The sequence below is a fragment of the Streptomyces sp. NPDC104307 genome, assembly GCF_055584045.1.
The window spans coordinates 1-56,489 of the sequence record NZ_JBVJMU010000002.1; the positions used below are offsets into that span (position 1 = coordinate 1).

The following is a 56,489-nucleotide window of genomic DNA, read 5'->3' on the forward strand; positions in this document are numbered from 1 at the left end:
AAAGAAACCCCAGGTCAGACGGTCCTGAACCTGGGGTTTCTCTCTGTGCTGGTGGGCGCGGGCAGTTTCGAACTGCCGACATCTGCTTTGTAAGAGCAGCGCTCTACCCCTGAGCTACGCACCCGTGGATGAGGGAACAGCCTACATGGACTACGGCCCCTGGTCACAAACGGTTGCCGGCGGCAGGAGTCCGGCGACCTGGGCAGTCGTGCGGGAGCGCCGAGGAGGCGAGAGGGGGGATAGCCCCACCCCGCATACGGTGGCCGTCCTGATTCCGCGGGCTGCCGGTGCGCACATACCGTGAGCCCGGAACGGAGTAAGACGAATCGGCCGGCGCACGACCTGGGGGACGAACACCGTGGCACACCACACCCGCACACTCATCGCATCCGGCGGAGCGGTGCTTGCCGCGCTCGTGCTCTCCGGCTGCGGCAGCGCGGACACCGACGACGCACCGGTCGAGCACAAGTCGTTCGCGTTCAGCGGGAAGACGCTGACCATCGATACGGCCAACACGACGCTGGAGCTCGTACCGGCGGACGTGAAGAAGGTCGAGGTGACCCGGCAGGTCGACGGGTGGGTGGTGCTGGGGACCGGGCCCGATCCGCGCTGGGAGATGCGCGGCGGAACGTTGTCGCTGAAGGTGAAGTGCAAGGCCCTGATCAGCAACTGTGCGTCCAAGCAGCAGGTGAAGGTGCCGCGCGGGGTGGCGGTCACCGTGCTCGGGTACAACGGGAAGATCACGGCGTCGGACTTCGACACCGCGCTCGACCTGCGGTCCGACAACGGCGAGGTGACCGTGCGCGACTCCAGCGGGCCGCTGAAGCTGAACAGCAACAACGGCGACATCGTCGCCGAGGGGATTTCCGGTCCGACCGTGAAGGCCGACTCGCCCAATGGCCAGGTGCGGCTCGGGTTCGTGACCGTGCCGTCGCTGGTGGACACCACCAGTGACAATGGCGAGGTCGTCATCGAGCTGCCGGGCGGCAGCACCTCGTACGCGGTGAGCGCCGATGCGTCCAACGGGAGTGTGTCCGTGGACGTGCCGCGCAGCGACGACAGCTCCCATGTGGTGAGGGCCCGGAGCAACAACGGCGAAGTCACGGTGCGAACCGCGAACTAACCGGCCCGTGTGTTCGTCCTTACCAGGTGGGAGAATGTACCGGGCAGGGCGAATCGGCACGGGAGAGGGATGTGACGGCGACACACGCGAAGCCGCAGGCGAGAGCGGGTGCGAGTTCCGCCGTCAGAGATGTCCGTCAGGCCGGTGGGGTCCGCGATGTCCTCGTGTTGATGCTGCTGCCGGTGCCCCTGCTCGCGGGCGCCCTGTCGGGTGCCTTCGCCGGTGGCGGCACGCGGCGCTGGTTCGGCGGCCGTGGGGAGGGGCAGCGGGCCGAGGCGCAGGCCGCGAAGGATGCCGCCGCCGAGGCCTTCGTCGAGCTGGACACGGCCCAGCGCGATCTGCAGATCTCGATCGAGACGATCACCGCGGTGGACAGCTCCCCGGCCGCCCGCAAGGCCGTGGACGACTTCGCCGCGCTCGGGCGGAGCATCGACGCGGTGAGCAGCGCCTACATCACCGCCGTCGACGCACACGATCTCGACCGGGACGATCTTGAACCGTCGGTCGCCGCACAGGCCAAGACCCAGCTGACCTCCGCCAAGAACGACCTCGTGCGGGTCAAGAGCGAGCTGGACCGGTACGCGGCCGGTCTCGGGCCGCTGCTCGGCAGTGCCGAGACCCAGCTCGCGCGGCTCGCGCCGGCCGTGGAGCGGGCCCGGCAGGCGCTCCTGTCCGCGAGCAATGCTCTCGACGCGGTGCGGGAGTCCGGACTGCGAGCGGATGAACTGGCCGCACGCCTCGCCGCCCTCGCCCCCGAGCTGACCAAGCTCAACCAGGGCGCCGGCCGGCACGGTGTGGCCGAGACTCTCCAGCGGGCCGATCAGGTGTTGCGCGACGCGGAGGCGGTGCGGGCCGAGGCGGCTCAGCTGCCCGAGCGGGCCGCCGAGATCGATCGCCGCCTGGTGACGCTGCGTACGCGCGCCGAGGCCCTGACCACCCGGGCCTCTTCCGTCGAGCCCGTGCTCAGCGAGTTGCGGCGACGGTTCTCCGCCGCCTGCTGGCAGGACCTCCAGCCCGTTCCGGAGCAGGCCGCGGTCAACGTCCGCCAGGCCGAGGAGAAGCTCAAGGAGGCCGCGAAGGCGCGCGGCGAGCAGCGCTGGGCCGATGCGACCTCACGGCTGAGTACGGTACGGGCCCTGCTCAACGCCACCGACGAGGCGGTGTCCGCGGCCGGTGACCGGCTGCACCGGCTGAACGAGGTGGCCAAGGACCCGCAGCAGGAGATCCAGCGCACCCGGTTCGCGATCCGGGACGCCCAGCGGCTGGCCATGGCCGGGCGCAACACCCCCGAGCCACGCCACGCCCGTCCGCTGGACGACGCCGTGGCCCGGCTCGATCAGGCCGTCAGCGGTCTTGAGGGACGTCACCCCGACTACTGGCACTTCCTGACCGTCACGGAGGGCGTACGCCGGACCGCCGCACACGTCGTCTCGGAGATCCGCGAGGAGCGCGGGGCCGGTACCTGAGTCGTCCGGTGTGCCCGTTCGTGTGCTGGTGGACGAGTGCCGGGGTGCGGCGTACGCGCCGCCGAGCGATCCTGGTAGTGGCCGAAGGAGGCTTCTCCATGGCGACCCACGCACCCCATGTGCCCCATGCGCCCCACGCACTGCGTCCTGCCCGACGGCCCGCCGCTCTCCGCAGGGCCACTCGACTCGATGAGCACCTCCCGGTCGACCACCGCCTCAGCCGCGTCTACCGGGTGGGGGCGGGGCTGATGGGTCTGGTGTTGCTCACCTTCGGCATCCTGGGGCTGATCGACAAGATCGGCTTCTTCGACACCGGTGGTGACACCGTCGCCGGCCTGAGCACCAACGGCGCGCTCAGCGTGCTGTCGATCTGCGTCGGGCTGCTGCTGTTCATCGGGATGGTCATCAGCGGCAACTTCGCCTCGACCCTCAACATGGTCATCGGCATCGTGTTCATCCTCAGCGGCTTCGTGAATCTCGCGCTGCTCGACACCGGGATGAACTTCCTCGCCTTCCAGATCCAGAACGTGCTGTTCAGCTTCATCGTCGGACTGCTGCTGATGATGTTCGGCATGTACGGGCGGGTCAGTGGCGGGCTCTCCCACGACAACCCGTACTGGCGGGCCCGGCACCCCGAAGAGGCCGCGGAGGAGGAGCGGCTCGCGCGGCGCAGGCGGGTCGAGCAGATGCCCGTTGTCGACCCGCCCTCCGCAGGGCGACGGGTCTAGAGCCAGCGAAGGGCCTCCTCTGCCTCTGCCCGGAATACGGTCCCTGCGGATAGCCTGAGCGCATGCCTCGTTACGAGTACCGCTGCCGCTCCTGCGGACACACGTTCGAACTCCGTCGTCCGATGGCCCAGTCCTCGGCCCCCGCCCCCTGCCCCGCCGGGCACGAGGACACCGTGAAGCTCCTCTCCACCGTCGCCGTCGCCGTCGGCGGTTCGGCCGGTTCCGCGCCCGCACCCTCGGGCGACGGCGGTGGCGGCGGTTGCTGCGGCGGGGGCTGCTGCGGCTGACCCGGCCGCAGCGGCAAACAGCGGCCACGGCAGACGGCTACCGCTACCGCACGGCTACCGCTTGCGCGACAGGGTCAGGCCGTCCGCCACCGTGAGCAGCACGCTGTCCATCCGCGCGTCGGCGGACACGTGGTCGTTGAACTCCTTGATGGCCGCCGCTCCGCCGGTCGCGTCCGGGTCGGTCACGCGGCCGTGGAAGAGCACGTTGTCCGTGGCGATGACACCGCCCGCGCGCATCCGGGGCACCAGCTCCTCCCAGTACGGGATGTAGCTGCCCTTGTCCGCGTCGAGGTAGGCGAAGTCGATGTGCGGCTCGGCGGGCATCGCCCGCAGGGTGTCCAGGGCGGGGGCGATCCGCAGGTCGATCCTGTCGGCCACGCCCGCCTTCGCCCATGCCTCACGGCCGTACGCCGTCCACTCCTCCGAGACGTCGCAGGCGATCAGCAGTCCGTCGGCGGGCATGGCCTGGGCCATCGACAGGGCGGAGAAGCCGGTGAAGGTGCCGACCTCCACGATGTGACGGGCCCCGGTCAGCCGGACGAGGAAGGCCAGCAGCGGCCCCTGCTCCTCGGCCGACTGCATGCCCGCGTGATCGGGGAGACGGGCGTACGTGGTCTCGACGAGCTCGCGCTGCACCGCGTCCAGCGGCGGGTTGTGCGCCAGCGTGTACGCGTACAGCTCGTCCGTGATCTTGGTTTCGTTTCCCTTGGTCATCGCCAGAACTCCTTGGTCATCGCCACAACTCGTTGGGTCCGCCACGTACTCCCCCGGCGGGCGGGAACGCGGCGACTGTAGCCACAGGATGCCGCCCGCCGCCGCCGGTTCGAGCGGTTTCGGCGGCGCGGCGGCCGGAACGGGGATCCAGGTGTCAGACGGCCCCGACCGGGCTCGACGTCCGCAGGAGGAAGCGCCGCAGGATCTCCTCGCCCGCGGCCACGCCCTGCTCCTCGGTCGCCTCCACGTGCGGGGCGCTCCAGTTCGCGTCGGCCAGTTCTCCGTGGCCGGGGCGCCAGCCCTGGTCGGCGGCGAGCAGCAGGTCGGCGTCCAGGAGGGAGTCACCGGCGGCGAGCGTGAGCGTGGCGCCCGTGCGGCGGGCCACCTCGCGCATCGCCGCGCTCTTGGTGAGCGGCCTCGGCACGACGTAGATCTTGCGGCCCTGGAGCGAGACGGACCAGCCGCGCGGCTCCGCCCACTCGGCCAGCTCCTGCCGCCAGTCCGGGGGCAGTTGGGCGCGGTCGACCACGAGGTAGGCGAAGAGGTCCTCCGCGACCCGCTCCTTGAGCAGCCAGGCGGGATCGGCGGCGGATATGAGGTGGGCGCGGATCTCGGCGAGCGGGGCGCACTCGTCGGCCAGCCGGCGGGTCACCGTCCGCTGCCAGTCCGGGTCGGACTCGCCGTCCACCAGGATGTGTCCGCCGTTGGCGCAGATCGCGAACCGGGGTGCGGGCCCAGGGAGATGGATGCGGTGGTACTGCTCGCGGGTACGGGTGGTGGTCGGTACGAAGACCGTGGCGCCGGCCAGTTCGACGAGGAGTTCCGCCGCCGTCTCCGTGACGTACGAGAGTGGCTTGTGGTCGTACACCTCGACGCAGAGCAGCCTGGGGGCCTGGGCGTCCGGCATCGCAAGCTGGAGTGCGGCCGCCGAGTAGATGAGGGTGCGGTCGAGGTCGCTGGCGACCAGCGTCACCGGGGAGGGTGCGTGGACGGTCACTTGGACTCCACCGCCTTGCCGTCCGCACCGGTCGCCCCGCGCGTGTACTTGGGGTGGATCAGCCCGACGCAGGTGTACGGAAGCCCGTCGACCTCCTCGACCGGGACGCCGCGCTGCCCGGCCAGCAGCCTGATGTGCTCCAGGTCCGCACCGGCGCCGCGCTTGGCGAGGATCTTCCAGGGGACCCGGCGCAGCAGGACCCGGGTCGTCTCCCCGACACCCGGCTTGACCAGGTTCACGTCGTGGATGCCGTACTCCTCGCTGATCCGCTCCACGGCGGCCCAGCCCTCCCAGGTGGGTGCCCGGTCGGCGGTGAGCAGTTCCTTGGCATCGGCGTCGACCGCGTCCGCGACCTCACCGAACCGGTCCGCGACGGTGTCGAGGAAGTGGCCGGAGACATCCGATCCGGCGAGCTCGCGGTAGAACTTCGCACCGTGGAAGTCGTCCGGCCCGACCAGGTCGGAGCGCAGGACGGTACGGGAAATCAGCCCGGAGACGGTGGAGTTGAGGCAGGCCGAGGGGATCAGGAAGTCCTCGCGGGTGCCGTACGTGCGGACGCAGCCGCCGGGGTCGGCCAGCACCGCGATCTCCGGGTTGAAGCCCTCGGTTCCGTCGGCTTCCTCGAACTCCGCTACGGCCGCGGCCAGTTCGCGGGTGATGGCGCCCTTGCCCGTCCAGCCGTCGACGAAGACGACGTCGGCCGGGTTGTGGTGGGCGGCCAGCCAGCGCAGGGCGTTGGCGTCGATGCCCCGGCCGCGCACGATGGAGACGGCGTAGTGCGGCAGCTCTGTGCCGTGGCGGTGGCGGGCCCAGCGGCGCATCAGTACGCCGACGGGCGTGCCGGCCCTGGCCAGCGAGACCAGCACGGGGCGGGGGCCGCGCTCGGCCAGGACCGTCTCCGTGACGGTGCCGACGGCACGGGCGATCCGGGCGGCCGACAGGTCCAGGGCCGCCTTGAACAGGTCCTGGTACTGGTCGGACGGCTGGTACTCGACGGGCAGCGACTCGGCGTAGTGCGCGCCGCCGCTCTGTATCGCCTCCTCGCGCTCCTCCGTGGGCGCCTCCAGCTCGGTGTCCGAGAGGTCCTGGAGCAGCCAGCCGACCTCGTCGGGCGCGTAGGAGGAGAAGGCGGGGCCGCGGAGGGGCTCGGGCAGCATGCGGGGTTCTTCCTGGCGGTCGGGGGCCGACGACGGGACGGAGACCATGGAGGGAGCGGAGGCCGTGGACGGGACGGAGGCCGACGACGGGGCGGCGGACGGGCCGGGCACCGCGGGTATCGCATCGGCCGGTACGTACGAGGGCACCACCGCGAGGAGGACCTGGCCCGTGTGCGGGGCGAGCCGCGCCAGCAGTCCGTCGGGGGCGTGCAGTCCGGGCGTGTCGGCGGTGGAGTCGACGACGGCCACGACCGCGTCGAAACCGGCGCCCGCGACGTTGTACGCGTACCGGGCGCCGGGGCCGTCGGCCGGGTCGTCGTGGGCCGGGAAGACCAGCCGGGTGCGTATCGCGTAGCCCGGGTCGTCCACCGCCAGGACCGGGGAGCGGGTCGTGGTGGAGTAGCGGACCTCGGCGTCGAGGCGGTCCTCCAGCGCGGTGCCCAGGCGCAGGGGGGCGTACATCAGCTCCTCGAAGCCGAGGATCAGTACGCGGCGCGCCGTGTCGTCCAGTTCGGCGGCGACGCGGTCCGCCATGGCGGGGAGGGCCGCTTCCAGCCGGGCGCGGTGCTCGGGGGTGAAGCCGTGCCTGCCGCCGTCGGGCACACCCTCGGGCCAGCGCAGGTCCACCCGGGTGCAGGGGCGGGGGGCGCCGGACGCGGGCTGCGGTGCCGCCGCTCCGGCGCTCCGCGCCAGGTCCTGCGCCGCCTCCTCCGCCGCGACCAGCGCTTGGCCCTTCTCCAGGACGCCGTCCGGGAGGCGGACCGTGCCCGCGTTCCTCGCCACCAGGTCGACGCGGGCGCCGATCTCCGCCGCGAACTCGGCCAGCCGGCCTCGGTCGGCCGGTGAGCGCATGTCAGCGAGGGCCACGATCACGTAGCGGTTGCGGGGGTAGCGCTCGTGCAGGGCGCGGATGGTGTTGAGGACGGTGTTGCCGGTGGAGAACTCGTCGTCGACCAGCACGAGCACCGCGTCTGCGGAGTCCACACCTGCCGGGTCGGCCGAGTCCGCACCAGCCGGGTCGGCCGGGTCGGCCGGTTGCGGAGCCGCCGCATCACCCGTCAGCAGGTCCGGGTCCTCCGGCAGCAGCAGGTGCGAGGTGGCGTGCGAGTGCGACTCCTCGAATCCGCCCGCCCGCGCCACGCCCGCCACGGGGCGGCGCGTCGAGTGGAGATACGGTGCGGCGCCGAGCCCGTCGGCGACCGCGTGGCCGAGGCCCGTGGCCGTCTCCGCGTAGCCGAGCACGACCGCGTGCCGCGCCCCGGCCTCCCCGAGCAGTTCCCGCACCCGGCGACCGAGCTGGAATCCGGCGCCGTAGACCACCGAGGGGTACTGCGGTACGTGCTTGCCGAGCACATGGGACACGAGCAGATGCGCCCGCTTGGGGTTGTGCCGCAGGGCGAGGCCCAGCAGCTCCCGCAGTTCGGCGTCGCCCACCAGCTCGACGCCCAGCCGCTCCGCGACCCAGCTACCCGACCACACCACGTTCGTCGTCTCTTTCCTCAGCCGTGCGCCCGCTCATCGGATCGCACTCGTAGCCACGCCCATCCGCATCCGCATCCGCATCCGCATCCGGGATCGTCGGATGAACGCCGTCACCCGACCACCCTCACCCGAACAGGCTCATTCCGCGAGGCTCGCGGCCAGCAGTTCCACGAAGCCGACGTCTTCCCTGGCCACCCCGAAGACCTCGGCCCGCTGCAGGGTGCGCTCGGCCCAGGCCCGGTGCGGCTTCACTTCGTTCATCTTGTTCGTGTAAGCGGACCGCAGCACTCCGCCGCCTCCGCTCTCCGGCCGCAGGATGTCCTGCGCGTCGCTGAACTCTTCGTGACTGACCACCGACAGTGCGTGCACGGGCGCGACGTGCGAGGGGTGGATGCAGGTCTTGCCGAGCAGGCCGTTGGCCCGGTCCAGCTCGATCTCCCGCAGCAGTCCGTCCAGGTCGTGTTCGATCAGCGCGGTGCGCAGCTCTTCGGCCCGGCCCTCCAGGAAGGGGCTGCGGCGCAGCTGTGGCTTGAACATGCGCTCCTGGAGCCGGAAGTACTCCCAGACGGGTCCGGTGATCGTGAAGCCGGTGCCGTCCGCCCGGCCCAGCACGTTGACCACGTCAGCGATGACGTCACCGACGATCCGGACGTCGTAGGCGGTCATGTCGGGCGCCCTGCGCAGTCCGTACGCGGAGCAGAAGTCGGTGACACCGAGCCGCAGCGCGAGCACCCGGTCCCGGTACGAGCCGACGGTGGCGGCGATCTTCTGGAGGACTTCCCGCCGGGTCTCCAGATGGAGCAGCTCGGGCGATTCGAGTACGGGCATGGCGAAGAGCCGTCGGCCGCCGGCGCTCTCGGCCTTGGCCAGCGCCTCCATGAAGGGCACGCCACGCTCCTGCGTGAACTTCGGAAGTACAAATCCGGACAACAGTCGGGCGGAATCGCCGAGCCTGCGCACCAGGTCCGTGATCTGGTGCGGCTCACGGACCCGGATGAAGAGCAGCGGCAGTTCACCGCCGCGCGCGTCGAGTTCCGCGAACTGGCCGACCAGGTTCTCCTCGGCTCCGGTCACCTCGGAGTCGTCGATCGAATCCTCCAGGCACAGCACCATGGAGACGACACCCCGGGCGGCCTGCTTGATCACGTCGCCGGCGAGCGTGGGGCGGGTGGCGGGGCTGTAGAGGGTGGCGCCCAGCGCGGCCGCGAGTATCCGGGGCGGTGCGTCGGCGTCGAAGGAGCACGGCTCCCGGAAGAACAGGCCGTCCCTGACAGTCGGTGCGATATGCCCGAAATGACGCATCTGATTCCCCCCGTGCTACCTGACCGATCGGACAACGTGTGGCCGGTAATAGTACGTACGGACGGGTGTCGGCAGTTCCCTGGCCACATGAATTCCGGGTAACTCGTCCATTTGACGACGGTCCGGCAGGGTGCGGACGCGGCGCTTCCGGCATTCCGCCGGGACACGACTCGCGACCCCCACGTTGTCCGCAGGGGCGGCCAGCAGGCAGGATGACCGCCATGACGCACGCGATGGTGAAAGGCTCGAACGTCCCACTCGACGCCATGGCCGTACGGGCGGTGCTGCGCTGGACCCCGGGCAACGGGGTCCCCGACGTGGACGCCTCGGCCCTGCTGCTCGGCTCCGACGGCCGCGTGCGCTCGGACGAGGACTTCGTCTTCTACAACCAGCCCCGCCACCCCTCCGGCCTGGTACGACGACTGCCGAAGCGGAGCCTCGCCACCGGGCTGACGGACACCATCGAGGCCGATCTCAACGCACTCGACCCCTCGGTCGACCAGGTCGTCATCGCCGCGTCCTCCGACGACGCCTCCTTCGAACAGGTGCGCGATCTCTCCATCATGCTCTTCGACGCGGCGGCGGCGAGCGGCGAGCCGCTCGCGGTGTTCGAGATCCGGCCGGAGACCGGCGCGGAGACCGCGATCATCTGCGGCGAGCTGTACCGGCGCGGAGATGGCTGGAAGTTCCGGGCCGTGGGGCAGGGCTACCCGACCGGCCTCGTCGGTCTCGCGACCGCGTTCGGCATCTCGGTCGACGAGACGGCACCCTCGGCCGACCCCGAACCGACTCCGGCTCCGGCACCACTGCCCGTAACGCCCGTAACACCCGCACCGCCCGTCCCACCCGTACCGGCGTTCCCGCCCGCACCGGCTCCCGATCCGGACGCGCAGCTCACCGTGCAGCACCAGCAGCCCGCGTACGGCTACCCGCAGCCCGCCGCGGCCCCGCCCGCGGCGCCGCAGCCCGCGTACGGCTACCCTCAGCCGGCCTCCGCGCAGCCCGCGTACGGCTATCCGCAGCCCGCGGCGGCGGCCGCACACGCCCCGGACCCGAATTTCGTCCTGCCGCCACAGGGACCGCAGTTCATACGCCCCTGAGCCCGGCCGACCAGCCATGAGGACGCCCTGACTCCTGCGTCTGCACGTCTACGCCCGGGACTTGTAGCCGCGTCCCCACTGCATCCCGTAGCCGTACAGCCGGTCCAGCTCCGACTGGAAGCCGTACACGAACTTCACCTCGCGCCGCACGATCAGTTCGTCCTTGACGTTCTCCACCGTGAACACGGCGCACGAGCGTGCCTGCGGGGCCCGCTCGTCCAGCTCGATCTCGATGCGCGGCCCGTTGCCCGGGTAGAGCGTCACCTTGGCGTGCGTACGGTCGAAGGCCGGTGTCTGGTCGTAGATGTAGACGAAGAACAGCAGCCGCTTGATCTGGTCGCGCTGGTCGAGGTTGACGTAGACCGTCTCGCCGGACGGTGCGCCGAAGCGGTCGTCGCCGCTGAGCCTGATGTAGGGCGGCGCGTTCAGGTCACCGATCAGGTTGCCGAGCGGCTGCACCACGCCCTTGGTGCCGTCCGCCAGCTCGTACATGCAGCCCAGGTCCAGGTCGACGTTGACCACGCCCTGGGTGTGCGCCTGGACCACGTCCGGCTTGAAGAGCTTCAGCGGTCTCAGCAGCCGGCCGCTCTGCCGCGAGCGGCCCTCGATGTCCGAGGTGCGCATCCGCCAGGAGAGGTTGACCCGGAGGTTGCCGGTCAGCGCGCCCTGTTTGGTCAGCGAGACCGTGGCATGCCGCCGCGAGAGCACGATGGAGTTCGTGGCCGCGTTGCCCGACTCGAACTGCGCTTCCCGCCCCGGCCACAGGTTGTCCCAGAACGCCATCCCCAACCCCCACACATATCGGCCACGCCGGATACCCGGCCCCGCACCCGCCGCATGCGCAACACACGACGCACGCACCGCTGCGGGGCGGCTCCGGGCCGGGTCCGGGATCTTCCCGAGGACCTTCACCGTACGAGCCGCCCCGCAGAGAGCGTTCCTCATTCCCTACCGGGTCACACCCCGGCGGGCACTTCGGACGTGGAACCGCCGTCCCCGTCACCGTCTCCGCCGCCGCCTTCGGCCTCCAGGGCCTTGTTGCGCCGGACCGACGACCAGAACGACCAGGCGATCAGGATGACGCCCACGAGGCCGGTGATGAGCTCGTTGATCTCGTACTGGATCGTGACGAGCAGGATGACGGACAGCGCGCCGATCGCGTAGTGCGCGCCGTGCTCCAGGTAGACGTAGTCGTCCAGGGTGCCCTGGCGGACCAGGTAGACCGTGAGCGAACGGACGTACATCGCACCGATACCGAGACCCAGCGCCATCAGCACGATCTCGTTGGTGATGGCGAACGCACCGATCACGCCGTCGAACGAGAAGGACGCGTCGAGCACTTCCAGGTAGAGGAACATGAAGAACGCGGCTTTGCCGGAGAGTACGACCGCGGAGACGTTCTTGCCGCTCCGCTTGGCCTGTTCCTCCTCCTCGTGCTCGCGTTCCTCCGCCTCTTCGAGCTTGTTCTCGAAGAAGCCGGAGAGACCGCCGACGATGAGGTAGGTGATCAGACCCGCGATACCCGCGAGCAGAACCGTCTCCGCCTTGTCCGCGTGGCCGCCGCCGTGCTGGTGCGCGCTGCCCGCGAACGTCATCGCCGAGATCAGCAGGACGATCAGGGCGACACAGACCGACAGCATGTCGACCTTGCCGAGCTTGGCGAGCGGGCGCTCGATCCAGCGCAGCCACTGGATGTCACGGTCCTCGAAAATGAAGTCGAGGAAGATCATCAAAAGGAACATCCCACCGAAGGCGGCAATCGCCGGGTGGGCGTCCGTGACCAGTTCCTTGTAGCGGTCCGGGTCGTTGAAGGAAAGATCAACTGCCTCGATCGGACCCAGTTTGGCAGTGATGGCCACGATCACGACGGGGAAGACCAGCCGCATACCGAAGACCGCGATGAGCACACCGACCGTGAGGAAGATCTTCTGCCAGAAGGCATTCATCTTCTTCAGGATTCCGGCGTTGATCACCGCGTTGTCGAAGGACAGCGAGATCTCCAGGACGGTGAGGATCGCCACTACACCGAAGGCCTCCCACCCCCCGTAGAACCACGCTGCGACCAGGCCGATCGCGGTAATCGCGAACGACCAGCCGAAGGTTTTCAGAAGCACTGGCTACCCCATCATTTATGTAACGGGTCTCCCCCGGTGAGTACGGGGCTCCCCCGCGCCGAGCGCGGCTTTACGAAACGTTGACCCCGAAGTCTAGAGCGATGCCCCGCAGCCCCGACGCGTACCCCTGCCCCACTGCACGGAACTTCCACTCGCCGCCGTAGCGGTAGAGCTCACCGAAGATCATCGCGGTCTCCGTCGAGGCGTCCTCGCTCAGGTCGTAACGCGCGAGTTCCTGGCCGTCGGCCTGGTTCACCACCCGGATGAACGCATTGCTGATCTGCCCGAAGGTCTGGCCGCGGGTATCGGCCTCATGGATCGAGACCGGAAAGACGATCTTGTCGCAATGGGCCGGAACCTGGGTGAGGTTGACGATGACGGACTCGTCGTCGCCCTCGCCCTCACCCGTGAGGTTGTCACCGGTGTGTTCCACGGAGCCGTCGGGGCTCGTGAGGTTGTTGTAGAACACGAACCACTCGTCGCCGAGCACCCGGCCCGACTGGCACAACAGCGCGCTGGCGTCGAGGTCGAAGTCGGCCCCGGTGGTGGATCGTGCGTCCCAGCCGAGCCCGATCAGTACCTGGGTGAGATCGGGTGCGGCCTTGGAGAGGGAGACATTGCCTCCCTTGGCGAGTGTGACGCCCATGGTGTGTGTCCTCCCCGAGTGGATGAACCGTCTGCTGAGCGCGTCCGGCGCCGCACAGGGTGCGGCGCCGGACGGGGGATGTGCTGGTGCCTGCCCCGGACCGCGCGTGCGCGGGTCCCGGACCGGCGGGTCTAGTGACCGGTCACGGTCCTAGACATTGACGCCGAAGTCCTGCGCGATGCCGCGCAGGCCCGAGGCGTAGCCCTGACCGATGGCACGGAACTTCCACTCCGCGCCGTTGCGGTACAGCTCGCCGAAGACCATGGCGGTCTCCGTCGAGGCGTCCTCGCTCAGGTCGTAGCGGGCGAGCTCGCTGTTGTCCGCCTGGTTGACCACGCGGATGTACGCGTTGCGCACCTGGCCGAAGCTCTGCTGGCGCGACTCGGCCTCGTAGATCGAGACCGGGAAGACGATCTTGTCGACATCGGCCGGTACACCGGCCAGGTTGACCTTGATGACCTCGTCGTCGCCCTCGCCCTCACCGGTGAGGTTGTCACCGGTGTGCTCGACGGAACCGTCGGGGCTCTTGAGGTTGTTGAAGAAGACGAAATTGCCGTCGTTGCCGACCTTGCCCTCGGCGTTCGTCAGCAGGGCGCTGGCGTCGAGGTCGAAGTCTCCACCGGTGGTGGTACGAGCGTCCCAGCCCAGACCCACGATGACCGCGGTCAGGTTGGGCGCGGCCTTGGTCAGCGAGACGTTGCCGCCCTTGCTGAGGCTGACTCCCACGAGTCCTCCCATTGGTTTCATTGGGGGCCGGCCGGTGCCGGCGCCTCCACGTTGCGTTGGCATCCGATCAACGAGTGGATCCTAGTGACCGGTTCCCGGCCAAAACAGGCTTTTGGCCGGGGGTCGCCCCGAGATCCCCCGGATCTCGGATCAGAGCGTGCCGAGCGCCTTGACGTAGTCGTTCAGGTCGCGCGCGTCGGGGAGGCCGTTGACGACCGTCCAGCGCACCACGCCCTCCTTGTCGATGATGAAGGTGCCGCGCACCGCGCAGCCCTTCTCCTCGTCGAAGACGCCGTACGCCCGCGAGGTCTCGCCGTGCGGCCAGAAGTCCGACAGCAGCGGGTACTCCAGGCCCTCCTGCTCGGCGAAGACGCGCAGGGTGTGGATGGAGTCGTTGGAGACGGCGAGCAGCTGCGTGTCGTCGTTCTCGAAGGTGGGCAGCTCGTCGCGCAGGGCGCAGAGCTCACCCGTGCAGACGCCGGTGAAGGCGAACGGGTAGAACAGCAGCACCACGTTCTTGGCGCCGCGAAATTCGGAGAGCTTCACGGTCCGGCCGTGGTTGTCCTTCAGCTCGAAATCCGGGGCCTTGGTGCCGACCTCGATCGCCATGAAACGCGTCCCTTCGCTACGTCGCCGGGCTGGGCGGGTGACTCCCACCCTACGCAGATGCCCCTGGCGGCCGTGCGGCACCCGCAGAAGGCCACCCGGCCGGTCCGTGCGGGGCCTCTGGCGGTCTCCGCGCCCTCATGGCCGCCCACCACTCCGCGCCCTCATGGCCGCCCACCACTCCGCGCCCTCATGACCGCCCTCCAGGGGCCCGCGGGTGGCACCGGGCATACGAAGGCCCCCGGGCGGCTTGCTGCCCGGGGGCCTCCAGTGGCGATATGCGGTTCAGCGCCTGGGCTTGGCCGCCACCTTCGGTGTGGCCAGACGGCTGCCCGTCCAGTCCTTGCCCGCACTGATGCTCTTGGTCTGGGCGAGACCGGCTGTCTGGGCAGCCTCGTTGATGTCGCTCGGCTCGACGTATCCGTCACGGCCGGTCTTCGGCGTCATCAGCCAGACCGTGCCGCCTTCCTCGAGCAGACCAATGGCATCCACCAGCGCGTCCGTAAGGTCGCCGTCCTCGTCGCGGAACCAGAGCAGGACGACGTCTGCGACGTCGTCGTAGTCCTCATCGACGAGATCCTGGCCGATAGTGGCCTCAATGCCCTCACGGAGCTCCAGCTCGACGTCGTCGTCGTAGCCGATCTCCTGGACCACCTGTCCGGGCTCGAACCCCAGGCGTGCTGCCGGGTTGGTCCGCTCCTCCGCGTGGTCCGCGGTCGCGCTCACGGGTTGCCTCCTGATCATGTTTCGGAAAATGCTGCAGCCACGCGCGTACGCGGGGCGTTGGCCGTAGTCCACACGGGAGCGGCGGATCGCGCAAGTACCCAGCGCACGAGACCGCCTAAACGGTGACGTTTCGTGCCACGTCGCCGCACTGTCGGCGGGTCCGCTGCTGGAGCCTTCACGGCCCTCCACACCCTTTACGTCCTTGAACAGCTTATGCCGTTTCGGTCCGGCAATCGGAGTCGAGCAGTGTTTGGGAACACTTGCACGCCTTGGGCGTATGGTTGCGGTTTCGCCCGACCCATCCTGCCCGACCTGCCCGTGACGCGCCTCCTGCCTCCCCGATACCCGCTCCGGCGCGGTCCATCCGGGGCCAAGGGCCGCCCGGTGACGCGGCGTCCCGGAAAGCCCCTGGTTACCCTTCGGTAGAGGTGACGTTTGCGCCCTCGCGGTACACGATGGGATGGCGTACGTGTACACATCCCGGGGGCGTGAATCCCTCAACCAGGCCCCGTAGCGCAGCACCGAACAGCGAAGGAACAGCGTGGCTTCCGGATCCGATCGCAACCCGATCATCATTGGCGGCCTTCCGAGTCAGGTCCCGGATTTCGATCCAGAAGAGACCCAGGAATGGCTCGACTCACTCGACGCCGCCGTCGACGAGCGGGGCCGCGAGCGGGCCCGCTACCTCATGCTCCGGCTCATCGAGCGGGCCCGCGAGAAGCGTGTCGCGGTGCCGGAGATGCGCAGCACGGACTACGTGAACACCATCGCCACGAAGGACGAGCCGTTCTTCCCCGGCGACGAGGACGTCGAGCGCAAGGTCCTCAACGCGACCCGCTGGAACGCGGCCGTGATGGTGTCGCGGGCGCAGCGTCCGGGGATCGGTGTCGGTGGTCACATCGCCACGTTCGCCTCCTCCGCCTCGCTGTACGACGTGGGTTTCAACCACTTCTTCCGAGGCAAGGACGATGGCAAGGGCGGCGACCAGATCTTCTTCCAGGGGCATGCCTCCCCCGGAATCTACGCTCGCGCCTTCCTGCTGGACCGGCTGAGCGAGACACAGCTCGACGCCTTCCGCCAGGAGAAGTCGAAGGCGCCGAACGGCCTGTCCAGCTACCCGCACCCCCGGCTGATGCCGGACTTCTGGGAGTTCCCGACCGTCTCGATGGGCCTGGGCCCGCTGGGCGCGATCTACCAGGCGCGGATGAACCGGTACATGGAGGCGCGCGGTATCGCGGACACCTCCGATTCGCACGTCTGGGCGTATCTCGGGGACGGCGAGATGGACGAGCCGGAGTCGCTCGGCCAGCTCTCCATCGCCGCCCGTGAGGGCCTGGACAACCTGACCTTCGTCGTCAACTGCAACCTCCAGCGGCTCGACGGCCCGGTGCGCGGCAACGGCAAGATCATCCAGGAGCTGGAGTCGCAGTTCCGCGGGGCCGGCTGGAACGTCATCAAGCTCGTCTGGGACCGCTCCTGGGACCCGCTGCTCGCGCAGGACCGCACGGGCATCCTGGTCAACAAGCTGAACACCACGCCGGACGGTCAGTTCCAGACGTACGCCACCGAGACGGGCGCGTACATCCGTGATCACTTCTTCGGTGACGACGCCCGGCTGCGGGACATGGTCAAGGACATGTCCGACCAGCAGATCCTGCACCTGGGGCGCGGCGGTCACGACCACCGCAAGGTGTATGCGGCGTACGCGGCGGCCAAGGCCCACAAGGGCCAGCCGACGGTGATCCTGGCGCAGACGGTCAAGGGCTGGACGCTGGGGCCGAACTTCGAGGGCCGCAACGCGACCCACCAGATGAAGAAGCTCACCGCGGAGGACCTCAAGCGCTTCCGGGACCGGCTGCACATCCCGATCGCGGACTCCCAGCTGGAGGACGGCAACCCGCCGTACTACCACCCGGGCCGCGACTCGGAGGAGATCCAGTACATGCACGACCGCCGCAAGGGTCTGGGCGGTTACGTCCCGACCCGGGTGGTGCGGGCGAAGCCGCTGGCGCTGCCCGACGAGAAGGCGTACGCGACCGCGAAGAAGGGCTCGGGCCAGCAGTCGATCGCCACCACCATGGCGTTCGTCCGCATCCTGAAAGACCTCATGCGGGACAAGGAGATCGGCAAGCGTTTCGTGCTGATCGCGCCCGACGAGTACCGGACCTTCGGGATGGACGCGTTCTTCCCGAGTGCGAAGATCTATAACCCGCTCGGTCAGCAGTACGAGTCGGTGGACCGCGATCTGCTGCTCGCGTACAAGGAGTCCCCGACCGGCCAGCTGCTGCACGACGGCATCTCGGAGGCGGGCTGCACCGCCTCGCTGATCGCCGCCGGATCGGCCTACGCCACGCACGGCGAGCCGCTGATCCCGGTGTACGTCTTCTACTCGATGTTCGGTTTCCAGCGGACCGGCGACCAGTTCTGGCAGATGGCCGACCAGCTCGCGCGGGGCTTCGTGCTGGGCGCCACCGCAGGGCGTACGACGCTGACCGGTGAGGGTCTCCAGCACGCGGACGGCCACTCGCAGCTGCTCGCCTCGACCAACCCGGGCTGTGTCGCGTACGACCCGGCGTTCGGGTACGAGATCGGGCACATCGTCAAGGACGGTCTGCGCCGGATGTACGGGGGGACGCCCGAGGAGAACGAGGACGTCTTCTACTACCTCACCGTGTACAACGAGCCGATCCAGCACCCGGCAGAGCCCGCCGATGTGGACGTCGAGGGCATCCTGCAGGGCGTCTACCGCTACAGCAGCGGCGAGAAGGGCGAGATCCCCGCCCAGATCATGGCGTCCGGTGTGGCGGTCCCGTGGGCGGTCGAGGCGCAGCGCATCCTCGCGGACGAGTGGAACGTGAAGGCGGACGTCTGGTCGGCGACCTCCTGGAACGAGCTGCGGCGCGAGGCCGTGGACGTGGAGCGGTACAACCTGCTGCACCCGGAGGAGGAGCAGCGCGTCCCGTACGTGACGCGCAAGCTCTCCGGCGCACAGGGCCCGTTCGTCGCGGTCTCGGACTGGATGCGGTCGGTGCCGGACCAGATCGCGCGCTGGGTGCCCGGTGCGTACCAGTCGCTGGGTGCGGACGGCTTCGGCTTCGCGGACACGCGGGGCGCGGCGCGCCGGTTCTTCCACATCGACGCGCAGTCGATCGTCCTGGCGGTCCTCACCGAGCTGGCGAAGGACGGGAAGGTCGACCGCTCCGCGCTGAAGACCGCGGTCGACCGCTATGAGCTGCTGGATGTGGCCTCGGCCGATCCGGGGGCCGCGGGCGGCGACGCGTAGCAGGACCGCACGGCGGTACGGGCGGGGCGGTGGGACCGGAAGGGTCCCGCCGCCCCGCGGCGTTTTCCCGGGTCAGTTCTCCCAGACCTTGAAGGCGCGGACCTGGTACGGGGACTGCGGCACCCAGGTGCCGCCGCCCGGGTAGGTGTCGAACTCCCCGGTCTCGCCGCACTCGGCCGACTGGTAGGTGGTGACCGGGCGGCCGGTGCGGTTGGCGAGCGCCTGGCCGGTGGAGCCCGTCGGCAGCGGCACACAGCTGTCGATGTCGATGGTGGACAGCTCGTGGACCTGGCGGCCGCCGGTGAACTCCGGCTTCGCCCAGAGGCAGAGCTGACCGCTCCCGCAGGCACCGAGCCGGACGGGCGCGGCCTCGGCCCGCGGCGCCAGGCCGGTGGGCAGTGCGGTGACGGCCAGGGCGGTGGCGGCCAGGACGGCGCCGACAACGGTTGTACGCATATGAGTGAACCCCCCGTGCTGATGTGGATCTTCCGCACCCAGCCTGAGCTGCGGGGCGGGCGTCCGGGAAGGGGCCGGGGGCACTGCCACCCTGATAGGCGACAGCCCCGCCGGAACGTTCCGGCGGGGCTGTCGCGTGCACTGTGTTGACGTCGTCCGGCGTCTGGACGGCGCCGGGACGGCGTCTGGACGGCGTCTGGACGGCGTCTGGACGGCGTCTGGACGGGGCGGTCGGATCAGATGTGACCGGCGCCCACGCCCGCCTCCGCGTTCTCACCGCGCTTGGTGAGGGTGGCGACCAGGGCCGCGATCACCGCGACGATGCCCGCGACCATGAACGCCGTGCTCATGCCGGACACGAACGTGTCATGGGCGACGTTCACGATCTTGCCGGTGACCTCGGGCGGGGTGCCCGGGGCGACCGGCGGAATGCCGACCTTGACGGCCTGGGACGCCTGGTCCAGCTGCTCGCCAGAGAGCGGGGGCAGCTGTGCGTCCTTCCAGTTGTCGGCGAGCTCGGCGTCGACCCGGGCGGCCATGATGGCGCCGAGGACGGCCGTACCGAGGCTGCCGCCGACCTGCATGGCGGCCTGCTGGAGGCCTCCCGCGACACCCGAGAGCTCCATCGGGGCGTTGCCGACGATGACCTCGGTGGCGCCGACCATGACCGGCGCGAGGCCGAGGCCGAGCAGGGCGAACCAGATCGACATGGTGACGGTGCCGGTGCCGACGGTCAGCTGGGACATGCCGAAGCACGCGATCGCGGTGCACACCATGCCGCCGACCAGCGGGACCCGAGGGCCGAACTTGGTGATCAGGAAGCCCGCCAGCGGAGAGGCGACGATCATCATCGCGGTCAGCGGCAGCAGGTGCAGACCGGCGTCGACGGCCTTCATGCCGTGCACGTTCTGGAGGTAGAAGGTGACGAAGAACAGGCCGCCCATGAAGGCGAAGGCCATCAGCACCATCAGGACCGTACCGGCGGAGAGCGGCACGGAGCGGAACATCGCCAGCGGGATCAGCGGTTCCCTGACGCGCTGCTGGACGAGGGCGAAGCCGACGAACAGGGCGACGGCGGCGATCAGGAAGCCGATCGTCTTCGGGTCGCCCCAGCCCCACTCCGAACCCTTGATGAGGGCCCAGATCAGGCAGAACATCGCGCCGGAGAGCAGCACGATGCCGGCGAAGTCGAAGGAGCGCGGCGCGTTCTCCGCGCGGTGGTCCTTGAGGATCAGCACGCCGAGCACGAGCGCGACCACGCCGACCGGCACGTTGATGAAGAAGACGGACTGCCAGCTGACGTGCTCGACGAGCACGCCGCCCAGGATCGGGCCGCCGGCGGTCGAGGCACCGATCACCATGCCCCAGATGCCGATCGCCATGTTCAGCTTCTCGGCCGGGAAGGTGGCGCGGAGCAGGCCGAGCGCGGCCGGCATCAGCAGGGCGCCGAAGAGACCCTGGAGCACCCGGAAGGTGATGACCAGGACGACGCTGCTGGAGAGGCCGATGGCCCCGGACGCCGCGGCGAAGCCCACGACTCCTATCAGGAAGGTCTGGCGGTGGCCGAACCGGTCACCGAGCTTGCCCGCGGTGATCAGGGACACCGCGAGGGCGAGCATGTAGCCGTTGGTGATCCACTGGACGTCCGCGAGCGAGGCGCCGAGGTCCTTCTGGATCGCGGGGTTGGCGATCGCGACGATCGTGCCGTCGAGCGCGACCATCATCACGCCGATGGCCACGGAGAACAGCGTCAGCCAGGGGTGGCCGCGCAGCCCCTTGGCGGGTGCGGGAACAGGGGCATCCCGGGGCTCCCGCGGTGCCTTTTCGACGGTGGTCTGACTAGTCATACCCGGAGATTAGTGTCAGTCGCTGACAGTTGACAAACCATTTCACAAGTCGGTAACTGTCACGTAGCTCACAGGTAAGCTGAGCTGGACAAAGCAGGGAAAAGAGGACCAGCTCAGTGACCGACGGGCAACAAGCCGCCGAGCATCCGACCGGACTGCGCGAGCGCAAGAAGCGCCGCACCCGGGACGCGCTGCTCCATGCCGCCCTCGATCTTTTCACCACCCAGGGGTACGAGGAGACCACCGTCGACGAGATCGTCGACGCGGTGGAGGTCTCCCAGCGCACCTTCTTCCGCTACTTCGCCGGCAAGGAGTCGGCCGCCTTCGCCGTCCAGGAGATGGTGGAGTCGCGCTTCATCGCCGAACTGAGCCAACGGCCCGCGCCGGAAGCCCCCTTCGAGGCGATGCGCCGCGCGGTCCTCTGCGCCTGGAACAGTATCGGGGAGGCCATCGAGGCCATCGTCCCGGTCGAACTCCACATGCGTACGTACCAGATGATCGAATCGACGCCCTCGCTGCTCGCCGCCCACCTGCGGCGCAGCAGTGAGCTGGAGAACCAGATAGCCCTGCTGGTCGCGCGCCGCGAGGGACTGGACGTCGAGCGGGACCCGCGCCCGCGCGTCGCCGTCGCCGCGTTCTGCGGGGTGATGAGGGTGACCGGCCAGCTGTGGGGGCACGGCCGGGAGACCAGCATGGACTCGCTGCGGACGCTGACCGAGGTGTATCTCGACCAGTTGGGGCCCGCCCTGGCCGGGGACTGGCGCACGCCCGCCCGGGGCCGTGTGCCGGATGTCTCGGACCCGGCGTATGGCCAAGGTCACAACACGCCGACCACGCAGAGCGGATGCGACATCTGCGGGGTGCCGAGCTCGGCGGAGCGTACGGGTGGCCCGTACGGAGCGTGAGGGAAGAGGCGTTCCATTCCCGACAGTCGGGTGATGTGTGTCACCCGCTCAACGGCGTGCGGCGCGCGTCTCCTAATGTGGGCCGCAGTGACTTCCTTCGATTCCTCCCCGACGCTCACCGCATGGCGCACTCTGCTCGCCATCGCGGTTGTGTTCGTGATGCTGGCGACCACTGGCTGGACCGCCGTGCGTCATCAAAGCTCCGACGAGCCACGCACTGTCGCACTCGCCTCCTGGGCCAAGGGTTCGATAGGGGGCCGCGCGCTTCCCCCCGCCGACGCCCAGCCGCACAGACTGGCGCACTTCTTCGCCACGCTCACGGCCGGGCAGCAGGTCCGGCTGGCGGACAAGTACCCGCTGGTGGTGGGCAATCTGAACGGCGCCCCGGTCACCCTGCGCTACCGGGCCAACCGGCTCGCGCTCGCCCAGGCGGGCACGGTCGAAGAGCGGCGGGCGCACGACAGCCGGCTCTCCGCCGAGGGCCGGGCGGAGGCGGTCCGCCGGCTGGACCGCTTCCGCTCGATGCTCGACCGGGACCGGCACTTCCTCGCGTTCGACCCGTCGGGCCGGGGCCACGCCGCCGAGGTCTTCGGTGATCTCGACCGGGCCGAGCGGGTCTCGGTGGTCGTACCGGGCGTCGACACCAATCTGCTGACGCTGGAGCGGACCGGGACCAAGACCAACGCCGCGCCCGTCGGCATGGCCAAGTCCCTGTACGCCGCCGAGCGGACCGCGGGCCCCGGCGTACGCACCGCCGTGATCGCCTGGGCCGACTACACCGCGCCCGCGGGCATCGGCATGGACGCCGCCCTCGGGAACCTCGCCCAGCGCGGGGCGGTCCGGCTCGACGCCCTAGTCGGCGCGCTCCCCGGCCGGACACCCGTCTCGCTGTTCTGCCACAGCTACGGCTCGGTCCTGTGCGGCGTGGCGGCGAGCGGACTGCCCGCCCGGGTGACCGACATCGCGGTCGCGGGCAGCCCCGGCATGCGCGCCGCCAACGCCGGCGCGCTGCACACCCGGGCCAATGTGTGGGCGATGCGGGACCACGACGACTGGATCGCGGACGTACCGAACCTTGAGTTCGCCGGGCTCGGCCACGGGGCGGACCCGGTCGATCCGGACTTCGGTGCCCGGATCGCGGCGGCGGGCGACGCGATCGGCCACAGCGGCTATTTCGAGCCGGGAACCGAAAGCCTCGGCAACTTCGCCGCGATCGGTGTCGGCACCTACGGTTCGGTCACCTGTGCGCGGGCCGACACCGGTTGCCACGAACGAATTTCCGGCAACGAGACGGTCTGACGCGCGTAGAGAGCCGTGCCGGTCGCGGATTGCCGTCGACTCGGAGGGGGGACGTGCGGGCAAGTGCCGCATACGATGAGGCACATGGGTGATGTGCTGGCCGGAATTCAAGCCACCTGGGAGTTCGACACCGACTCCGTGCTCATCCGCTTCGAACGGGGTATCCGCACGCCGAGGCTCTTCCAGAGCCTCCGTGAGCGCCGCGTCCCGCACGCGGCGCTGTCGTCGGTGACGCTGACTCCGGGCAAGCGGGGCACGGTGGTGCTGCGTGCCGTCCCGAGACCCGGCGCCGACCCGCTGCTGGAGGCCGCGGCCGGGCAGCTCAAGGACGGCTGCGACCCCTACCGCCTGGTGCTTCCCGCCGAGCGCGAGACGCTCGCCGAGTACTACGCGGACGAGCTGCGGGCCCGGCTGGGCCCCGACGCGGGTGAACCCGCAGAGCGCTTCCTGGTCGCGGCGCCCGAGGCACCGATGCGCTTCAAGGCGTACGACGGCCGGGCCAGCTTCGACGGGGACCGGATCTCCTTCCGGTGGTTCTGGACGGGCGCCTCCTCGGAGAAGTGGAAGGCGGGCGACCAGACGTTCCCGGTCACCGAGCTGAGCGGCGTCGAGTGGCGCTCCCCCGAGGCCTTCGAGGGCTATCTGCGGCTGGTACCGAGGGGGCTGGAGGCCACGGGTCCGGCCACGGCGGAGGGCACCGGCCTGGGCGGCGGCCTGGGCTCTGCGCTGTGCACGGGCACCGCGCAGAGCGCGCAGCCGGTGGCCGCACGGCCCACCCGGGCCGACGAGGACCCCGCCGCGGTGATCTTCGGCCTGGGCTACGGCCCGGTGCACGAGTCGCTGCCGTTCGCCGCGGCCGTGCTGGAATCCGTCCGCAGGAAGCAGACGGCGCCCGCGGCGACGGCCCTGGCATCCGCCGGGCGGCGCGACCCGGCGGACATCGCGGAGCGGATCCACCACCTCGGCGAACTGCACCGGGCGGGTCTGGTGACGGACGACGAGTTCAGCGCGAAGAAGGCCCAGCTGCTCGCCGAGCTGTAGCGGCGGCCTGTGCCGTACGAGCCCGGGGCGGGTCATACCCCGGTACGGGGCAGCCGCCGCACAACCGGAACCCCGGTATGACGCCAGGGGGCGGCTCCGCTGCCTACGCTGATCAGCCCATGCCCACTTACTCCACGCCCCCGCCCCCGTCGTCCCCGCCCGCGACGGACGGCCTGCTGAGCGCCGCCCGCCGCCATCTGGGCCCGATGGCGTACGGACTGGCCCATCCCTCCCATCCGCCGACGCCACTCCTGGCCGACGCGCAGAGACGCTGGCAGCGGGTCCTGCCGTACGTCGTCGTCGGCGCGCTCGCCGCGATCTTCATCCCGGTCACGATCACGGTCCTGTCCGACCAGTACGGCCTGAACGGCGCTCTGGCGGGCGTCCTCGCCGTCGGCCAGGGCGCGCCGCTGCTGATGCTGGCGCACCGGCCGTTGCAGGCCTGGTGGATCATCTTCACGGCCGACGTCCTGGGCGCGGTCCTGCTGCTCGGGCAGGACGCCGGGCAGCGCGACGCCTGGCCGTGGACCGCACCCGGCCAGATCGGCTACCTCTTCGTGCTCCTGGCGCTGGGCCTGCGCGAGCGACGGCAGACGCTGGCCGGAGTCTGGCTGGCGACCGGCGCCGCAGGACTCGTCCTGTATCTGGTCTCCTCCGACCACCGCACCGACAACTCGCTCCTGCTGTTCATCCTCAGTGCCGTGGTGCTGGTGATCGGCGCGGCAGTACGGGAACGCGGCGTCGCACAGCGCCGGCTGGCCGAGCAGGAGACCATCAGCGAGGCCGAGCGGGCGCGGCGCACGCTGCTGGAGGAACGCACCAGGATCGCCCGTGAACTGCATGACGTGGTCGCGCACCACATGTCCGTGATCACGGTGCAGGCGGACTCCGCCCCGTACCGGCTGGGCGGCCTTCCGGACGGTGTCCGCGAGGAGTTCGAGTCGATCGCCGCGAGCGCGCGGGAGTCCCTCGGGGAGATGCGGCGGCTGCTGGTGGTGCTGCGCAGCGAGGGCACGGAGGGCGAGCGGGCGCCGCAGCCGGGCCTTGACCGGCTGCAGCAGCTGGTGGAGGCGACGGTACGGGCGGGGCTCCCGGCCGAGCTGTCGCTGCCCGCCGGGCTGACGGGCCTGCCGCAGGCGGTCGACCTGTCCGCGTACCGGATCGTGCAGGAGGCCCTGGCCAACGTGGTCCGGCACGCGCCGGGTGCCCGGACCCGGGTGTCGGTCGGCTCCGACGGCGCACATCTGACGGTGCTGGTCGTCAACGGACCGCCGGAGCACACGGATTCGCCGCGCGGGCCGCTGGAGACGACGGGGACGGGACACGGGCTGGTCGGGATGCGCGAGCGCGTACGGTTGACCGGCGGCACGCTGGACACCGGGCCGCTGCCGGACGGGGGTTTCCGGGTGGCCGCGCGGCTGCCGCTGACCGCCGACGGCGCCTCTCCCGTTACGTCTCCGGAGGACTCTTGACCATCCGTGTGATCATCGTCGACGACCAGGCCATGGTGCGGGCGGGGTTCGCGGCGCTGCTCGCGGCACAGGCCGATATCGATGTGGTCGGTGAGGCGCCGGACGGGCGCCAGGGCATCGACGTCAGCCGCCGGGTCCATCCGGACGTGGTGCTGATGGATGTCCGGATGCCCGAGATGGACGGACTGGCGGCGGCACGCGAGCTGCTGAACCCTCCGGTGGGCGTGGCGCACGTGCCGAGGGTGCTGATGCTGACCACGTTCGACGTGGACGACTACGTGTACGAGGCGCTGCGCGCCGGGGCTTCCGGCTTCCTGTTGAAGGACGCGCCCCCGGCGGACCTGATCTCCGCGGTACGGGTGGTGGCGGCGGGTGACGCGCTGCTCGCCCCGTCCGTGACCCGGCGGCTGATCGCGGACTTCGCCCGCCGGCCGCCGTCCGGATCGGGGCGCGGCGGGGCGGCGCTGCGGCTGAACGGGCTGACGCCGCGCGAGACGGAGGTGCTGGAGCTGATAGCCCGGGGGCTGTCGAACCAGGAGATCGCGGGGCAGCTGGTGCTGGCGGAGCAGACGGTGAAGACGCACATCGGGCGGATACTCGCGAAGCTGGATCTGCGCGACCGGGCCCAGGCGGTGATCTTCGCGTACGAGGCGGGCGTGGTGGTACCGGGCGAGAGCCCCTGAAACCGGTACACCCCCTACCCCGGTATCACTCCTCGGTTGGCCCCTCGGTGTGACGCCCCCGCACCCGCCCTCTTCCTACCTTCCATCCCGTCGCGCCGAACGGTGTGACGGGATCCGGCTCGGCCGGAGGGGGAGGGCCCGATGCGCCGTTACGCGAGGACCTTGGTGGCGGTCGCCCTGGCGACCACGGTGGTGGCCGGGACGGCCGGCTGGGCTTCCGGCAACGCCCAGCAGGCGCTGACCGGGCCGCCGCCCGGTACCGCCGCCTGGCGGGCGGACCAGGTGCTGGGCCGGGAGCTGCCCGACCCGGAGCGGGACACGCCCGCCGAAGTGGCCGCGTTCTTCCGGGGGTTGAGCGACCAGGACCGGCAGACGCTGATCGCGCGGCACCCGCTCGTCGTCGGGAACCTCGACGGCGTACCGGCCGAGCTGCGCTACCGCGCCAACGCCCGTGCGCTCAAGGCCAGTCACGACCCCCGGTACGCGCATCTCGCCGCGGACCCGCACCGGCAGATCCTCGCGTTCGACCCGCGCGGCCGGGGTCAGGTGGCCGAGGTCTTCGGTGACCTGAGGGCCGCGCGGCAGGTCTCCCTGGTGGTGCCGGGCTCCGACATCGACGCCGGGACCTTCGACCGCCGCACCGATGTGTACGGCACCCCGGCCGGCATGGCCAAGTCCCTCTACGCGCGGACCGGCCGGGGCAGCGCCGTGATCGCCTGGGCCGGGTACACCACCCCCGTCGGCCTCGGCGTGGACGCGGCGACCGGTTCGCTCGCGGAGGCCGGGGCCGACCGGCTGACCCGGTTCGACGACGGGCTGGCCGCCGACGGTGTGCCCACGCCCGCCGTGTTCTGCCACAGCTACGGCTCGGTCGTCTGCGGCCTCGCCGCGTCCCGGCTGCGCGCCACGGACCTGGTCGTCCTCGGATCGCCCGGGATGCGCGCCGGCAACGTCCGCGACCTGCACACGGATGCCCGGGTGTGGGCCGCCAAGGACCCGAGCGACTGGATCGACAAGGTGCCCCACGTCGAGTTCGCCGGGCTGGGCCATGGCGCCGACCCGACGTCCGCCTCGTTCGGCGCCCGCCGGGTGCCTGCGGCGGACGCCCACGGACACACCGGGTACTTCGTTCCCGGAACCGAATCGCTGCGTGCCTTCGCCGCGATCGCCCAAGGCACGTACGCCAAGGGCTCGTTGGCCTCCAAGGGCTGATCGCTGTCGATGGCCGTTCGCGTCCAAGGGCTGATCGCTGTCGATGGCCGTCCCTGCCCGAGGGCTGAGCGCGCCCGGCGGCCGGGCGCGGTCAGCCGTCGTCGCTATTCGCGGGCGGTGGCGGTCGAGCTCATGTCCGGGTAGCGGTCCCCCGCGACCTGGCCGGCGATCGGCTCCAGCTGGTCCAGCTCCTCGGACGTCAGCGTGATCCGGGTGGCGCCGACGTTCTCCAGCAGGCGGCTGCTCTTGCGGGTGCCCGGGATCGGCACCACGGCCAGTCCGTGCACCTGGGCGCGCTGCTGCACCCAGGCCAGCGCCACCTGGGCGGCGGTCGCCCCGTGCGCGGCGGCGATCTTGCGGACGGGCTCCAGCAGCGCGGAGTTCGTCTTCGCGTTGTCGCCGGTGAAGCGCGGCTGGAACTGGCGGAAGTCGTTCTTCGACAGGTCCTTGCCCGCGTCCGCGAAGGACCCGGTCAGGAAGCCCCGGCCGAGCGGCGAGTAGGGCACGAGGGTCACACCGAGCTCCACGGCGGCGGGCACCGCGCTGCGCTCGCTGTCCCGGCTGAACAGCGACCACTCGGACTGGAGGGCGGCGATCGGGTGCACGGCGTGCGCCTCGCGCAGCTCCGCACCCGTCACCTCGCTGAGCCCGAGCTGCTTGACCTTGCCGGCCTGGACCAGCTCGGCCATGGCGCCGACGGACTCGGCCAGCGGCACGGCCGGGTCGCGGCGGTGCATGTAGTAGAGGTCGATCACGTCGGTGCCCAGGCGCCGCAGGCTGTTCTCGACGGCCTGCCGGATGTACGCGGGGTCGTTGCGGATGCCCCGGTAGTGCGGGTCGTCGTCCCGGCGCTCGATGGCGAACTTGGTGGCGAGGGTGATCTCGTCCCGGTGCGCCCCGACGAACGGTGCGATGAACGTCTCGTTGGCGCCGCTGCCGTAGATGTCGGCGGTGTCGAAGAGCGTGACACCGGCCGCCAGGGCGGTCTCCAGCGTCTCGCGGGCGGCGGACTCGTCGGTGTCCCCGTAGAACTCGCTCATGCCCATGCAGCCGAGCCCCTGGACGCCGACCCGGGGGCCGCCCCTGCCGAGCTCCGCGGTGGCGATCTTGTTGTCAGTCATCAGGTACTTGACCTCTCCGGCGCCCGTCGGGCGCCCGCATAAAAGTCGATCTTGTGGTCGAGTACGGCGAGGGTGTCCTGGAGCTCCGCGATCCGCGTCCTCACGTCGCGGCGGGTCGCCTCCAGCAGTTCCTGCCGTTCCTCGAAGGTGTGGTCGCCCTCGCGCAGCAGCTCCGCGTAACGGACCATGTGGGCGACCGGCATCCCGGTCAGCCGCAGCTTGCCGACGAAGGTCAGCCAGTCCAGGTCACGGTTGGTGAAGCGGCGCTGGCCGGTGTGTGACCGGTCGACGTGCGGCATCAGTCCGATCCGCTCGTACCAGCGCAGCGTGTGTGCGGTGAGCCCGGTGAAGGCGACCACCTCGCTGATCGTGTACTGGTCCTGCCCCTCGGGGCGCGGGTGCGCCTTGGGGGGCGATACGCAGATATCGGTCCTCGTCGAAGTCGTCGTGGTCTCCATCACCGTCATGCCTCCACGCTAGAACCCTGGAGTGCACTCGAAGCAAGCGCAACCGGAGCCGATTTTCCGCCGATGACCGTTCGGGCCGCCGACGACCGTTCAGGCCGCGGAGTGGCTGCCGGATGCGCGCGGTGCCTCGCCTCGGGCGGCGTTGAGCTCTGTGCTGAGCCCTTCCAGTCCGGCGGCCAGGGCGCGGCGTTCGATGGCGGACATGTTGTCGATGGCCTGGTGGAGCATGGCGTCACGCTGTTCGCGGATGCGTTGCAGGTGTTCCTTGCCCGTGGCGGTGAGGCGCAGGCCGATTTCGCGGCCGTTGTGGGGGCTGGGCAGCCGTTCGAGGAAGCCGATGGCCTGGAGGCGGTCGCACATGCGGGTGACGGTGGGGGGCGCGGAGGCGAGGCGCTGGCACACGGTGCGCATCCGTATGCCGTCTTCGCGGTCCACGACGTACATCAGGCGGAGCTGTGACGTGGAGCCGGGCGCTGTCATACCGGCGGTGGCGTTTCTGGCGTGGTCCCACATCACGTCGAGGAGTTCGACGATGGAGCTCGCGGAGTCGGTCGCCTCCTGCCAGATCCTGCCGGGGGCGGCATCCGGTGCGGTCATGATTGCCCGTCGGTGTGTGCTTCTGCCCGGCGGATGTCCGGGCAGTGGCTCAGGTGGCGCAGTCCGGCCCGATGGGGCGGACCGCCGTGGCGCTTTCCTCTGTCAATGGATCCCTCACGGCCTCGCGGAGGGGCTGGGCCGTGAGGTGACCAAGGGTACCGGTGAGGTTCAGGAGCCGGTCGAGTCTCGCGGTCCGGTCATCCAGGTGCAGTCGAACCCCTGCTTGGGCCGTGCGGCGGCCGATCATCAGCAGAGCGGACAGGCCCATGGAGTCGACGGTGCCGAGATCCGCGCAGTGGAGGTGCAGGTCCCGCAGCGCGGGCCGGGCCGCGAGCTGGGCGGTGACCTCGTTCAGGAACAGGCCGGCGCTGTCGTAGTCGAGGTCACCGTCGGCCTCTATACGGATGCTGTCCTCCGTGTCGACCGTGGTCAGGCGCAGGTGATGGGGTTGTGTGGTCATGCGGTGTTCCCGGCTGCGGTGAAGGGGTCGGTGGTCAGGGTGTGCGTCCCGGCCCGGAGGATGCGAACGGCTCGGGGGAAGTCCTTGAGGTCGCGGGCCAGGAGCTCCAGGGCCGGCGGCAGGCTGCGGGCGGGGACGCCCCGGGCCACGAGGATCCGCGCGGTCCACGTGATGAACCAGGTGAAGAGTTCGTCGTCGTCGAGGTACAGCGAGGTGGCCAGGAACTCCACGATGTGGGCGATGTCCTCCGCGGTGCGCTCGCGCTGGGCGGCGCTGTAGGCGCGCATCGCGGGAAACGCGTCCTCAAGTGCCGTGCAGACACTCTGTACGAGCGAGGCGCTGCTCCGGGTGACCACGGTGTACTCCTGGTCACTCAGGTGCGGCAGGTCATCGAACTGCTGGTGATCGGTCTCCGGTAGCGGCAGCGTCCGCCCGGCGAGCAGGTCGGCGGCGGCGCGGGCGTCGGGGGCCCAGATGTCGGCGCCCAGCAGCGTCGCGTACCGGCCGTCGGGCCCGAAGGCGGCGCCGCCGACGAGAACGGGGACACCGACGGCCTGGCACGCGGTGATCGCCGCGTGCGCGGTGGGCAGTCTGGTGGCGATCGAGCTGGAGAGCGCCACCGCGTCGGCCCGGGTGCTGTGCAGGTGGGCGATGAGATGCGGGGTGGGGACCTGGGCGCCGAGGTAGTCGACCCGCCAGCCGCGCAGTTTCAGGACCTCCGCCAGGAGGCGGGCGGGCAGCCCGTGCCACTCGCCGTCCACACAGGCCACGGTGATCCGGCCCCGGGTCACCGTGGTGCGGGCGGCGGGGTGCACGCTCAGCGCGGCGACGGCACGGTCGTTGATGGCGGTCGCCGCGTGCTCCTGGGCGACGCTGAGCCGGGCGGCCGCCCACTCCTCACCGACGCGGCCCTGGACCACGGCGATCACGTCCAGCAGGACGCTCTCCGGGTCGGCCCCTTCGTCGAGCAGGCGCAGTACGAGCTCGGTGGCCGCGTGTTCGTCCGCGACCGAGACCACGTTCCACAGCAGCTCCGCCGACCGCGCCGGGTGTTCGAGAAGCGGCGTGCTCGTACTCATCCGGTGAACCTGCCCCGGGTGTGCCCGTCCACCGCACTGAGGTGGTGCGTGCGAGGGGCGGAGATCACGACGACGGCCATGTCGTCGTGCGGGCGGCCCCCCAGCCACTGGGCGGCCAGCATCTGCACGTGTTCCACGATTCCCTCGGCCGGTGTGCCGACGCAGCCGGAGAGGGCGCGCTTGAGGCGCTCCTCACCGAACAGGGCATCGCCCATCGGCCCGCCCTTGGCTTCGGTGATGCCGTCGGTGTACAGGACGCAGGACTCCCCGGGTGCGAGGGACACGGCGACGGTGCTGGAGGTGATGTCCGGGATGGCACCGATCAGGGTGCCGGTGGTGTCGGTCTCCTCGACGGTGCCGTCCGCGCGGATGATGAGGGGGCTGGGGTGGCCGCCGCTGGTGAGCTTGAGGTCGACCGAGTTGCCGCTCCGGATGACGGAGGCCAGGACCAGGGTCGCGAAGCGGGTGTGGTGCGAACTGAGCAGTGCGGTGTTCAGCAGGCTCAGCATCCGCTGGTGGTCGTCGGCCAGGGGCAGCAGAGCGTGCAGGGTATTGCGGATCTTGCCCGTCAGTACGGCGGCTTCCAGGCCCTTTCCGCAGACGTCCCCGAGCGAGACCAGGGAGGCTTCGCCCTCGACCGTGGCGGGGTGGACGTCGTAGAAGTCGCCGCCGATGCGCTCGTGGTCCGCGGAGGGCCGGTAGGCACCGGCGAAGTCCACTCCGGAGATGTGGTGCAGGGTGGGGGGCAGGAGCTCACGCATGAGGACCTCGGTGATCGCCGCCTGCTCCGTGTACAGCCGTGCGGCCGACATCGCCGCACCCGCGCGGGCGGCGAACAGCCGGGCGAACACCTCCTCGTCGTCACTGAAGGCGGTGCTCTGCATCCTTCGCAGGAGGACGAGCGCTCCGGCGGCGACACCGTGTCCGGGCAGCGGGGTGATCACGATCGACCCGACCGGGCCGAACCCCTCCGGCACCATCCAGCCGGGCGCCGTGAGCGGGTCGATCCACCGCGAGGGCACCGGCGGGAACCCTCGCAGGGCCTCCCCCAGCCCCGGCACGTCGTCGGGGTCCACCGCAACGGCCGACGCCTCGGGGACGCCGCCGCGCAGGCAGGTCACCACCGGCAGCCGATGCCCACGAGCCGGTGCGATCGCCAGTGCCGCGTCGGCGAGGCTCTCGGCGGCCATCTGCGCGGTCATGTCCATGCAGCGCCCCAGATTCAGGGACGAGAGCAGGACGCTGGACGCCTTCCCCAGGAACGCGGCCCGCTCCCGCTCCGTGTGCAGGGCCTCCCGGGCAAGCTGGTGGTCGGTGTCGTCCACCAGCCACCACGCCACAGAACCGCCCTTCCGCACGGTCGGGTGCGCCTCGAAACGGCGCTCCCCGATCACACCGCGCAGGGGCCCCTCCGCGTCCGGGACCGCGTGCGGGCCGGGACGGGTCAGCGTGGCGTGTGCCGTCCAGAGCCACGGCGGGACCGCGTCCACCAGTGGTGTGCCCGGGACCGCTGCGGGCAGGAGAAGACGTGCGGCTTCATTGCACCGCACGACAGCGCCCTCGACGTCAGCGATCAGGACCGGGTACGGGGCCCGGCCCCGTCGACGGCCAGGCGCCATGTCCGCGACGGTCTGCGCTTGAGTGGAAACCACAACTTGAGGACCCGCTGAGCGAATCCCTCACCTCATCAACTAGACGATTGCCTGAAGGCAACAATCTCGCACGAGGTCACCGCCTGACAACCCGCACCCCTTCCCGCGCGCACATTTCGTGCGGAAGATCGCACTTTCCGCACACGAGAAGCACACAACCCGCATTTGAGGGGCTGGGACTCGCGCCGCAGAGCCGCTGCCGCCCCACGGGCGGACAGCGGGAGTCCCACGACGGGCCCTGAGGGGGCCCTAAGGCCTCTCGGGGCTGCGGCCGTGCCAGTCCAGGCACATCACCAGGGAGTCGTCGGCTGCCGGGCCGGAACCCCGGTGGCCCAGCAGTTCCTGCAGCATCACTCTGGGCACCTGGGCGGCGGGCAGCAGCCGGGTGCTGTTGATCGACGCGGCCAGGGCGCGGAGGCTGTACTTCTCGCCGCCGGGAGACAGGGCGTCGTACACACCGTCGCTGATGAAGAGCAACCGGTCTCCGGGTTCGACCCGGAAGTGCTGTGGGACGTACGCGGTGTCCTCGAACATCCCCAGCGGCATCTGCGCCTCCAGCTCGACCTGTTCGACGGCTCCCCTGCGCACCCGCCAGACCCGTGGTGAACCGGCGTCGATGATCTCCACGTTCCCCGTCGGGAGGTGAAAGCGGAAGAGCAGCGTGGACAGGTACCGCTCCCCGCCGTACTGCCCGTACACCGCCTGATCGGCCAGATACGCCTGATCGCCCAGGCTCAGGCCGGCGCGGCGGGCGTTGCGGAGCGCGTTGACCGCGAGGTTCGTCAGCAGCGCGGCATCGATCCCCTCACCCATACCGTTGCTGACGGTCACGTACAGGTCATCGGCCGAGGCCGACCAGTCGAAGCAGTCACCGAAGATGGCGTAGGCGGGCTCCAGCTGGGCGCCGAGGCTGTACTCCGGCCGGGCGCACGAGCGACCGGGCAGCAGCTGCCACTGCATCTCGGCAGCCAGGGTCAGCCGCTCCGCCCGCCGCGCCTGGAGGAAGAGGTCGGTGTCCCGCTCCGCGACGACCACCTCGTGCGCCAGGGCGTCGGCGCACTGCCGCAGGTCCTCCAGCACTTCCGCGTCGAGTTCCTCGCCCGCCCCCACCCGAAGGGCGACGCCGAGAACGCCGAGCCGGTCACCCCGGACGCTGACCGGCAGGTACACCGTCACCTCGGACGCCGAGCGGTCGTACACACAGTGCGGTTCCTGGGCGCCGAACGCGCGGCCCGGAGCGCTGTCGTGCACCGACACCGGAGGGCGCGTGTGCGGCAGTACGCCGACGGGCTGGAGCCTCGTCATCGCGTAGTCGGCCAACAGCAGCTCAACCGTCCGGGCATGATGGCGGCGCTCGATCAAGGAGCGCATCACGTCGAAGATCCTGTGGGGTGCGGCCTCGCGCAGAGAGCGCTCGACCGCACTGGGTCTGTCCACCGGCACCGGTCGTACTTCCCTTCGCATATCCCCGTCAAAGCGACTGTCTGCATCGACCAGCCGGAATGGGCACCAAAGCCCACCCGGGAGTGTCACACGCCTCGGGCCCCTCCTGCGCCACCGGCCCGTCTCGCTCCCCGCGCCGGGACACTGTCTACTCTCGTACGCATGCAGAGCCTGGCGATGATCGAGAACTGGCCCGTCCCCACCGCGGCGGCGGCCGTCGTACGAGCGGACGGCACCGTCCTGGGGACGCACGGCCCCACCGCGCACCGCTTCCCGCTCGCCTCCGTCACCAAGCCGCTGGCCGCCTACGCGGCGCTGGTGGCGTACGAGGAGGGCGCGGTCGAGCTCGACGAGGCGGCGGGCCCCGAGGGGTCCACGGTCCGGCACCTGCTCGCCCACACCAGCGGCCTCGCCTTCGACGAGCACCGGGTGACGGCCCCGCCCGGCACCCGGCGGCTGTACTCGAACGCGGGCTTCGAGGTGCTCGGCGACCACATCACCAAGGCCACCGGCATCCCGTTCCCGGAGTACGCCCGCCAGGCGGTCCTGGAGCCCCTGGGCATGACCGCGACCACCCTGGACGGCTCGCCCGCCCGCGACGGCGTCTCCACCGTCGACGACCTGGCCCGGTTCGCGGCCGAGGTGCAGGCTCCCCGCCTCCTCGACCCGCGCACGGTGCTTGCGGCACAGAGCGTCGTGCACCCCGGGTTGAAGGGCGTCCTGCCGGGCTACGGCCACCAGAACCCCAACGACTGGGGCCTCGGCTTCGAGATCCGGGACTCCAAGTCCCCGCACTGGACCGGCGCGCACTCCTCTCCCGCGACCTTCGGGCACTTCGGCCAGTCCGGCACGTTCCTGTGGATCGACCCGGTCGCGGGGGCGGCCTGCGTGGCGCTCACCGACCGGGACTTCGGGCCGTGGGCCGCCGAGGTGTGGCCCGCGTTCACGGACGCGGTGCTGGCCGAGCTGTCCGCGTAACCGGACCGGCCCCGGGCCCGGACGCGGCGGCCAGGCACTCGAACCACACCGTCTTGCCGCCGCCGTCCCGGCGCACCTCCACACCCCACTTGTCCGTGAGGGCGTCCACCAGGACCAGCCCCCGCCCGCCCTCGTCGAGCACATCGCCCACGACCGCGCGCGGCACATCCGGACAGCAGTCCGCCACCTCGACGCGGACACCCTCACCGCGCGGGAGCCGGAAGATGAACGTCTGGCAGCGGCGGCCCGGCACATGGCGGACCACATTGGCGATGAGCTCGGTGAGCGCGAGCTCCGCCGCGTCGGCCACGCCCATCAGCCCCCACCCCTTGAGATAGAGGCGCAGGATGCGCCGCAGATGCCGGGCCGAGTGCTCGCCCATGGCGAAGTCGGCTCGGTAGACCGGCTCTTCGGATTCGGCCTCGGTCACGCCCTCGGGGGCAATTACGTGATTCATGTCACCATCGTGCGAGCAAGTGACTACGCTCGGCTACCAAAGGAACCGAACGCCGCAAGGCGTTGCGCATCGCGCCTGCACATCGGAGGTCCCCCACCGTGGCCAACATCCAGTTGCTCGACCCCTGCGCCTCTCCGCTCGACTACTACGGCTGGGAATTACGCCGCCAGCGCGAGGCAGCCGGCCTCAGGCAGCAGCAGTTGGGCGACATCATCTTCTGCACGGGCTCGCTGATCGGCCAGATCGAGACGACGAAGAAGATCCCCACCCGCGACTTCTCCGAACGGGTGGACGCCGCCCTGGGCACGGACGGCATGTTCTCCCGCCTGGTGGGCCTGGTCCTGCGCAGCCAACTCCCAACGTGGTTCCAGGCGTACGCCGAGATGGAGGCCCGCGCCGCGTACATCTCCACGTACCAGGCGCAATTGGTCTACGGGCTGTTGCAGACGGAGGACTACGCGCGGGCCTTGCTCGCCCCCGGCATGCCCAATGACCCGGACAGCCTGGTGGCGGCCCGCATGGAGCGCCAGCGCATCCTGCAGCGGGAGAAGCCGCCCCTGGCCTGGGCCGTTCTGGACGAGGCGGTGCTGTATAGGCCGATCGGCGGGAACAAGGTGATGCGCGCACAACTCCAGCGCTTGTTGGACTACTCCACACACCGCTGGATGCGCATCCAGGTGCTGCCCTTCTCGGCAGGTGAACATGCAAGCCTGGATGGCTCGTTCAACCTGCTGCGCTTCGACGACGACCCGGATCTCGTCTACACCGAGGACCTCATCTCCGGCCATATGACCGCCAGCCCCGACACGGTCAGAGAGGGCTCGCTCCGATACGCTCACCTCCAGGCCGCCTCCCTCTCCGTAGGGGATTCAGCGGCGCTGATCAGCCGCGTCATGGAGGAGCGTTATGGAAACAAGCCCTGCCCTGAAGAGCGCGGAGTGGCGTAAGTCCAGCTACAGCGGAACCACCGGCGGCGACTGCGTCGAGTGCACCGTGACCGGCGGCGCCACCTGGCGTAAGTCGTCGTACAGCGGCAGCACCGGGGGCTGCTGCGTCGAGGTGGCGACCGGCTGCGCCGCCTCCGTGCCGGTCCGCGACAGCAAGGTCCAGGACGGGCCCGTCATCGTCATCGCGGCCGACGCCTGGCGCGGCTTCGTGGCCGGGCTCTGAGGCTCGTACGACGAAGGGGCCCGGGACGTCGTCCCGGGCCCCTTCCGTCTGCTCAGACCGTAGACACACGCCCCGCGTACCGCTGGCTCCAGCCGGTCCCGGTGTCGGCGGTGAGCACCACGTCGTAGTAGCCGTCCTCTGTGGGCCAGTGCACGACGGTCGAGTGGCCGCCGGGGACGGTGTACTTCCGGGTGCCGCCGACGTAGTCGTTGGCCTTCAAGGTGTAACGGACGGTCCGGTTGCCGTCGTTGCGCAGTCTCAGCCTGACCTTGGCGTGTCTGCCGCCGGTCAACTCCGCCTCGACGCGCGGAATACCGATGTGCTGCCTGTCGCTCCCGTGCTCGGGAACCAGTTGTCCGGCGAAGGAGCGCAGGAAGCCGTCGGGGCCGTAGACGGAGAAGGCGTACCTGCCGTCGGTCGCCGTCGCGTCCCAGGTGTACGAGCGGGGGGCCGACCCGGTCACCGTGTACGGCGTGTTGGCGAAGGCCAGGTACCGGTCGGGGAAGACCTGGAGGCTCACCGCCTTGCCCGCGGGGCCCCCGGCCAGCGTCATGGACGCGGTCACCGTACCGGCGGCCCTGTCCTCCGTGAGGGTGGTGTGCGGGTGGAAGGAGAGGCCGCGCGGCTTCATCCTGTTCCGCGACGGCCTCGGCGGGGTCCCGGTGACCGGGTCCGCGATGACGACCGGTCCCGGCCTCGGGTGCGCGAAGTCGATCGCGCTGGTCAGGTCGCCCGCGACGGACCGGCGCCATTCGGTGATGTTCGGGCAGGTGAACGGCTTGCCCAGGTGGGCCGCCCAGGTCTCCAGGAACTTCACGGTCGACGTGTGGTCGAACACCTCGGAGGCGACGTAGCCGCCCCGCGTCCACGGCGAGACCAGCACCATCGGCACCCGGGGGCCGAACCCGTACGGAGTGGTCCCGGAGAACTCGCCTGCCGTGCCCGGCTCCGGGCGCGGGGGAAGGACGTGGTCGAACTTCCCGTCGTTCTCGTCGTAGGTGATGATCACCAGGGTGTGGTTCCAGATGTCCTCGTTGCTCTGGAGCGTCTTGAGGACCTTGTTCATGTAGCGCTCGCCGTGCACCGTGTCGAAGCCCGGGTGCTCGCTCCACGCGGCGGGCATCACCACCCAGGAGACCTCGGGGAGCGGGTGTTCCGCTCCTGGCTCGCAGGCCGCGATCAGGTCCCGGAGGACGGCGTCGAGGTTGGCCTCGGAGTCGTCGTTGGGCGTGGTGGCGCCCTCGTAGACGAAGGAGTTGGCCTTCCAGATCTTGCCGGTGCCCGGTTCGAGGTCTTCCTTGGCCGCCGTGCGGGGGTCGAACGACTTGAAACTGTTGGTCACGTTGCAGCCGTACTCACCGACGAAGCCGCTCTGGAGGCTGCCGGTGACGCCGTTGCCGCTGTTGTCGGAGTAGACCCGCCAGTCGATCCCGGCCTGCTGGAGCTGCTCGGGGACCGTGGTCCAACTGCGGCTGTAGTCGTTCTGCCTGGCGTTGGTGACCTCACCGCCCGCCGCACCGGTCATCAGGTAGTAGCGGTTCGGGATGGTCGGGCCGTGCAGCGAGCAGAAGTTCATGTCGCAGACGGTGTACTGGGAGGCGAGCGAGTACATCCACGGCATGTAGTCGGGCGTGTAGTACCACATGCAGTGGTCGCCCTTGTCCTGCACCCAGGTGTTCCAGCGCCCTTCGTTGGCGCCGTAGAAGCTGTGGTTGTCGCTCCAGGTGGCGGTCGACGGGGCGGGCGGCACGATGGCTCCGGTCGCGTCGCGCTGCTGGAAGACGTCGGTGCCGTCCTGGAATCTCAGGACCTGCTTGTCGTGATGTCCGCGTACACCCGGCAGCTGGCCGAGGTAGTGGTCGAAGGACCGGTTCTCCTGCATCAGGATCACCACGTGCTTCAGATCGGAGATGTCGCCGTGGAAGCCCTTGGGCAGGTGGTATTCGGCGGCCTCGGCCTGTCTGCCGCCGACCGCTTCCGCGACAGGACCGGCCGCCACCGCACCGAGTGCGACGGCGGCCGTCTGGAGCATCCGGCGACGGGTGATGCGGGATTCCTGGGCGGGGCTCACGGTGTCTTCTGTGGCGAGAGTCATCAGGGGGCCTCTGGGGGGAGAGTGATTCAGGGTGCGAACGTCGGCGCTGTCTGCGAAAACTAGGCCGCCGCGGCGAACGGCGGACGAACCATGGCCGTACTCCTGATAAACCGGCAGATGATCTCTCTCGCCGTTGCGCCGGTCGGGGACTTACCGGGGTGAGGATGCCAACAGGCTGCGGTCATCCGGTAGTACGAGATGACGAATGGCCGATACCGTCCGTGCGCGGGAAGGCGCCGCTCCGGACCGGGGCCGACGCGGACGCGAAGGGGAGGGACATGGAGACGCTCGAATGGTGAGCCCCGGCGCGGCGACGGCCGCCGGGCTCATTCGCTCCGCCCCCGCCGGTTGGGCGCCTCAGTCCGGCAGCTCCCAGACCAGCACCTCCGCCGGCCCGCCCGCGACCAGCTCAAGCCCCGCCTCCCCGGCGATCCGGGCCGAATCGCCCGGCCCCAGCTCGTCGTCCGCGATCCGCACGTTCCCGGCGACCACGTGCACGTACACCCGGGGCGAGTCCGGCAGCGCCGTGCGCTCGCCCTCCACCAGCCGCCGCACGTGGAGCATCGCACCCGCCTCCGGCAGGGCGTACGGGGTGGAGTCCGCGATGCCGGGGACCGTCGTGTACGAGGGCTCACCGCCCGGCTCCAGGGGGGCCAGCCACATCTGGAGGAAGGTCAGCGGGGTGTCCCCGTCGTTGCGTTCGACGTGCCGGACCCCGCCCGCCGCGCTGAGGTGCTGGACGTCGCCGGGCCGTACGACCGTGGCGTGGCCGGCGGAGTCGCGGTGGGTCAGCTCGCCCTCCACCACCCAGGTCACGATCTCCGTGTGGCTGTGCGGGTGCTCGTCGAAGCCCGCGCCGGGGGCGAGGCGTTCCTCGTTGCAGGCGAGGACCGGGCCGAAGCGGAGGTTGTCCGGGTCGTAGAAGGTGCCGAAGGAGAAGGAGTGCCGGGACTCGATGCCGGCCGCCTCGTCCCCGCCCCTGAATCGGTCGCCCGAGCGACGTACGGAAATCACCCGCCCCACGGTAGCCCGCGCGGCGGACGGGCCGTCCTACGGATTTCACACAAAGTGACGTGATCTTGCCCGACCGGCCCCGCCCCACCGGGCAGCTGTCCGGATAAGGCAGTCTTGTGTCCGTGCCCCGACCCGATCCTGAGCAGCCCGCTGTGAACGACGCCCATCTCCATGCCGCGACGCTGAAGCGTCTGGAGCAGTCCTCCGGCCGGCTGGCCGCGAACGCGATCGCCCGCATGGACGAGTCACTGCCCTGGTACCGGGCCATGCCACCGGAGAACCGGTCCTGGATCGGTCTGGTCGCCCAGGCCGGAATCGCCGCGTTCACCGAGTGGTTCCGGCATCCGGAGACCCCGCAGGCCATCTCCACCGATGTCTTCGGTACGGCTCCGCGCGAGCTGACCCGAGCCATCACGCTGCGTCAGACCGTCGAGATGGTGCGTACGACGATCGAGGTCATGGAGGCCGCGATCGACGAAGTCGCCGCGCCCGGCGACGAGTCGGTGCTGCGTGAGGCGCTGCTCGTCTACGCCCGCGAGATCGCCTTCGCGACCGCCCAGGTGTACGCCCAGGCCGCAGAGGCCCGGGGTGCCTGGGACGCCCGGCTCGAATCGCTCGTGGTGAACGCGGTGCTGTCCGGGGAGGCCGACGAGGGCGCCGTCTCCCGGGCCGCCGCGCTCGGCTGGAACTCCCCCGAGCACGTCTGCGTGCTGCTGGGGACGGCGCCGGACGGCGACAGCGAGCTGACCGTGGAGGCCATCAGGCGGGCGGCCCGGCACGCCAAGCTCCAGGTGCTGACCGGGGTGCTGGGTACCCGTCTCGTCGTCATCGCGGGCGGCAGCGACAATCCGCTCCAGGTCGCGAAGGCGCTGATCGGGCCGTACGCGGCGGGCCCCGTCGTGGCCGGACCCGTCGTGCCCGACCTGCTGGCGGCCACCCGGTCCGCACAGGCGGCGGCCGCCGGGCTCAAGGCGTGCGGCGCCTGGCAGGACGCCCCCCGGCCGGTGCTGGCGGACGATCTGCTGCCGGAGCGCGCGATGGCGGGCGACCCGGCCGCGCGGGACCAGTTGGTAGAGGAGATCTACAGACCGCTCGAAGAAGCGGGTTCCGCCCTCCTGGAGACGCTGAGTGTGTATCTGGAACAGGCGAGCAGCCTCGAAGGGGCCGCCAGGATGCTCTTCGTCCACCCCAACACCGTGCGCTACCGGCTGCGACGTGTGACAGACGTCACCGGTTGGTCGCCGTCGGATGTCCGCTCGGCGTTCACGCTCCGGATCGCCCTCATCCTGGGGCGTCTGGCCGACAGGGATCTCCAGTCCTAGACTTTTGTCGGACATCAACAATTCCCCATACGGTTCTTCGTCCCTGTCCCCACGGGTGTTCCGGACCGTTCACAAGAGAGAGTGTGAGGGTGCTCGTACTCGTCGCTCCCGGCCAAGGCGCTCAGACGCCCGGCTTCCTGACTCCCTGGCTCGACCTCCCCGGTGCCACCGACCGCATCGCGGCCTGGTCCGACGCCATCGGGCTCGACCTTGCCCACTACGGCACCAAGGCTGACGCGGAGGAGATCCGCGACACCGCGGTGGCCCAGCCGCTGCTGGTCGCCGCCGGTCTGCTGTCCGCTGCCGCACTCGACGCGTCACCGAGTGTCGTCGCAGGTCACAGCGTTGGTGAAATCACCGCAGCCGCCTACGCCGGGGTCATCGGCGAGGACGCCGCCCTCCGCCTCGTACGCACTCGTGGGCTCGGCATGGCCGAGGCCGCCGCGGTGGCCGAGACCGGCATGGCGGCGCTGCTCGGCGGGGACCCCGAGGTCACCATCGCGCACCTGGAGAAGCTCGGACTGACCCCGGCGAACGTCAACGGGGCCGGTCAGATCGTCGCCGCCGGCACCGCGGAGCAGATCGCCGCGCTCGTCGAGGACAAGCCGGAGGGGGTGCGCCGCGTGGTGCCCCTCAAGGTCGCCGGCGCGTTCCACACGCACCACATGGCTCCTGCCGTCGAGCGGCTCCGCGAGGCCGCAGAGGCCCTGGAGGTCTCCGACCCGGCCGTGACATATGTCTCGAACGCCGACGGCAAGGCGGTCGCCACCGGCGCGGAGGTCATCTCGCGCCTGGTCGGCCAGGTCGCCAACCCGGTGCGCTGGGACCTGTGCATGGAGACCTTCAAGGAACTGGGCGTCACCGCGCTGATCGAGGCCTGCCCCGGCGGCACGCTCACCGGTCTCGCCAAGCGCGCGATGCCCGGTGTGAAGACGCTCGCGCTCAAGACCCCCGACGACCTCGACGCTGCCCGCGCGCTCATCGCTGAGCACGCGGGCGCCTAAGGAGCCCGAGAGCATGTCGAAGATCAAGCCCAGCAAGGGCGCCCCGTACGCACGGATCATGGGTGTCGGCGGCTACCGCCCGACCCGGGTCGTGCCGAACGAGGTGATCCTCGAAACGATCGACTCGTCGGACGAGTGGATCCGCTCCCGGTCCGGCATCGCCACCCGTCACTGGGCCTCCGACGAGGAGACCGTGTCCGCGATGTCCGTCGAGGCGTCCGGCAAGGCCATCGCGGATGCCGGGATCGACCCCTCGCAGATCGGCGCGGTCGTCGTCTCGACCGTCTCGCACTTCAAGCAGACCCCGGCCATCGCCACCGAGATCGCCCACAGGATCGGCGCGGGCAAGCCCGCCGCCTTCGACATCTCGGCCGGCTGCGCGGGCTTCGGCTACGGCCTGACGCTCGCCAAGGGCATGATCGTCGAGGGCTCGGCCCAGTACGTGCTCGTGATCGGCGTGGAGCGGCTGAGCGACCTCACCGACCTGAACGACCGCGCGACGGCGTTCCTGTTCGGTGACGGCGCCGGTGCCGTGATCGTCGGCCCGTCCGACGTGCCCGCGATCGGCCCCACGGTGTGGGGCTCCGAGGGCGACAAGTCGGACACGATCAAGCAGACCGTGGCGTGGGACACCTTCCACGCCGACCGTCCGGAGAAGTTCCCGGCCATCACGCAGGAGGGCCAGGCGGTCTTCCGCTGGGCCGTCTTCGAGATGGCGAAGGTCGCCCAGCAGGCGCTGGACGCGGCCGGGATCGCTCCGGAAGACCTGGACGTCTTCATTCCGCACCAGGCGAACATGCGGATCATCGACTCGATGGTGAAGACACTGAAGCTGCCGGATCACGTCAGGGTCGCCCGTGACGTGGAGACCACCGGCAACACCTCCGCCGCCTCGATTCCGCTCGCTATGGAGCGGCTTCTGGCGACCGGTCAGGCGAAGAGCGGCGACACCGCGCTCGTCATCGGCTTCGGGGCGGGTCTCGTCTACGCCGCGACGGTCGTTACCCTCCCCTAGGCACACCGGGTCTTTTCGCCCGGACACCCGAACCCAGCAGATATACACCGAAGGAGCGCCAACATGGCCGCCACGCAGAAGGAGATCCTCGACGGTCTCGCCGAGATCGTCAACGAGATCGCCGGTATCCCGGCCGAGGACGTCGAGCTGGAGAAGTCCTTCACCGACGACCTGGACGTCGACTCGCTGTCCATGGTCGAGGTCGTCGTCGCCGCCGAGGAGCGCTTCGACGTCAAGATCCCCGACGAGGACGTCAAGAACCTCAAGACGGTTGGCGACGCCACCGACTACATCCTCAAGCACCAGGCCTGATCCAGCCGGTTCGTGTGTCGCCACCCGGCGGTGGCGCCGCTGATTCACGACCCTCTACACGTGGAGAAGATTTTCCAGTGAACTCGACCAATCGCACCGTGGTCGTCACCGGTATCGGCGCAACCACTCCGCTGGGTGGCGATTCCGCATCGACCTGGGAAGGTCTGATGGCCGGCCGGTCCGGCGTCAAGCCTCTTGAGGGCGAACGTTTCGCCGAACTGCCCGTCCGGATCGCGGCTCTCGCGGCCGTCGACCCGGGCGACGTCCTGCCCCGCCCGCTCGCCCGCAAGCTGGACCGCTCGGCGCAGTTCGCGCTGATCGCGGCCCGTGAGGCGTGGGCGGACGCGGGCTTCACCGGCAAGGCCGGTGAGGACGCCAAGATCCAGCCCGAGCGGCTGGGCTCGGTCATCGCCTCCGGTATCGGCGGCGTGATCACCCTGCTCGACCAGTACGACGTGCTCAAGGAGAAGGGCGTACGCCGCGTCTCCCCGCACACCGTTCCCATGCTCATGCCCAACGGTCCGGCCGCCAACGTCGGTATCGAGGTGAACGCCCAGGCGGGCGTCCACACCCCGGTCTCCGCCTGTGCGTCGGGCGCGGAGGCGATCGGGTACGCCGTCGAGATGATCCGCACCGGCCGTGCCGATGTGGTCCTCGCCGGTGGCACCGAGGCGGCCATCCACCCGCTGCCGATCGCCGCGTTCGCCAACATGATGGCGATGTCCAAGAGCAACGACGAGCCCGAGAAGGCCTCGCGTCCGTACGACACCGCCCGTGACGGCTTCGTCCTCGGCGAGGGCGCCGGCGTCGTCGTCCTGGAGTCCGCGGAGCACGCCGCCGCGCGTGGCGCCCGGGTCTACGCCGAGGTGCTGGGCCAGGGGCTGTCCGCGGACGCCCACCACATCGCGCAGCCCGAGCCGACCGGGCGCGGTATCGCCGCGGCGATGCAGAACCTGCTGGACCAGACGGACCTCAAGCCGTCCGAGGTCGTGCACCTCAACGCGCACGCGACGTCGACGCCGCAGGGTGACGTGGCGGAGCTGAGGGCGCTGCGCAAGATCCTGGGCGACGACCTGGACCATGTCGCGATCTCCGCGACGAAGTCGATGACGGGTCACCTGCTCGGTGGCGCGGGCGGCATCGAGACCGTGGCCACGGTCCTGGCGCTGCACCACCGGATCGCTCCGCCGACCATCAACATCGAGAACCTCGACGACGCGGTCGAGGCGGACATCGTGCGCGACGCGCCCCGGCCGCTGCCGGAGGGGCCGGTCGCGGCGATCAACAACTCGTTCGGGTTCGGCGGGCACAACGTGGTGCTGGCGTTCCGTAGCGTGTGACGCTGCCTCGTGAAGCCCGCTTCCCCCGTACCGGGGAGGCGGGCTTCACGCATGGAGCGGGCCGTACTTTGCGGCGGGCCCTCCTCGGGGGCGCTGCCCCCGAACCCCCGCTCCTCAATCGCCGGAGAGGCTTGATTTTGCCTCGGGCCCCAGCCTTGCTGAGCGCAACCCAGCGGCAGATGCGCACCCAGCCGGGCAAAACCAGCCCCGCCGGCGATTGAGGCGCGGGGGGCGGGGCGGAGCCCCGGTTGGGGCCGGACCAAGCCCCGCCGGCGATTGAGGCGCGGGGTCCGGGGCAGCGCCCCGTGAACCGGCCCCCGGTTACACCACCTGGTGGAGCCAGCGGACCGGCGCGCCCTCGCCCGCGTGGCGGAAGGACTCCAGTTCGTCGTCCCACGGCTTGCCGAGGAGCTTGGCGATCTCCGCCTCAAGATCCGTCTCCCCCCGGACGGACCGCGCCAGCGCGGCCCGCAGCCGGTCCTCCGGGACCAGGATGTCGCCGTGCATGCCGGTGACCGCGTGGAAGATGCCCAGCTGGGGCGTGGCGCTGTAGCGCTCGCCCTCCGCGGTGGGCGACGGCTCCGCCGTCACCTCGAAGCGCAGCAGGTCCCAGCCCCGAAGGGCCGAGGCGAGCTTCGACGCCGTGCCGGGACGGGCCTGCCAGGAGAACTCGGACCGCCAGGTGCCGGGCGCGGCCGGCTGTCTGATCCAGTCGAGCTGGACCCGCACACCAAGGACACCCGCCACCGCCCATTCGACATGTGGGCAGAGCGCGCGCGGTGCGGAGTGAACGTACAGGACTCCACGTGTCGTCACCGGGACCTCCAGTGTGGGACGAGGTTCGCCTTCCCCAGCGGCCTCGCGCCCGTACCGCCTCTTTCCAGCCGCTTCCCGAGGTTGTCATCAGTAAACAGCATCGGGAGTTAATCTCCGGAAAGGGGACAGTATGTGACGTGATGTGATGTTCGGAAGCCACCCGAGTGGAGCCGGACAGCCGAAGGAACCACTGGTTCGACGGGGAAAAGCTACCGTGCGGCGGCGTCCGAGGTGTGACGTACCGTCGGTCCTGGGCCCATCATTCGCGCAGCATTCACCCAGCGGAGCGCGCGGGCCCGCCGACCGGTGCCAAGAGGGTTTGCCGGGGGCATGGACAGGAGGGGACCAAGGGATGCCGGAACGCTCCGTACGGCGCCGATCGCGCGGCGCGCTGGCCGCGCTGGCCGCGTTGTCGTGTCTCGGCACGGCGGTACTGGCCGGCTGCGACTCCGGCTCGGACCGCACGACGAAGGGCGCGTCCGCCGGGCACCCCTCGGCGGCGGCCGCACCGGTCTGGGACCGCAGCCCGGGATCCGTCGCGGCGGTCGGGGACTCCATCACCCGCGGGTTCGACGCCTGCTCGGTGCTGGCGGACTGCCCGGAGGTCTCCTGGTCCACCGGCACGGACAGCGCGGTGAACAGCCTCGCCGTACGGCTGCTCGGCGCCTCCGGCGCGGCGGACCACAGCTGGAACCACGCGGCGACGGGCGCCCGGATCGCCCAGCTGCCGGAGCAGATGGCGCTGGCCGCGAAGGAGGACCCCGCGCTGGTGACGGTGATGATCGGCGCCAACGACGCCTGCCGGGACTCGGTGCGGGCCATGACTCCGGTGGCTGATTTCCGTAGGTCGTTCGAGGCGTCGATGCGTCAGCTGCGCGACACCGCGCCGAAGGCCCAGGTGTACGTGTCGAGCGTGCCGGACCTGAAACGGCTCTGGTCGACGGGGCGCGTCAACCAGCTGGGCAAGCAGATCTGGAAGCTGGGCATCTGCAAGTCGATGCTGGCCGACGCGGACGACATGAGCGCCTCCGCCGTGACGCGGCGCTCGGAGGTGCAGGACCGCGTGGTGGCGTACAACGGGGTGCTGCGCGAGGTGTGCGCGAAGGACGTGCGCTGCCGTTACGACGGCGGGGCGGTCTTCGACTACCGGTTCACCGGCAAGCAGCTCAGCCAGTGGGACTGGTTCCACCCGGGGCGCAACGGGCAGGCCCGGCTGGCGGAGATCGCGTACCGCAATGTCACGGCCGCCCGGCCGCCCGCGTAGGACCGCGCCGGTCTACAGTGCGTGATCATGGACACGGGTTCGAACACGGTGACGCGCACGGAAGACTTCGGCACCCTCGGGGACGGCACGGCCGTGCACCGCTGGACGCTGGAGCGGGACGGCACGCGGGTGCGCGTGCTGACGTACGGCGGCATCGTGCAGTCGGTCGAGGTGCCGGACCGGGACGGGGTGCGGACCGGTGTGGCGCTCGGGCTGCCGGACCTCGCCGCGTACCTGAAGTACACCGGGCCCTACTTCGGCGCGCTGGTCGGGCGGTACGCGAACCGGATCGGCGGCGCGGCCTTCGAGCTGGACGGACGGACCCATCGGCTCACCCGCAACGAGGGGCGCAACCAGGTGCACGGCGGGGCCCTCGGCTTCGACAAGCGCGTGTGGAAGGCCCGGGAGATCGCGGACGGGGTGGAGCTGTCCCTGGTCTCGGCGGACGGTGAGGAGGGCTTCCCGGGGCGGCTGGAGCTCTCGGTGGCGTACACGCTGGACGCGGGCGGTTCGCTGCGGATCGCGTACCGGGCGACGACGGACGCGCCGACCGTGCTGAACCTGACCAATCACACGTACTGGAACCTGGCGGGCGCCGGCAGCGGCAGCGCGCTCGGCCAGCGGCTGCGGATCGCGGCCGGGCTGATCACTCCGGCGGACGCGGAGTCGCTGCCGACGGGCGAGTTCCGGCCGGTGGAGGGGACCCGGTTCGACTTCCGGGAGCCCCGTCCGGTGTCCGGTGGGTTCGACCACAACTACGTACTGGACGCGGACACGCCCGGTCCGGCGGCCGAGCTGTACGACGAGGCGTCCGGGCGCGCGCTGACCGTCGCGACCACGGAACCAGGTCTCCAGCTCTACACGGCGGACCACTTCGACGGGGAGCCGTTCGGGCCGTGCGCCGGCATCGCGCTGGAGACCCAGCACTTCCCCGACTCCCCGAACCGGCCGGAGTTCCCGAGCACGGTGCTGCGGCCGGGCGAGGAGTACGTGTCGAGGACGGTGTACGGCTTCTCGGTGCGCTGAGCCGGCGTTCAGTCCCCGAGGGCGCTCGGCGGGGAGAACGCCGGTGTTCCCTCGCCGTCCGACCCGTCGCCGTCCGGCCCGTCGTCGTCGGACTCGGCGTCGTCCCCCACCAGTTCGCGCGCCAGCAGGGTCGCACCGGCGACGGCCCCCGGCATCAGGAAGACGGCGACGAACGGGACCAGGAAGGCGAGGCCCAGCGGTACGCCGAAGCCGAGGATCAGCAGCTTGCGGCCGCGCAGCAGGACCAGCCGGTCCTTCAGCACCAGGCCGCGCCGCTGGAGCGCGACGGCGGTGAGTTCCTCGGCCAGGAAGTAGCCGGTCACGCAGAAGCCGATCAGCGGAACGACGGTCTGCCCGGCGACCGGGACGAATCCGAAGGCGAAGAGCAACACCCCGTACAGCGCGACCCGCACCAGGATGCGCACGCTGTCGCGGGCGGAGATCCACAGTTCCCGCCACAGCGGCAGCCCCGACTCGGGCGCCTCGCCGCCCTCGGCCCGGTCGACCTCCTCGGACAGCGCCTCGTAGAAGGGCTGCCCGACCAGCAGCGTCACGGCGGTGAAGGTGATCACCGCCAGGAACAGGCCGAACGCGAAGACCAGCACGGTCAGGGTGTTGCGCAGCAGCCCCAGCCAGGGCGAGGACCAGTCGTCGGCGAACGGGGTGGCCCAGTCCGCCAGGTCGTCGGCCCCGTAGGCGAGGGCGACGAGCGCGCCCGCGTACACCACCAGGGTGATGAGACCGGGGATCAGGCCTATGCCGAGCCACCGGCCGTGCCGGACGACCCAGCGTTGACCGTTGATCAAATAACTGAAACCCGCCCCTGGATCACGCATGGCGTCAGCGTAGCGGGGAGCCGTACGGCCCCCGCTGGACGGGCCGAGGGCCGCACCCCGGGTGGGATGCGGCCCTCGGCCTGTCCAGTGCGGCTGCGGTCAGGCGACCGACAGCTCGACCTTGATGTTGCCGCGCGTCGCGTTCGAGTACGGGCACACCTGGTGGGCCTTCTCGATGAGCGCCTGCGCGGTCGCGGTGTCGACGTTCGGGATGGTCGCGGAGATCGCGACCTCCAGGCCGAAGCCACCGGCCTCGGTCTTGCCGATGGAGACCGAGGCGGTCACCGTGGAGCCGGAGATGTCGGCCTTCTCCTGCCGGGCCACGACGCCCAGCGCGCCCTGGAAGCAGGCGCTGTAGCCGGCCGCGAAGAGCTGCTCCGGGTTGGTGCCCGCGCCGCTTCCGCCCATCTCCTTCGGCGGGTTGACGACCACGTCGAGCTTGCCGTCGTCCGAGGAGACCCGGCCGTCACGGCCGTTCTCCGCGGTGGCGACGGCGGTGTACGCGACGGCGATGTCCTGAATGGTCATAGCTGTGAATCCTCCTGCTGATGCGCCGCGACTCGCGCCCACGATCGCGACGGCCTGGGATGAGCCTAACGGGTGCCCCTGCGGCGGTGTCAGCCGAGGGAAACGATCATCTTTCCGGTGTTCTCGCCGCGGAGCAGACCGAGGAAGGCCTCGAAGCCGTTCTCGATTCCCTCGACGGCCGTCTCGCGGTACTTGAGCTCGCCGGAGGCCAGCCAGCCGGCCACCTCCTGGACGAACTGCCCCTGGAGGCCGGCGTGGTCACCGACGAGCATGCCCTGGAGGCGCAGCCGCTTGCCGATGACGAGCGCGAGGTTGCGCGGGGCCGGGGTGGGCTCGGTCGCGTTGTACTGCGCGATCATGCCGCAGATGGTCGCACGGCCGTGCACGTTGAGCGAGGAGATCGCGGCTTCGAGGTGCTCGCCGCCGACGTTGTCGAAGTAGACGTCGATGCCGTCGGGGGCGGCCTCGCGCAGCTGCTCCGCGACGGGCCCGTCCTTGTAGTTGAACGCGGCGTCAAAGCCGTACTCCTCGACCAGCAGCTTGACCTTCTCGTCGGAGCCGGCGGAGCCGATGACCCGCGAGGCGCCCTTGAGCTTCGCCAGCTGGCCGACCTGGCTGCCGACCGCACCGGCCGCGCCGGAGACGAAGACCGCGTCGCCCTCCTTGAAGGAGGCGACCTCGAAGAGGCCCGCGTAGGCGGTGAGCCCGGGCATGCCGAGCACGCCGAGGTAGGCGGAGAGCGGGGCGAGGGAGGCGTCGACCTTCACGGCGTGCTTGGCCGGGACGTCGGCGTACTCGCGCCAGCCGAGGCCGTGCAGGACGTGGTCGCCGACCGCGAACCCGTCGGCGTTGGAGGCGACGACCTCGCCGACCGCGCCGCCGTCCATGGGGTGGTCCAGCTTGAACGGCGGGGTGTAGGACTTCACGTCGTTCATCCGGCCGCGCATGTACGGGTCGACCGAGAAGTGCAGGTTGCGGACGAGGATCCGGCCCTCGGCGGGAGCGGTGACCGGTGCCTCACGCAGCGCGAAATCCTCGGCCTTCGGCCAGCCGTGCGGACGGGCTACGAGGTGCCATTCACGGCTGGACGTGGGAAGAGCTGCAGACATGGGCTCGGTGTCTCCTCAGTGTCTCGGGGGGATCGGGGGATCTGGGTGGTGCTGTGAGGTGCGGGAAGCGGTTCCGCCGGGGCGGAAAAGCTTCATCATGTGAAACACCATGCTCCTGGATATTTCATGTTGTCAAGTAACCGGCTATCCTCAGCCTCATGGCCACTCGTACAGACCCACTGACCCTCGAAGTCGTCGAGCTCATCGGCACCGTCGTGGCGCGCTACTACGAGGAGTACGAGCAGGCCGCGGCCGCGCACAGCCTCACCGGCGCGCAGGCCCGGGTCCTCGGGCTGCTCTCCCTGGAGCCGATGCCGATGCGCAGGATCGCGCGGAAGCTGAAGTGCGAGCCGTCCAACGTCACCGGCATTGTGGACCGGCTGGAGGCGCGCGGCCTGGTGGAGCGCCGCCCCGATCCGGCCGACCGGCGGGTGAAGCTGGCCGCGCCCACCGAGCAGGGCGCCCGGACGGCGCGGCAGCTGCGCGAATCGCTCGACTTCGCCCGCGAGCCGCTGGCCGGCCTCTCCGACACGGACCGCGCGGTGCTGCGGGACCTGCTGCGCCGGATGCTGGGCATGGAACCGACGGGCTGAGCACCGCCCCGGGCCCCGTGTGGAAGCGTTGCCCCCATGACCGCTGCCACGCCCTTCGGCCCCCGAGAGTTCCAGCTCGTCCTGCTGCGCCGGATGGCCGATCACCAGCCGGACCTGGTCGAGGACGCCCGGCACGAGCTGAGCGCCACGCTCGCGGAGATGCGTGAGGCCAACCGGCGCTGGCAGGCCATGGTGCGGGCGCCACGGGGGCGGGGGGCGCTGCGGCGCTACCGTTCCGTGCTCGGTGAGCCCGAGAGCTCGGTGCGCCGCACGGTCGGCGACCTGGAGTGCGACGCGCTGCTGTGGCCGGTGCCGCTCTGGCCGGAGCTGCGGTTCGAGGTGATGGCCGGGCCCGGCGGGGCGGTGTGGAACGAGTGGCTGGTGCGGGCACCCGGCGCGGCCGCCCCCGCCCTGCGCTCGGTGGCGGACCTGCGCCCCTGGTCGTGCACCGTGGACGAGGTGGCGCGGGCCTTCGCACCGGCCCGCCCGATGGAGGGCAGCGCGCCGACCCGCTGGGCGCTCGCGATCACCGCTCCGGCGACCGCGCCGACGGACTCCCCGGTCCCCGGCGCACCGTATGTCGCGGAGTTCACCTGGGGGCTGTTCCAGCGGCTGCTGCCGCGCTGACGCAGCCGGCGGGCCCCGGCCGACGAGCCGTCAGCTCCGTACCCCCTACGGCGCATCCCAGCGCGCACAACGCCTCCCGGCGGCGCACGATACGAGGACAGCCGGCTGCCCGTCGGTACCCCCATCAGCGCTCTCGGGAGACCCGCCGTGACCGTCAGCCTCGATCAGTTGCGCCGTTGCCATGTCGCCGTCGACCTCGGGGCCGCCCGGACCCGGGTGTACGTCAAGGGGCTCGGGCTCGTCGTCGACGAGCCGAGCGCCGCCGCCGTGAACACCCGTACCGGGTCGCTCATCGCCGTCGGCGCGCTCGCCGAGCAGATGACGGGCCGCACCCCCCAGTACATCCGGGTGGTCCGTCCGGTCTCCGGCGGAACCGTCGTGGACATCGAGATGGCCCAGCGGATGCTGCGCCAGCTGCTGGGCGACAAGCTCCGCCGCCAGCTGCGCCGCAAGCCCAGGCTGCGCGCCGCCGCCTGCACCCCGCACGACAGCGATCCGCTCGCCCAGCGGGCCGCCGTCGAGACCATGGTCGGCCTCGGCGCCCGCCGGGTGGAACTGGTCGACACGCTGATCGCGGCGGCCGTGGGCTGCGGGCTGCCGGTCGAGCAGCCGACCGCCACCATGATCATGGTGTGCGGGGCCGCGACCACCCAGATCGCGGTGCTCTCGCTCGGCTCGATCGTCACCGCCGTACGCATCCCGATCGGCGGCGACGCGATCGACCACGCGGTCATCCAGCACCTGCGCCAGTACCACGAGCTGATGCTGCCGAGCCAGTCCGTACGCCCCCTGCAACTGGCGCTCAGCGGCAACGGCCTGACCTCGCAGGGGCCCGCCGTGACCGAGATCCACGGCCGGGACGTGGCCACCGGCCTGGCCCGCTCCGTAAAGGTCGACACCGCCGCCCTGCGGCAGGCGATCCACCGCCCGCTGACCTCGGTCCTGGACGGACTGGGCAAGGTGCTGCGGGACTGCCCGCCCGATCTGGTGGCCGACCTCGCGGACTGCGGGATCATGATGGTCGGCGGCAGCGCGCTGCTCCCCGGCCTCGACCAGATGCTGCGCGACGCGACCGGGATGCCGGTACAGATCGCCGAGCGGCCCGACGTCTGCTCGGTCCTGGGGCTCGGCGCCATGCTGGACGGCAAGATCCGCCCGATGGTCCTCGACCCGCTCTCCTGCTGAGCACCCCGGGTCGTACGGCGGATGACCGACGAACCACGTGACGCGGCACACCGCGGTGAAGTCCCGCAGGCGCCCCGGCTGCCGATGCTCCTGGAGGCGGTGCTGAGCGTCGGCACCGATCTCGGGCTGCGGGCCACCCTCCAGCAGATCATCGACACCGCCACCGCCCTCACCGGGGCCCGCTACGGCGCGCTGGGCGTGCTGGACGCCGAGCGCGGCACCATCCGCGAACTGTTCGTCTGCGGGCTGACCGACGAGGAACGGGAGGCCGTCGGGGACTTCCCGGACGGCCACACGGGGATGCTCGGGGCGCTCATCGAGGAGCCGGGCCCGCTGCGCTCCGACGACGTCACGGCCGATCCGCGCTCCACCGGACAGCCCCCCGGCCACCCCCCGATGCACTCGTTCCTCGGCGCCCCGATCCTGGTCCACGACGAGGTCTTCGGGAACATCTACCTCACCGAGAAGAGCACCGCGCACTTCACCGAGACCGACGCGGCGCTCCTTCGCGTCCTCGCCTCGCAGGCCGGGATCGCGATCGGCAACGCCCGGCTCTACGAGACGGTCCGGCAGCGGGAACGCTGGATCGAGGGCGCGGCCGCGGTCACCACCACCCTGCTGACCGGGGAGAACGCCGCCGACGCCCTGATGACCGTGGCGGAGCGGGCCAGGATCCTCAGCGACGCGGCGGCCGGGGTGATCCTCCAGCCGGACGGGGAGGGCGGGATGGAGATCGTCGTCGCGTCCACGCTCGACGATCCGGCCGGACTGGTGGGCACCGCCATCGAACCCGGCTCCCCCGTCCTGGTGCAGCTGCTGGGCGGTGAGCCGGTCTTCCTGGAGGACTCCGCGACCGATCCCCGGATGACCACCCATGTGCGGTCCCGGTTCGGACCCAGCATGATGCTGCCGTTGCAGAGCGGCGGCCGGCTCATCGGCACCCTCGCCCTGCCCCGGCGGCGCGGCGGCCGCCCGTACACGGCCGTGGACCGGCTGCTGGCCTCGCAGTTCGCCTCGCAGGCCGCCCTCGCGCTGGTCCTGGCGGACGCCCAGCACGACCGGGAGCAGCTGGCGGTGTACGAGGACCGGGACCGGATCGCCCGCGATCTGCACGATCTCGTCGTCCAGCGGCTGTTCGCCACCGAGATGATGCTGGAGTCGACCCGGCGCCGGGCCGCCACCGGGCAGACCGACGAGCTGCTCGGCAGGGCGGTGGACGAACTGGACTCCACGATCCAGGAGGTCAGGACGACCATCTTCGCCCTCCAGCAGCCGCCCGCCCAGGCCCCCACCACCTTCAGGGGCCAGGTGCTGCGGGAGACCCGGGGGGCCGCCGCGGTGCTGGGCTTCCCGCCGTCGGTGCAGTTCACCGGGGCGGTGGACGCCCTGGTGCGGGAGCCGGTGGGCGGGCAGCTGCTGGCCGCGCTGCGAGGGGCGCTGGCGGCCGCGCACCGCAGGGCCGGGGTCTCGGAGATCGAGGTGGTGGTCGACGCGACGGCGGTACTGCCGGACGGCCGGGCCGCCGTCCGGCTGACGGTCCGGGACGACGGGCGGGAGGAGGACGGCACGCGGCCGCCGGCCGTCAGCTGGCAGGCGCCCCTCTGAGCGCGACCCTGGTGTTGGAGTGGGCGACGCCCGCCTCCCGCCGCAGCCTGCGCAGCAGTGCGTCGAGCGCCGCGGTGTCGGCTGCGATGGCGCGTACCAGGTAGTCGTGCCCGCCCGTCACGTGCACCACCTCTGTGATGCCGGGCAGGGTCAGCACGGCCCGCTCGAAGACCTCGTTGGTGGTGTCCACCCGCAGGGTCACGTCGATGAAGACGACCAGGCCGGTCCTGGTGTCGGCGGCGGGGTCGATGATCACGGTGAAGCCGCGGATGACACCGTCCCGGCGCAGCCGCCGCACCCGGTCGGCCGCCGCGTTGGCGCTGAGCCCGACCCGTTCCCCCAGGTCGCGGTACGAGATCCGCGCGTCCTCTTGGAGTACGCCGAGGATTTCCCTGTCCAGACGGTCCATACCGCGATTGTCCCAGCTTTCGGACATCTGCGACTTTCGGGCGGCTCTTCCCGGCCCCCGGATGGAGCACGCCGACGGGCCCGGGGCCCCTTTCCGACCTTGACTGACTGTGTGGAAACAGCCGTCAAGCAGTCACCCGCTCCGGCCGCCTCCGGCGCCGCCTACCGCAACCTCGTGATGGCCACGATCGGCTTCGCGCTCACCTTCTGGGCCTGGAACCTGATCGCGCCCATGTCCGACGCGTACAAGGAGCGGCTCGGGCTGAGTTCGTTCCAGCAGTCGCTGCTGGTCGCCGTGCCGGTGCTGGTCGGCTCACTGGGGCGGATTCCGGTGGGCGCGCTCACCGACAAGTTCGGTGCGCGGCTGATGTTCCCGATGGTCTCGGCGCTCACCATCGTGCCGGTGCTGCTGCTGATCCCGGCGAAGGACTCCTACGGCGCGATGCTGGCCGTGGGTTTCCTGCTGGGGCTGGGCGGCACCACGTTCGCGATCGGCATCCCGCTGGTCAACTCGTGGTTCCCGCCTGCGGAACGGGGCCTGGCCCTCGGTGTGTTCGGCATGGGCATGGGCGGTGTGGCGCTGTCCGGGTACTTCACCCCGAGGATCGCCAAGCACGGCGACAACCTGCCGTTCCTGGTGGTCGCCGGGGCGCTCGTGGTGTACGCGGCGCTGGCGGCGGTGCTGGTCAACGACCGGCCGGGCCGGCAGGTGCCGACCGACACGCTGGCCCACCGGCTGGGTGCGGCGGGGCGGCTGCGGGTCACCTGGGAGCTGTCGGCGCTGTACGCGATCGGCTTCGGCGGCATCGTGGCGTTCGGCGTCTACCTGCCGACGTACCTGAAGACCTGGTACGACCTCTCGCCGACCGACGCCGGTACGAAGGCGGCCGGGTTCGCCCTGGTCACGGTCATCTTCCGGCCGATCGGCGGCTGGCTCTCGGACCGGATGCACCCGGCGCTGGTCTCCTCGGCGGCGCTCGGGGTGGCCGCCCTGATGGCGATCGTCCAGGCCTTCGACCCGAAGCTGATGCCCGGCGGCACGATCGCGCTGCTGATCATGGCGGCCGGTCTCGGTACCGCGAGCGGCAGCGTCTTCGCCCTGGTCTCGCAGGTGACCCCGCAGGCGAAGGTGGGCAGTGTGACCGGGATCGTCGGCGCCATGGGCGGGCTCGGCGGCTTCGTGCCGCCGCTGGTGATGGGCGCGATCTACAGCTCGAAGGGCTCCTACTCGATCGGCTTCATGCTGCTGTCCGATCTGGCGCTGGCCGGGTGTGTGTACGCGTACGGGCGGATGCGGACCATCAAGCGGGACGCCTGAGGGCCCCCGCGCGAAAAGAACGGCAGCGTCCCCGCCGGGACGCTGCCGTTCGTCGTGGGACCGTTCAGCGGGCGGTGCGAGCGGCCGTGCGCCGCTGCTCGAACTTCTCCGCCCAGTACGCCGTCCGGTCGAGGTAGGCCGTCTCCGCGGCGGCCCCGGTCTTCCCGTACGCCCCTTCGTAACTCTGGTAGCCGTGTCCGGCGGGCGGGGTGCTCGACGCGGGTTCGATCGGGCTGCCCTCGTGCCATTCGTTGAAGGAGGTGACGGAGACCCAGG

General features: G+C 70.7%; 54 protein-coding genes, 1 tRNA gene and 1 pseudogene (1 of these 56 running past the window's edge). 27 read left to right on the top strand and 29 right to left on the bottom strand.

Annotated features, from left to right (window positions below):
• Positions 1–49: 49 nt before the first annotated feature.
• Positions 50–124, bottom strand: a tRNA-Val gene (locus ACZ601_RS06710).
• 234 nt (positions 125–358) lie between these two features.
• Between ACZ601_RS06710 and ACZ601_RS06715 the strand changes: the two genes are divergently transcribed.
• The 4 genes from ACZ601_RS06715 to ACZ601_RS06730 all read left to right on the top strand — a co-directional run bounded on the left by ACZ601_RS06715 (position 359) and on the right by ACZ601_RS06730 (position 3,604).
• A complete protein-coding gene (locus ACZ601_RS06715; RefSeq protein ID WP_469533919.1) occupies positions 359–1,123 on the top strand; it encodes a DUF4097 family beta strand repeat-containing protein in 765 nt (254 codons plus the stop codon).
• Positions 1,124–1,194: 71 nt separating this feature from the next.
• The gene (locus ACZ601_RS06720; protein WP_469533922.1) at positions 1,195–2,589 is read left to right on the top strand and encodes a hypothetical protein; all 1,395 of its coding nucleotides are present in this window, start codon (positions 1,195–1,197) and stop codon (positions 2,587–2,589) included.
• 98 nt (positions 2,590–2,687) lie between these two features.
• Complete coding sequence (locus ACZ601_RS06725) at positions 2,688–3,317, top strand: DUF4383 domain-containing protein (protein WP_469533924.1); 630 nt, start codon at positions 2,688–2,690, stop codon at positions 3,315–3,317.
• A 62-nt stretch (positions 3,318–3,379) separates the two neighbouring features.
• On the top strand, positions 3,380–3,604 hold the full coding sequence (locus tag ACZ601_RS06730) for an FmdB family zinc ribbon protein (RefSeq protein WP_469533927.1): 225 nt from the start codon (positions 3,380–3,382) through the stop codon (positions 3,602–3,604).
• A gap of 54 nt (positions 3,605–3,658) precedes the next feature.
• Here ACZ601_RS06730 and ACZ601_RS06735 read toward each other — a convergent pair whose 3' ends face one another.
• The 4 genes from ACZ601_RS06735 to ACZ601_RS06750 all read right to left on the bottom strand — a co-directional run bounded on the left by ACZ601_RS06735 (position 3,659) and on the right by ACZ601_RS06750 (position 9,256).
• Entirely contained in the window at positions 3,659–4,318 is a 660-nt protein-coding gene (locus ACZ601_RS06735; RefSeq protein WP_469533929.1) for an O-methyltransferase, read from the bottom strand.
• Positions 4,319–4,472: 154 nt separating this feature from the next.
• On the bottom strand, positions 4,473–5,315 hold the full coding sequence (locus ACZ601_RS06740; RefSeq protein ID WP_469533930.1) for an HAD family hydrolase: 843 nt from the start codon (positions 5,313–5,315) through the stop codon (positions 4,473–4,475).
• Complete coding sequence (locus tag ACZ601_RS06745) at positions 5,312–7,954, bottom strand: phosphoribosyltransferase (RefSeq protein WP_469533933.1); 2,643 nt, start codon at positions 7,952–7,954, stop codon at positions 5,312–5,314. Before ACZ601_RS06745 ends, ACZ601_RS06740 begins: the two co-directional genes overlap by 4 nt.
• Before the next feature lie 138 nt (positions 7,955–8,092).
• Positions 8,093–9,256: an HpcH/HpaI aldolase/citrate lyase family protein gene (locus ACZ601_RS06750; protein ID WP_440577961.1), complete on the bottom strand. Its 1,164-nt coding sequence runs from the start codon at positions 9,254–9,256 to the stop codon at positions 8,093–8,095.
• Positions 9,257–9,477: 221 nt separating this feature from the next.
• On the opposite strand from ACZ601_RS06750, the gene ACZ601_RS06755 reads away from it, so the two are divergent.
• Entirely contained in the window at positions 9,478–10,356 is an 879-nt protein-coding gene (locus ACZ601_RS06755) for a TerD family protein (protein ID WP_469533934.1), read from the top strand.
• Positions 10,357–10,404: 48 nt separating this feature from the next.
• On the opposite strand, the gene ACZ601_RS06760 is transcribed toward ACZ601_RS06755, so the two are convergent.
• The 6 genes from ACZ601_RS06760 to ACZ601_RS06785 form a co-directional block, all read right to left on the bottom strand.
• The gene (locus ACZ601_RS06760; RefSeq protein WP_440577963.1) at positions 10,405–11,139 is read right to left on the bottom strand and encodes a TerD family protein; all 735 of its coding nucleotides are present in this window, start codon (positions 11,137–11,139) and stop codon (positions 10,405–10,407) included.
• A 173-nt stretch (positions 11,140–11,312) separates the two neighbouring features.
• Complete coding sequence (locus ACZ601_RS06765) at positions 11,313–12,470, bottom strand: DUF475 domain-containing protein (RefSeq protein ID WP_469533937.1); 1,158 nt, start codon at positions 12,468–12,470, stop codon at positions 11,313–11,315.
• A gap of 70 nt (positions 12,471–12,540) precedes the next feature.
• The gene (locus ACZ601_RS06770; protein ID WP_469533940.1) at positions 12,541–13,116 is read right to left on the bottom strand and encodes a TerD family protein; all 576 of its coding nucleotides are present in this window, start codon (positions 13,114–13,116) and stop codon (positions 12,541–12,543) included.
• 150 nt (positions 13,117–13,266) lie between these two features.
• Positions 13,267–13,842, bottom strand: a complete 576-nt coding sequence (locus tag ACZ601_RS06775; RefSeq protein ID WP_024491201.1) for a TerD family protein — start codon at positions 13,840–13,842, stop codon at positions 13,267–13,269.
• Between the two features lie 150 nt (positions 13,843–13,992).
• Positions 13,993–14,451: a peroxiredoxin gene (locus tag ACZ601_RS06780; protein ID WP_073735864.1), complete on the bottom strand. Its 459-nt coding sequence runs from the start codon at positions 14,449–14,451 to the stop codon at positions 13,993–13,995.
• A 282-nt stretch (positions 14,452–14,733) separates the two neighbouring features.
• Complete coding sequence (locus ACZ601_RS06785) at positions 14,734–15,174, bottom strand: DUF3052 domain-containing protein (protein WP_073735865.1); 441 nt, start codon at positions 15,172–15,174, stop codon at positions 14,734–14,736.
• 541 nt (positions 15,175–15,715) lie between these two features.
• On the opposite strand from ACZ601_RS06785, the gene aceE reads away from it, so the two are divergent.
• Entirely contained in the window at positions 15,716–18,457 is a 2,742-nt protein-coding gene (aceE, locus tag ACZ601_RS06790) for a pyruvate dehydrogenase (acetyl-transferring), homodimeric type (protein WP_469533943.1), read from the top strand.
• 72 nt (positions 18,458–18,529) lie between these two features.
• Here aceE and ACZ601_RS06795 read toward each other — a convergent pair whose 3' ends face one another.
• Complete coding sequence (locus ACZ601_RS06795) at positions 18,530–18,913, bottom strand: peptidase inhibitor family I36 protein (RefSeq protein WP_469533946.1); 384 nt, start codon at positions 18,911–18,913, stop codon at positions 18,530–18,532.
• Between the two features lie 236 nt (positions 18,914–19,149).
• Positions 19,150–20,637, bottom strand: a complete 1,488-nt coding sequence (locus tag ACZ601_RS06800) for an MFS transporter (RefSeq protein WP_469535237.1) — start codon at positions 20,635–20,637, stop codon at positions 19,150–19,152.
• 239 nt (positions 20,638–20,876) lie between these two features.
• Between ACZ601_RS06800 and ACZ601_RS06805 the strand changes: the two are divergent.
• The 6 genes and pseudogenes from ACZ601_RS06805 to ACZ601_RS06830 all read left to right on the top strand — a co-directional run.
• Positions 20,877–21,530, top strand: a pseudogene (locus ACZ601_RS06805) (TetR family transcriptional regulator); the annotation flags it as partial.
• A 222-nt stretch (positions 21,531–21,752) separates the two neighbouring features.
• Positions 21,753–22,964 (top strand): alpha/beta hydrolase, encoded by a 1,212-nt coding sequence (locus ACZ601_RS06810; protein WP_469533949.1) that lies wholly within the window; start codon positions 21,753–21,755, stop codon positions 22,962–22,964.
• Positions 22,965–23,048: 84 nt separating this feature from the next.
• A complete protein-coding gene (locus ACZ601_RS06815; RefSeq protein ID WP_469533952.1) occupies positions 23,049–24,005 on the top strand; it encodes a DUF4429 domain-containing protein in 957 nt (318 codons plus the stop codon).
• Positions 24,006–24,124: 119 nt separating this feature from the next.
• Positions 24,125–25,477, top strand: a complete 1,353-nt coding sequence (locus ACZ601_RS06820) for a sensor histidine kinase (protein ID WP_469533954.1) — start codon at positions 24,125–24,127, stop codon at positions 25,475–25,477.
• A complete protein-coding gene (locus ACZ601_RS06825; RefSeq protein ID WP_469533956.1) occupies positions 25,474–26,160 on the top strand; it encodes a response regulator in 687 nt (228 codons plus the stop codon). Before ACZ601_RS06820 ends, ACZ601_RS06825 begins: the two co-directional genes overlap by 4 nt.
• Before the next feature lie 141 nt (positions 26,161–26,301).
• Complete coding sequence (locus ACZ601_RS06830) at positions 26,302–27,372, top strand: alpha/beta hydrolase (protein ID WP_469533958.1); 1,071 nt, start codon at positions 26,302–26,304, stop codon at positions 27,370–27,372.
• A gap of 104 nt (positions 27,373–27,476) precedes the next feature.
• Here ACZ601_RS06830 and ACZ601_RS06835 read toward each other — a convergent pair whose 3' ends face one another.
• The 7 genes from ACZ601_RS06835 to ACZ601_RS06865 form a co-directional block, all read right to left on the bottom strand.
• Entirely contained in the window at positions 27,477–28,493 is a 1,017-nt protein-coding gene (locus ACZ601_RS06835) for an aldo/keto reductase (protein WP_440574615.1), read from the bottom strand.
• Positions 28,493–28,960 (bottom strand): MerR family transcriptional regulator, encoded by a 468-nt coding sequence (locus ACZ601_RS06840; RefSeq protein WP_469533962.1) that lies wholly within the window; start codon positions 28,958–28,960, stop codon positions 28,493–28,495. Before ACZ601_RS06840 ends, ACZ601_RS06835 begins: the two co-directional genes overlap by 1 nt.
• 90 nt (positions 28,961–29,050) lie before the next feature.
• The gene (locus ACZ601_RS06845) at positions 29,051–29,557 is read right to left on the bottom strand and encodes a MarR family winged helix-turn-helix transcriptional regulator (protein ID WP_469533964.1); all 507 of its coding nucleotides are present in this window, start codon (positions 29,555–29,557) and stop codon (positions 29,051–29,053) included.
• A gap of 49 nt (positions 29,558–29,606) precedes the next feature.
• Positions 29,607–30,017, bottom strand: coding sequence for an STAS domain-containing protein (locus ACZ601_RS06850; RefSeq protein WP_469533967.1), 411 nt, complete (start codon positions 30,015–30,017; stop codon positions 29,607–29,609).
• Positions 30,014–31,096, bottom strand: a complete 1,083-nt coding sequence (locus tag ACZ601_RS06855; RefSeq protein ID WP_469533971.1) for a cobalamin B12-binding domain-containing protein — start codon at positions 31,094–31,096, stop codon at positions 30,014–30,016. The genes ACZ601_RS06850 and ACZ601_RS06855 overlap by 4 nt, the downstream gene beginning before the upstream one ends.
• Complete coding sequence (locus ACZ601_RS06860) at positions 31,093–32,715, bottom strand: PP2C family protein-serine/threonine phosphatase (protein WP_469533974.1); 1,623 nt, start codon at positions 32,713–32,715, stop codon at positions 31,093–31,095. Before ACZ601_RS06860 ends, ACZ601_RS06855 begins: the two co-directional genes overlap by 4 nt.
• 282 nt (positions 32,716–32,997) lie before the next feature.
• Positions 32,998–34,185, bottom strand: coding sequence for a PP2C family protein-serine/threonine phosphatase (locus ACZ601_RS06865; RefSeq protein WP_469533977.1), 1,188 nt, complete (start codon positions 34,183–34,185; stop codon positions 32,998–33,000).
• Between the two features lie 168 nt (positions 34,186–34,353).
• Between ACZ601_RS06865 and ACZ601_RS06870 the strand changes: the two genes are divergently transcribed.
• The gene (locus ACZ601_RS06870; protein ID WP_469533982.1) at positions 34,354–35,169 is read left to right on the top strand and encodes a serine hydrolase domain-containing protein; all 816 of its coding nucleotides are present in this window, start codon (positions 34,354–34,356) and stop codon (positions 35,167–35,169) included.
• On the opposite strand, the gene ACZ601_RS06875 is transcribed toward ACZ601_RS06870, so the two are convergent.
• Complete coding sequence (locus tag ACZ601_RS06875; RefSeq protein ID WP_469533985.1) at positions 35,135–35,626, bottom strand: ATP-binding protein; 492 nt, start codon at positions 35,624–35,626, stop codon at positions 35,135–35,137. The two genes, ACZ601_RS06870 and ACZ601_RS06875, sit on opposite strands and share 35 nt — an antisense overlap.
• Before the next feature lie 98 nt (positions 35,627–35,724).
• On the opposite strand from ACZ601_RS06875, the gene ACZ601_RS06880 reads away from it, so the two are divergent.
• Both ACZ601_RS06880 and ACZ601_RS06885 read left to right on the top strand, forming a co-directional pair.
• On the top strand, positions 35,725–36,573 hold the full coding sequence (locus ACZ601_RS06880) for a helix-turn-helix domain-containing protein (protein ID WP_469533988.1): 849 nt from the start codon (positions 35,725–35,727) through the stop codon (positions 36,571–36,573).
• Positions 36,533–36,796: a DUF397 domain-containing protein gene (locus ACZ601_RS06885; protein ID WP_469533991.1), complete on the top strand. Its 264-nt coding sequence runs from the start codon at positions 36,533–36,535 to the stop codon at positions 36,794–36,796. Before ACZ601_RS06880 ends, ACZ601_RS06885 begins: the two co-directional genes overlap by 41 nt.
• A gap of 52 nt (positions 36,797–36,848) precedes the next feature.
• Here ACZ601_RS06885 and ACZ601_RS06890 read toward each other — a convergent pair whose 3' ends face one another.
• A complete protein-coding gene (locus ACZ601_RS06890; protein WP_469533993.1) occupies positions 36,849–38,867 on the bottom strand; it encodes an alkaline phosphatase family protein in 2,019 nt (672 codons plus the stop codon).
• Between the two features lie 381 nt (positions 38,868–39,248).
• Positions 39,249–39,905, bottom strand: a complete 657-nt coding sequence (locus tag ACZ601_RS06895) for a pirin family protein (protein ID WP_469533995.1) — start codon at positions 39,903–39,905, stop codon at positions 39,249–39,251.
• Positions 39,906–40,027: 122 nt separating this feature from the next.
• Here ACZ601_RS06895 and ACZ601_RS06900 point away from each other — a divergent pair, with 122 nt between their 5' ends.
• From ACZ601_RS06900 to fabF, 5 genes are all read left to right on the top strand, one after another.
• Positions 40,028–41,227, top strand: a complete 1,200-nt coding sequence (locus tag ACZ601_RS06900) for a PucR family transcriptional regulator (protein ID WP_469533997.1) — start codon at positions 40,028–40,030, stop codon at positions 41,225–41,227.
• An 89-nt stretch (positions 41,228–41,316) separates the two neighbouring features.
• Positions 41,317–42,231, top strand: coding sequence for an ACP S-malonyltransferase (locus ACZ601_RS06905; RefSeq protein ID WP_440574628.1), 915 nt, complete (start codon positions 41,317–41,319; stop codon positions 42,229–42,231).
• 13 nt (positions 42,232–42,244) lie between these two features.
• Positions 42,245–43,246, top strand: a complete 1,002-nt coding sequence (locus ACZ601_RS06910) for a beta-ketoacyl-ACP synthase 3 (protein ID WP_469534000.1) — start codon at positions 42,245–42,247, stop codon at positions 43,244–43,246.
• 63 nt (positions 43,247–43,309) lie between these two features.
• On the top strand, positions 43,310–43,558 hold the full coding sequence (locus ACZ601_RS06915; RefSeq protein WP_327336723.1) for an acyl carrier protein: 249 nt from the start codon (positions 43,310–43,312) through the stop codon (positions 43,556–43,558).
• Positions 43,559–43,635: 77 nt separating this feature from the next.
• Positions 43,636–44,898 carry a beta-ketoacyl-ACP synthase II gene (gene fabF, locus ACZ601_RS06920; protein ID WP_469534003.1) on the top strand — a complete coding sequence of 421 codons (1,263 nt, stop codon included), beginning with the start codon at positions 43,636–43,638 and terminating at the stop codon, positions 44,896–44,898.
• Positions 44,899–45,219: 321 nt separating this feature from the next.
• On the opposite strand, the gene ACZ601_RS06925 is transcribed toward fabF, so the two are convergent.
• Entirely contained in the window at positions 45,220–45,714 is a 495-nt protein-coding gene (locus ACZ601_RS06925; RefSeq protein ID WP_440574631.1) for a DUF3145 domain-containing protein, read from the bottom strand.
• A 352-nt stretch (positions 45,715–46,066) separates the two neighbouring features.
• Between ACZ601_RS06925 and ACZ601_RS06930 the strand changes: the two genes are divergently transcribed.
• Positions 46,067–46,978: an SGNH/GDSL hydrolase family protein gene (locus ACZ601_RS06930; protein ID WP_469534006.1), complete on the top strand. Its 912-nt coding sequence runs from the start codon at positions 46,067–46,069 to the stop codon at positions 46,976–46,978.
• Between the two features lie 27 nt (positions 46,979–47,005).
• The gene (locus ACZ601_RS06935; protein WP_469534009.1) at positions 47,006–48,004 is read left to right on the top strand and encodes an aldose epimerase family protein; all 999 of its coding nucleotides are present in this window, start codon (positions 47,006–47,008) and stop codon (positions 48,002–48,004) included.
• Positions 48,005–48,012: 8 nt separating this feature from the next.
• Here the strand turns inward: ACZ601_RS06935 and ACZ601_RS06940 are convergent, their stop codons facing one another.
• From ACZ601_RS06940 to ACZ601_RS06950, 3 genes are all read right to left on the bottom strand, one after another.
• The gene (locus ACZ601_RS06940; protein ID WP_469534012.1) at positions 48,013–48,840 is read right to left on the bottom strand and encodes an EI24 domain-containing protein; all 828 of its coding nucleotides are present in this window, start codon (positions 48,838–48,840) and stop codon (positions 48,013–48,015) included.
• A 99-nt stretch (positions 48,841–48,939) separates the two neighbouring features.
• A complete protein-coding gene (locus ACZ601_RS06945; RefSeq protein WP_123526140.1) occupies positions 48,940–49,368 on the bottom strand; it encodes an organic hydroperoxide resistance protein in 429 nt (142 codons plus the stop codon).
• A gap of 89 nt (positions 49,369–49,457) precedes the next feature.
• Positions 49,458–50,477: an NADP-dependent oxidoreductase gene (locus ACZ601_RS06950; protein WP_440574635.1), complete on the bottom strand. Its 1,020-nt coding sequence runs from the start codon at positions 50,475–50,477 to the stop codon at positions 49,458–49,460.
• A gap of 158 nt (positions 50,478–50,635) precedes the next feature.
• Between ACZ601_RS06950 and ACZ601_RS06955 the strand changes: the two genes are divergently transcribed.
• From ACZ601_RS06955 to ACZ601_RS06970, 4 genes are all read left to right on the top strand, one after another.
• Positions 50,636–51,070, top strand: a complete 435-nt coding sequence (locus tag ACZ601_RS06955) for a MarR family winged helix-turn-helix transcriptional regulator (protein WP_440574636.1) — start codon at positions 50,636–50,638, stop codon at positions 51,068–51,070.
• A 36-nt stretch (positions 51,071–51,106) separates the two neighbouring features.
• Positions 51,107–51,697 (top strand): hypothetical protein, encoded by a 591-nt coding sequence (locus ACZ601_RS06960; protein ID WP_440574637.1) that lies wholly within the window; start codon positions 51,107–51,109, stop codon positions 51,695–51,697.
• Positions 51,698–51,844: 147 nt separating this feature from the next.
• The gene (locus tag ACZ601_RS06965; RefSeq protein ID WP_440574638.1) at positions 51,845–52,882 is read left to right on the top strand and encodes a rod shape-determining protein; all 1,038 of its coding nucleotides are present in this window, start codon (positions 51,845–51,847) and stop codon (positions 52,880–52,882) included.
• 21 nt (positions 52,883–52,903) lie between these two features.
• Positions 52,904–54,487 (top strand): GAF domain-containing sensor histidine kinase, encoded by a 1,584-nt coding sequence (locus ACZ601_RS06970; protein ID WP_469534018.1) that lies wholly within the window; start codon positions 52,904–52,906, stop codon positions 54,485–54,487.
• Here the strand turns inward: ACZ601_RS06970 and ACZ601_RS06975 are convergent.
• On the bottom strand, positions 54,465–54,896 hold the full coding sequence (locus ACZ601_RS06975; RefSeq protein WP_390092381.1) for an Lrp/AsnC family transcriptional regulator: 432 nt from the start codon (positions 54,894–54,896) through the stop codon (positions 54,465–54,467). The two genes, ACZ601_RS06970 and ACZ601_RS06975, sit on opposite strands and share 23 nt — an antisense overlap.
• Before the next feature lie 111 nt (positions 54,897–55,007).
• Here ACZ601_RS06975 and ACZ601_RS06980 point away from each other — a divergent pair, with 111 nt between their 5' ends.
• Positions 55,008–56,213, top strand: coding sequence for an MFS transporter (locus ACZ601_RS06980; protein ID WP_469534021.1), 1,206 nt, complete (start codon positions 55,008–55,010; stop codon positions 56,211–56,213).
• 64 nt (positions 56,214–56,277) lie between these two features.
• Here ACZ601_RS06980 and ACZ601_RS06985 read toward each other — a convergent pair whose 3' ends face one another.
• A protein-coding gene (locus ACZ601_RS06985) for a glycoside hydrolase family 99 protein (RefSeq protein ID WP_469534024.1) crosses the window boundary here: on the bottom strand, positions 56,278–56,489 show its 3' end. The gene runs 1,990 nt beyond the window's last position; the window shows 212 of its 2,202 coding nt (coding positions 1,991–2,202); its start codon lies beyond the right edge, outside the window; the stop codon is at positions 56,278–56,280.

Coding starts and splice junctions, on each gene's coding strand:
- ACZ601_RS06935 (WP_469534009.1), top strand. CDS start 47,006: ATGGACACGGGTTCGAACACGGTGACGCGCACGGAAGACTTCGGCACC.
- ACZ601_RS06840 (WP_469533962.1), bottom strand. CDS start 28,960: ATGACGGTGATGGAGACCACGACGACTTCGACGAGGACCGATATCTGC.
- ACZ601_RS06870 (WP_469533982.1), top strand. CDS start 34,354: ATGCAGAGCCTGGCGATGATCGAGAACTGGCCCGTCCCCACCGCGGCG.
- ACZ601_RS06795 (WP_469533946.1), bottom strand. CDS start 18,913: ATGCGTACAACCGTTGTCGGCGCCGTCCTGGCCGCCACCGCCCTGGCC.
- ACZ601_RS06855 (WP_469533971.1), bottom strand. CDS start 31,096: ATGAGTACGAGCACGCCGCTTCTCGAACACCCGGCGCGGTCGGCGGAG.
- ACZ601_RS06780 (WP_073735864.1), bottom strand. CDS start 14,451: ATGGCGATCGAGGTCGGCACCAAGGCCCCGGATTTCGAGCTGAAGGAC.
- ACZ601_RS06930 (WP_469534006.1), top strand. CDS start 46,067: ATGCCGGAACGCTCCGTACGGCGCCGATCGCGCGGCGCGCTGGCCGCG.
- ACZ601_RS06760 (WP_440577963.1), bottom strand. CDS start 11,139: ATGGCGTTCTGGGACAACCTGTGGCCGGGGCGGGAAGCGCAGTTCGAG.
- ACZ601_RS06725 (WP_469533924.1), top strand. CDS start 2,688: ATGGCGACCCACGCACCCCATGTGCCCCATGCGCCCCACGCACTGCGT.
- ACZ601_RS06940 (WP_469534012.1), bottom strand. CDS start 48,840: ATGCGTGATCCAGGGGCGGGTTTCAGTTATTTGATCAACGGTCAACGC.
- ACZ601_RS06755 (WP_469533934.1), top strand. CDS start 9,478: ATGACGCACGCGATGGTGAAAGGCTCGAACGTCCCACTCGACGCCATG.
- ACZ601_RS06975 (WP_390092381.1), bottom strand. CDS start 54,896: ATGGACCGTCTGGACAGGGAAATCCTCGGCGTACTCCAAGAGGACGCG.
- ACZ601_RS06750 (WP_440577961.1), bottom strand. CDS start 9,256: ATGCGTCATTTCGGGCATATCGCACCGACTGTCAGGGACGGCCTGTTC.
- ACZ601_RS06950 (WP_440574635.1), bottom strand. CDS start 50,477: ATGTCTGCAGCTCTTCCCACGTCCAGCCGTGAATGGCACCTCGTAGCC.
- ACZ601_RS06960 (WP_440574637.1), top strand. CDS start 51,107: ATGACCGCTGCCACGCCCTTCGGCCCCCGAGAGTTCCAGCTCGTCCTG.
- ACZ601_RS06885 (WP_469533991.1), top strand. CDS start 36,533: ATGGAAACAAGCCCTGCCCTGAAGAGCGCGGAGTGGCGTAAGTCCAGC.
- ACZ601_RS06910 (WP_469534000.1), top strand. CDS start 42,245: ATGTCGAAGATCAAGCCCAGCAAGGGCGCCCCGTACGCACGGATCATG.
- ACZ601_RS06945 (WP_123526140.1), bottom strand. CDS start 49,368: ATGACCATTCAGGACATCGCCGTCGCGTACACCGCCGTCGCCACCGCG.
- ACZ601_RS06830 (WP_469533958.1), top strand. CDS start 26,302: ATGCGCCGTTACGCGAGGACCTTGGTGGCGGTCGCCCTGGCGACCACG.
- ACZ601_RS06915 (WP_327336723.1), top strand. CDS start 43,310: ATGGCCGCCACGCAGAAGGAGATCCTCGACGGTCTCGCCGAGATCGTC.
- ACZ601_RS06850 (WP_469533967.1), bottom strand. CDS start 30,017: ATGACCACACAACCCCATCACCTGCGCCTGACCACGGTCGACACGGAG.
- ACZ601_RS06815 (WP_469533952.1), top strand. CDS start 23,049: ATGGGTGATGTGCTGGCCGGAATTCAAGCCACCTGGGAGTTCGACACC.
- ACZ601_RS06875 (WP_469533985.1), bottom strand. CDS start 35,626: ATGAATCACGTAATTGCCCCCGAGGGCGTGACCGAGGCCGAATCCGAA.
- ACZ601_RS06800 (WP_469535237.1), bottom strand. CDS start 20,637: ATGATGGTCGCGCTCGACGGCACGATCGTCGCGATCGCCAACCCCGCG.
- ACZ601_RS06835 (WP_440574615.1), bottom strand. CDS start 28,493: ATGACTGACAACAAGATCGCCACCGCGGAGCTCGGCAGGGGCGGCCCC.
- ACZ601_RS06770 (WP_469533940.1), bottom strand. CDS start 13,116: ATGGGCGTCACACTCGCCAAGGGAGGCAATGTCTCCCTCTCCAAGGCC.
- ACZ601_RS06955 (WP_440574636.1), top strand. CDS start 50,636: ATGGCCACTCGTACAGACCCACTGACCCTCGAAGTCGTCGAGCTCATC.
- ACZ601_RS06820 (WP_469533954.1), top strand. CDS start 24,125: ATGCCCACTTACTCCACGCCCCCGCCCCCGTCGTCCCCGCCCGCGACG.
- ACZ601_RS06845 (WP_469533964.1), bottom strand. CDS start 29,557: ATGACCGCACCGGATGCCGCCCCCGGCAGGATCTGGCAGGAGGCGACC.
- ACZ601_RS06735 (WP_469533929.1), bottom strand. CDS start 4,318: ATGACCAAGGGAAACGAAACCAAGATCACGGACGAGCTGTACGCGTAC.
- ACZ601_RS06730 (WP_469533927.1), top strand. CDS start 3,380: ATGCCTCGTTACGAGTACCGCTGCCGCTCCTGCGGACACACGTTCGAA.
- ACZ601_RS06860 (WP_469533974.1), bottom strand. CDS start 32,715: ATGGCGCCTGGCCGTCGACGGGGCCGGGCCCCGTACCCGGTCCTGATC.
- ACZ601_RS06970 (WP_469534018.1), top strand. CDS start 52,904: ATGACCGACGAACCACGTGACGCGGCACACCGCGGTGAAGTCCCGCAG.